We start from the raw sequence: 55748 nt of genomic DNA, 5'->3' as shown, positions 1-55748 counted from the left end.
AGTTATCCACAAGCAATGAAATGAAAAGACCGCAGTTTTGGCTGCGGTCTTTTTTTTTGAGAAAGGTGAGCTATTTCAAGTCCACCAATACCGCACGAGATGAAAGAAGATCGGTGCCGCAAAACACACTGAATCCAGACGATCCAGCATCCCGCCGTGGCCTTCGATCATGTGTCCCCAATCCTTCACGCCGCGATCACGCTTGATCGCCGACATCACGATGCCGCCGGCAAACCCCAGCAGGTTGATCAGCAGCGCAATCAAGAACGACTGCCACGGGCTGAATGGTGTGGTCCACCACAAGGCTGCACCAATCAGCGAGGACAGCAAAACGCCACCGACAAAGCCTTCGACGGTTTTCGACGGCGACAGAGTGGGTGCGATTTTATGTTTGCCGAACAACTTGCCGCATACGTACTGCAGCACGTCCGACAGCTGCACCACGATCACCAGATACGCGATCAGCAGCAGGTTGCGGCCTTCATAACCGACGATGTCCAGAGTCAGCAGGGCGGGCACGAACGACACGCAGAACACCGCGATCATCAAGCCCCATTGCACTTTCGACGCCCGCTCAAGGAAGTGCGTACTGTCGCCGCCGAGAGACGCAAGGATCGGCAGCAGCAAAAACACGTACACCGGAATAAAGATCGAGAAGAGTCCGTACCAATCGGAATAGATCAGCAAATATTGCAGCGGCAATGCCAGGTAAAACGCTGCCACCAGCGCCGGGTAGTCGCTGCGTCGGGTGGGCATGAGGGTGAGGAATTCGCGTAGCGCATAAAACGATACCGCGTAAAACAGCAGGATTACCGCGCCGGTGCCCAGCCAAAAAGCGATGCCGATCACCACCACCATCACCCACCAGGCGTTGATTCGGGCGTTGAGGTTTTCGATGACTGCATTGGGCGTGCCCCGGGTGCGCAGTTTGAGGATCAGGCCAATCAGTGAAGCCAGCACCAGGATCATGCCGATCCCGCCGAACAGCATCAGGGTTTGTCTATCCATGTCAGGAATGCTCCGGGGCGAGGGCCAGCAGTGCGTCGCGGCTGCGTGAAAGGAACTGCTCTTTGCTCTCGCCTTCAGTCAGTTGCAGGGGCGCGCCGAAACTGGTGGTACACAGCAGCGGCAGTGGCAGCACTCGGCCCTTGGGCATGACCCGGTTGAGGTTGGCGATCCACACCGGAATCACCTGGGCCTGTGGGTAACGTTTTGCCAAGTGGTACAGGCCGCTTTTGAACGGCAGCAAACCCTCTTCCAGATTGCGCGTGCCTTCGGGAAAGATGATTAACGAATCACCCTTCTCCAGGGCGTCGAGCATGGGCTGCAACGGGTTATCCACAGGGTCCTTGCGCTCGCGGTCGATCAGCACGCCGTTGAACACCCGGCTGATGATGTAGCGGCGTAAGGCGCTCTTGTTCCAGTAGTCGCTGCCGGCCACCGGTCGCGTAAGTTTGCGCAGGGCGGGAGGGAGCGAGGCCCAGAGCAGCACGAAGTCGCCGTGGCTGCTGTGGTTGGCAAAATAAATGCGCTGCACGGGTTCTGGCGCGCAACCCATCCACAGGCTGCGGGCGCCAGTAACGGTTCGGGCCATGGAGGTGATGAGAAAGGCGACCACAGGTTCGAACATTAACGATTTCCTTATCCAGCGAGGGGCAGCCAAGGGCTGGCCAGAATGACCGCCAATGGTGGCAGCACTTGGGCGACCAGCAGGACAGCCTGTTTGCGCAGCAGTTTAAACCCCCCGCGCTGACGTTCGGTCCAGGGCCGGCCGGCACGGTTGGCCGGTTGCAGGCCGAGGTTTTGCAGGGCCTGGTCGAGGGCTTGAGTGCGGTCTGACAAAGCGTCAGCGTCGCGGGCCATCAGGGTAAACAGGTCAGCGTCGAAGGCCACCCGCAGCGCCCAGTATTTTTGCCATAGCCCGAGGATGATCAGCCAGGCGCTGAGGATCAAGAACGGTGCAGTCGGGGTGATCAGCAGCAGTTGCAGCAGACCGAACAACACACCCAGCAAGGTCAGCCCTGTGGATAACTGATCGAGGGTGCGGCCCCGGCGCAGCAGGCTGGCGACCACATGCAGTTCCATATCAACCGGCATAGGCGTTCTCCAGGGCTTGGCGATGGGCTGGATGCAGCACCACTTGCGGGCGTGCGGCCTGGATCATTGCCACGGCGGCATCGACATTGGTCGCTCGACCGCTGTGCAGCAACCAGGCCGCGATAGCGGTGGCGCTGCGTGAATAGCCCAAAGCGCAGCAGACCAGCAATGGACCTTGCTGGCGCAGGTGTTCAATGGCCTGGGCGGCGGCGAGGCATTGCTCAGCGCTGGGCGTGGTCAGATCGAGTATCGGAACGCTTTGATAGGCGCGGCCTCTCGGGTTGAGCGGCAGCTCAGCGCATAGATCAACCACAGCGTTGAACGGCGCCAACTGATCAGCGTCGGGAAGCCTGCCGAGCCAAACGTTATCCACAACCTCACTGGGCTGCGGATGCTTGCGGGTCCAAAGCCGTGAGTTGATCCACGCCGCTGCCACGTAAGGTGCAAATAACCAACGGGCGGCCGGGCTAAGACGGCCGTCGGCGCGTTTCTGAAACCCGGCGGCGTCCAGCAGCGTGTAGTTGAGCGCCACCAACAGCAACGCCACGGCAGGCCAGATCAGCCACAGCCATCCGCCGCCCAGGCCAAAGGCTGGAATGGCGAATATCGCCGCACCGATGCCATAACGCAGGGCCAGGCGCCAGCGTTTCGCATCCTTGGCCAACCGCACGCTACTCAAGGGGCTGGGCCGATCCAGTGGCCACAACCACACGCACAGCCAGCCAGCGAGGGCGCCTGTGGGTAAGTCGATAAAGTGATGTTGATAAGTGGTCAGCACCGAAATCCCGATCAATGCGAACCAGCCGTGCACCAGCCAGCGCCACAGGCCTTGAGAGTGCCGTTGGTACATCACCCACAAAATCACCAGCAGGGCGATGTGCAGCGACGGCGCCTGATTGAACGGCTTGTCGAACCCGGCCAGCACCGCGAACAGCCAACCGAACACTCCATCCAGTTCAGGCCGTTCGAAGGTGAAGCGCAGCGGCCATAACAGGAAACAGCTGACTGAGATCACTTGAGCACTCAGCAGGCGCAAGGCATGACGCTTGAGTTCATGGCGACTATCGGGCAGCAGCAGCGAAAAACCGTACAGCAGATCAATCGTCCAGTAGGGGACGATGGTCCAGGCCCAGAAGGGCATGGCGGTTTCCCAATCGAAAACGAAAGTGTCGACATCGCTGCGCTGGGCCGTGACCCACGTGGCAAAGCCGTAGCTGGCGAAAAACAGCGGTGCCAGCACTAGCAACCAGAGCACGGCGGGTTTCAGCAAACCCGGCTCTCTCGGGGCAGCCCCCATCATTGCACCCGTTGCGCGAGGGACACGGTGAAGATCCCCCATTCATCCACTCGCTGGGTGATTTTACGAAAACCCGCTGCTTCCACCAGTTGATCCATTTCCGCCTGGCTGCGCCGACGCATCACCCAAGCCTGGCCTTGACGGTGACTGGTGAGGGCGCGGGCGATCAGTTCCAGCTGCGGGTGCCAGGGCTGACCGGTGTAGACCAGATACCCACCGGGCTCCACGGCCTCGGCCAAGCCTGCCAGGGAACCGCCGACCAGTGCATTGTCGGCAAACAGTTCATACAAGCCGGACACCACCGCCAGTGTTGGCTTTGGCTCCAGTGCCGCCAGGTCGGCGCGGTCGAACGCGTCGCCTTTCACGAACTGCGCGATCTCTCCAAGGCCCTTATCGCGAATCAGCGCACCACCGTCACGCACATTGATGTCGCTGTAATCGCGCAACAGTATCGATTCCGGTAGCGGGCTGACACCTTGCAAGGCTTCGAGAATGTAGCGACCGTGACCGGCGGCGATGTCGACGATGCGCACCGGTCGGCCTTCTTCACGCAGTTTGGCCATGGTCAGGCGCAGCAGTTCTTCGACGTTGAGTTTACGCTGGCGAATGCCGCGCCAGCCGATGGAGTTCAGGTAGTTCTGATCAATCATCCGCCCGAGCCCGCCCTTGCCGGTGGGCTGGTTGCGGTACACATAGTCCAGGGTGCTGCCGGAATCGAAACCGGTGTCGAAGCCCAGCTTCACCCCGTCTGACAGCCGGCTGCCCAGGCGCATGCTGGCGCGGGTCATGCGCCAGTACAGATCACGCAACGAGTTGTGCGGCAGCGGGGCGGCGAGGGATTCGGATTCGGCGCAGGTCAGGCCGATTTTATCGGCATCGAGCAACGAGGCCCGGTCCAGCGGGTATTCAAAGTTTTGCAGGATAAAGCGTTTGGCGCTGGCGATGGCCACGGCGCGATCACGTTCCCCAAGCGTGTCGTGGAAGAAGCCCGGGAGGATGTGTTTTTCTTTTTTCAGGCTGCCCAGGCGTTCGAAAAACTGTTCCTGGGGTTTGCGGTGGACCACAAAATCCGAGCCGGAAATCAGCAGCTGGGTCGGCACTTGAATCGCCTGCGCATCGGCCACCACACGGTCGGCGGCTTCATACAAGCCAAGCAGCACATTCACCGAAATCGCCTTGGTGATCAGGGGATCGCTGTCGTAGGAGGCGACGCGTTCCGAGTCGTGGCTGAGGAACTTGGCCTTGACGTAGCTGTTGACGAAAAAGTTGCCGCGAAACTTGCGCATCAGCGCCAGGCCCGGACGGGCGAAAGGTACGTAGAGCTTGACCTTGAAGGCGGGCGACGCGAGCACCAGCGAGCGGATGCGCGGTGCATAGTCGTGGACCCAGGTTGAGACAATCACCGCGCCGACGCTCTGGGCGATCACGGCCATGTTCTCTTCGTCGATATGATGGGTCGCGTTCAGGTGATCGCAAAAGGTCTGCACGTCACGCACGCTGGTGGCGAAACTCGGGCTGTCACCGCGAGCGCCCGGCGACTGACCATGGCCGCGCGCGTCCCAGGCAAAGAAGTCGAACGCTGGCAGGTCCAGCTCCTCCACCAAGTGGGCGATACGCCCCGAGTGTTCATGGCCGCGATGAAACAGCAGCACTGCCTTGCGCGGTTCGCCTGGATTACCCGCCGTGGCCGGCCAATGGCGGTAGAACAGCTCGACGCCGTCGTGGGTAGTGAAGGTCTGATTCTGAGTTTCACGCATTGCACTTTCCTTATGCTTGGGGAGCCTTACGCTGAGGCCTTATGCCGAGGGAGCGTTTTCCTGCACTTCTTTCAGGCCCAGACGGACCCGGTTGACCAAGGTGTAAGCCAGCAGGACGGCGACCACCCCAAACACAACGTTAATCCACAACGCGTTAATCCAGCCGAGGGCAATGCCGGTGGCCAAGACGCCCAGTACAAACGCGCGATCGCTCTTGCCCATCGGGCCGTCATAACGCCGCGATGCGCCGACCATCGGCCCGAGGACGCCACTGTACTCGCTGAACAATGCCAGCAGCGTGACCAACAGCACAATCAACATACTCACGTCGGGAATCAGGGCAAAAGGCAGGATCAGCGCGCTGTCGGCCACGATATCGCACAGTTCATTAAGGTAGGCGCCGAGGCGCGACTGCTGGCCGAATTCCCGGGCCAGCATGCCGTCGATGGTGTTCAGCGCCATCCGCAGGATCATCCACACGGGAATTAGCAGAAATACCCACAGGTGATTGGCGAAACAGGCAATCCCGACGCCCGTCACGACCGAAATGACGCCGGCCAGCACGGTGATTTGATTGGCGGTGGTGCCGTTATCGAATAGTCGCTGAACCAGCGGTCGCAACAGATTCTGGAAGGCGGGTTTAAGTTGGTAGATGGAGGGCATCTGGATACGGTCTCAGCAATTGAAAGCGTGAACGTTCAGGGTTATACGTCACAATAATCAGAATGCCACTAAAACTGCACGGCTCATCCTCTTCCAGCGATATCCAGGTCCAATCGGGAACTGTCGGCCTCGCGTTTTTCAGTGCTCAGGAGTTAATCCATGGACCGATTCCAGGAAATGCAGGTCTTCGCCACCGTCGCTCAGGAGCAAGGCTTCTCGGCGGCGGCGCGGCGGTTGGGGATGTCGGCGGCTAGCGTCACCCGGGCAGTGGCGGCGCTGGAGAAACGCATCGGCACCCAGTTGCTGACACGTACCACCCGCAGCGTGCATTTGAGCGAGGCGGGTCAGCGTTATCTGGAGGACTGTCGGAGAATTCTCACCGAGGTGCAGGAAGCGGAGGATTCGGCGGCCGGGAGCCACGCACAACCCCGTGGGCAACTGACGATCACGGCGCCGGTGTTGTTCGGTGATTTGTTTGTTACGCCGGTCATGGTCGGTTATTTGTCTCAATTCCCTGAAGTCAGCATCAACGCTCTACTGGTCGACCGGGTGGTGAGCATGGTCGAGGAGGGCATCGATGTGGCGGTGCGCATCGGTGAGTTGCCTGACAGCAATCAGCATGCAATTCGCGTGGGCGAAGTGCGGCGGGTGATCTGCGCTTCCCCCGGATTCCTGATCGACCATGGTCGGCCCCGGCATCCTGCAGATTTGAGCGTAGCCCCGATCATCGCGACCTCGTCCATCGGGCAGCACAGAAGCTGGCCGTTCCTTGACGGAGGAGAGCCAATCAGCGTTCGTCTGGAACCGCGTCTGGTGGTCACCGCCAATCAGGCGGCTATTACTGCCGCCGCCATGGGCCTGGGACTGACCCGAGTCCTGTCGTATCAGGTGGCGAGCAAGGTCGCCGCCGGTGAGCTGGAAATCGTTCTGGCTGACTTCGAACTGCCGCCATTGCCCATTCATGTGGTCTATCAGGGCGGTCGCAAGGCCTCGGTGCGGGTCCGTAGTTTTGTGGACTTCACGGTGAAGGTACTGCGCGAACATCCTGCTCTGCACGGCTGAAGATTATTGCTCTGGATGAAATAGTGGATTGCGTTTGCTGGTTATTCTGTTGTTTTGATGGCGGGTGGAAGATAGCCCTCCATCGGCGCTGATCTTTCCTGAACGGCGCCACCACCCAGCGGAGTCGACCATGCAAGCCATCAAACTCTACAACTTTCCCCGTTCCGGCCATGCTCACCGTGTAGAGCTGATGCTGTCTTTGTTGCAACTGCCGACCGAGCTGATCTTCGTCGATTTGGCCAAAGGCGCGCATAAGCAACCGGACTTCCTGACGCTCAACCCGTTTGGTCAGGTGCCGGTGATTGATGATCAAGGCGTGGTGCTGGCCGACTCCAACGCGATCCTGGTTTACCTTGCGCAGAAATACGGAAATGGTCGCTGGCTGCCAACCGATCCGGTCGGTGCGGCCAAGGTTCAGCGTTGGCTATCGGTCGCCGCGGGTCCGATTGCCTTCGGCCCCGCCAGGGCAAGGCTGATCACTGTGTTTGGTGCGCCTTACAACGCACAAGAGGTGATCGCTTATGCCCACACCTGGCTCAAAGTGATCGATCAGGAACTGGGCGCAACGCCCTATCTGGTCGGTAGCGAGCCAACCATCGCGGACATCGCCGCGTACAGCTACATCGCCCACGCACCGGAAGGCAATGTGTCGCTGGACGACTACGCGAACATCCGTGTTTGGCTGGCGCGCATTGAAGCCTTGCCAGGGTTTGTCGGCATGCCGCGCACCGTCGCCGGTTTGCAAAAAACTGCCTGATGCTCACGGCCCGGCTCAATCGGGCTGTTCTTATTGCGCGCTGAGCGCAGGGGAGAAGCCGTTATGGAACGTTCACCTTGGCACGCAGGCGAAACACAGTTGCAGGCTCGTGTGGGTGTCGCCGAGCGAATGGACGAATTAGGTCGTAGGGTGATTCGCAGCGAGATGCCGGATCAGCACCGCACGTTCTATCAGCAACTACCGTTCATGCTGTACGGCGCGGTGGATGCTGACGGCAACCCTTGGGCCAGCATTCTTGAAGGGGCGCCAGGTTTTGCGAAGTCCCCCGAGCCCGGGCTGTTGCAGGTCGGCAGCCTGCCCGGCCACGACGACCCTGCACAACTGCAAGACGGGGCGGCGATCGGTCTGCTGGGTATCGAGCTGCACACCCGACGTCGCAACCGTCTCAATGGCCGAGTTGGCGCTATGACGGTGAGCGGCTTCGAGGTGAAGGTGGAGCAATCTTTCGGTAATTGCCCGCAATACATTCAATTGCGCCAGTTTCGCTCGGTGCCATTAGCAGATCCGGCGACCCGTATCGCGCAGCACCTCAATGGGCTGGATGACGCAGCCAAAGCCATGATCGCCGGCGCCGATACCTTCTTTGTCGCCAGTTATGCGGACGTCGATGGCCAACGCTCGGTGGACGTTTCTCATCGCGGCGGCCAGGCCGGTTTCGTCCAGGTAGAGGGCAATCGGCTGACCATTCCGGACTTTGCCGGCAACCGGTTCTTCAATACCCTGGGCAACCTGCTGATCAATCCTCGAGCCGGTTTGCTGTTCATCGATTTCGAGTCGGGTGATCTGCTGCACCTCAGCGGTCGCACGCAAATCATCCTCGAAGGCCCGCAAGTCGAAGCCTTTCAAGGGGCCGAGCGGCTGTGGACATTCGAGGTGGAGCGCGTGGTGCGGCGGCCCGCGGCGCTAGCCTTGCGTTGGCGCTTTGACGGCGTGTCACCCAAAAGTTTGCTGACCGGCACGTGGGCGCAGGCGAATGCACGCCTGCAAGCCCGGGCCAGACCTGTAACCCATGTGGGAAACACAGAAAATCCACTGTAGGAGCGAGCGATGCGGCGATCCGACTTGCCCGCGAAGGCTTTCTCACATTCAACATTGAGGTCGCCTGACACGCCGCCATCGCGAGCAGGCTCGCTCCCACATTTGATCGTGGTCGTCCTACAGACCGAGTGATTTTTGGGAATGTTTCCGACAAGTTTTGACGGTTGTCGGTCGGAAATGGGGTGGATAGGCTTTCGGGGTCGCTGCAAATTCAGTGATCGGGTTTGGTCGCCCAGGTTTAGAATGGCGCACTTTTGTGCTTGCTTCATGGCGAGCTGTGCGTGGGAGGGCTTAGGCCCTGCCGGGTTCCATTCCCTGGTCGACCAACCCGCGTACGGTTCGCCACCCTTCTGCTTGGTCGCAGTGTTGGCGAACTCCAATTCTCGAATGGAGTTTCACCATGTTCAAAGCCACACCTNAGGGCTTAGGCCCTGCCGGGTTCCATTCCCTGGTCGACCAACCCGCGTACGGTTCGCCACCCTTCTGCTTGGTCGCAGTGTTGGCGAACTCCAATTCTCGAATGGAGTTTCACCATGTTCAAAGCCACACCTAATCCCCCCGAAACCGACGACGTTTCCCCCTACGAATCCCTCAATTCAAAAAAACTCCACGAAGCCGCTGACCGCGCCCTCGATCACTACCTCAACCCCTCAGCCCTCAAAGCCCCCGTGGCCCGCAAGCCGAGCACGATGTTTATGGTCGCGCCGGATATCAAAGACGAAGACCTGTTGGCCCACACCTGTGAATCGTTGGCCCAGGCCAGTGTGATGGCGAGTGATTTTGCGGGGTATCTGGAAGGGCCGCATCGGCACACGGCGATGGCGATTCAACAGATCGTCATGCTGGCGGAACTGGCAGTGAACCGGATGCTGGATAACGTAGGCGTACCAAAACCTGCGCCACACAGCTGATCCCTGTGGGAGCCGGGCTTGCCCGCGATGACGGATTAACATTCAACATTGATGTTGACCGAGACTCAGCCATCGCGGGCAAGCCCGCTCCCACAAAAAGCAGTCAGGCGTAGGACAGGGATTTTTCTTCCAGCAGTTCTTCGTACAACTCCGTCCACTTGCGGCCCATTTTGTCGGCGGTGAACAACTGCCGATAACGGGCTTCAGCCTTCACGCCCATTTCGGCTGCAAGCGTGGGGTTTTCCCACAGGGTGCGCATGGCTTGACGGAACGCCTGTGGATGACTCGGCGGCACCACCAGCCCGGTTTCGTTGTGGATGTTGATGAAGCTGGTGCCGGTGCCGATTTCGCTGGAGATCATCGGTTTGCCGTACATCGCGCCTTCGAGCAGCGAGATGCCGAACGCTTCGGAGCGCAGGTGCGACGGAAATACGATGGCGTAACTCAGTTGCAGCAGCGCGACTTTGTCTTCGTCCCCCAGGCGCCCAAGAAAGTGAATATTGCGCAAACCCAAGGCCGCGGCCTGGGCGTGCAGTTCGGCTTCCAGCGGCCCGGCACCGACGATGACTACCGGGTAATCCACGTCTTTCAAGGCGTCGAGCAGGATGTGCAGGCCTTTGTAATAGCGCATCACGCCCACAAACAGAAAAAACTTATCCCCAAGCTTCTTCCGCCAATGATTCATGCGTGCGTTGTCGGGCTGTGGATAACCGGCCTTGTTCAGGCCATAGGGAATGACCCGGGTCTTGTCCTGAAACTGCTGCAACACATCACTGGTGTGCAGATAGTTAGGGGACGCGGCGACGATCCGGTCAGCGCTGGCGAGGAAGCGGTTCATCAGTGGCCGGTAAAGTTTGAGCAGGTGTTTCTGGCGAATGATGTCCGAGTGGTAGGTCACCACACTGGGCTTGTTCATGCTGCTGAAGAAATGCACCAGGTCCATGAACGGCCACGGGAAGTGGTAATTGACCACGTCCGCCTCAGCGGCCATTTCGCGAAATTGCTTGAAGACGCTGTAAGAAAAGCCTGTGGAAGCGAACTGAATGTCGAGTTTGGCCCGATGGACTTCGTGCTGCCCGAGTTGCACCACCGGCGGTGTCGGATCGGCACTGAGGGTCAACACTTGGCTTTCAATGCCATGCTGGGCGCCGCTTTCGCACAACTGGAAGATCACTTGCTCGATCCCGCCGACCGAGTCAGGCAGGTACGTCTTGAAAAAATGAAGAACTCGCATTCAACCTCCCATAGCCTGGCGGTAGGCGCGGGCCGTGACCTTCGCGCAACGCTCCCAGGAAAAAAGCCTTGCCTGCTGTAATCCGGCTTTTCGGCATGCCTGCCAATGTGTTTGATCGTCGATCAGTCGTCGCATGGCATCGCGCAGGCCGTCGGGATCGTCAGGTTCAATATAGTTGCCCGCAACGCCTGCGACTTCGGGCATCGCCGAGCGTCGGGTCAGGATGACCGGCGTGCCGCTGGCCATGGCCTCCAGCACCGGTAGGCCGAAGCCTTCATAGAGCGACGGAAAAATCAGCGCCCGAGCGCCGGCCAACAGCTGCGCGACTTGCTCGTCAGGCAGATAACCGAGCAGACACACGTGACCATTGGCCAATGCCTGGTGCAGCTCATCGCTGAATTGCTCGCGCTGCCAGCCAGCCATGCCGACGATCAGCAGCGGAAAGCGCTGACGCAATGCTTCCGGCAGTTGGGCGTGGGCGCGCAGGGCCAGGGTCAGGTTCTTGCGTGGTTCCAGGGTGCCGACACAGAGAAAATATTCCCGCATTTCAACCCCGTGGGCCTTGAGCACCGCATCGATGGCCTCGGGTTCACGTGGGTGGAAGCGTGCCGCCACACCCAACGGTGCGACTACAAAGCGCTCGGCCGGTAGGGCGAAATAGGTCTGAGCTTCGTCGGCGATGTACTGCGAGTCGGTGAGAATCAGCCGCGCCTGTTGCACGCCATCGGCCAGTCGCCGCTCGATTTCTCGCAGGCGTGCCGGTGGTTGCGTCTCGGGGTAGTGCAGGTGCGTCAGGTCATGCAGGGTGATGACCGTCGGGCCGTCGAATGACAGCGGCCACAGACTGGGTTCGTGATAAAGGTCGATCGCCGGGGAGCAGCCTTGATCAAAGCGTCTCTGCGCCAACCAACGTCGAGCCTGATACGCGCCGGGTATTTGCCGCAGCAACGGTGTCAGTCGCGAGTAGCCCGGCATGGCCGCTTCAGGTAACGAAGAACTCCAACCCCAGCCATGGAACAGCGACATTTCGACGTCTGGCTCACCGGCCAGGGCATTCACCAGTTCGGCGACGTAATGGCCGATGCCGGTGCGCGGGGCCTGGAGAATCCGGGCGTTAAGGGCAATTCGCATGTTGCCTCTCTTGCACCACGGATGCTTCCACAAGGTTGCGCAGGGTCCGTTCGGCCATTTGCGCACTGGCTTCACGCCAGCCGAGCCAGCGCCAGTCCGCCACATTGCGGGCGGCGGGGAATTGCCCGCTGCTCTCGAATCGAGTAACCAGATCGGCCAGGCTTTGTGGTTCGGCCAGATCGAAGTACGCCATGAACTCGCCGCCTATTTCGCGGAAGACCGGGATGTCGCTGCCCATGGCCGGCAAGCCGCGCTGCATGGCTTCCACCAGTGGCAGGCCGAAGCCTTCGACGTAGGACGGAAACACCAGCGCACTGGCGTGGGAATAGGCGTGTTCGAGGCTGGTGTCGCTCAGGTCGTTGAACATGAACAGGCGTTTGTTCAGCTGCGGGTGATTGCGCACCCGGGCGAGCAGGGCATCGCATTTCCAGCCAATGCGCCCGGCGATGCACAGACGGGCGTTGGAGCCTGCGGCCCAGGCGAGTTCAAAGGCGTCCAGCAAGTAGTCGTGATTCTTGCGCGGCTCGATGGTGCTGACCATCAGGAACACGGGTTCCGGAGTATCGAACAGCCGTGTCAGGCGCGTTTCGACAGCGGCGGTTTCTTCGCGCAGGTCCAGCTCGGAGCCCAGGTGGAAATAGTCGAACCACAAGGTGTCGGCTTTGGCTGGACCGACGCGACGATGCAATTCATCGCGTACCTGATCGCGCACGGTGGCGGAGATCGCCACGTAGCCGTCGGCGGTTTTGGTGATCCAGTCGAACCACTCATTGAAAATCTGCACCAGTCGCGTGTCGTAGAACTGCGGGTGGGTCAGGGGAATCAGGTCGTAGATCACCGAGACGATGCCCACGCCTTCGCGTTTGAGTTGTTCGGCCAACGGGAAGAAATTGGCGTGCCAGGACGAATCCAGCAGCACTAACTGATCGCCCGGCTGATGCTGCAGCGGCGAGCAACGGTTGGGCAGTTGATATTGGTTGATCCGGTCGATCAGGCGCAGCGGTACGCTGAAACCCGCCAGCGCCGTGAGGCGATAAGCCGCGTACAGCGCGCGCCGGGTCCATCGCGAGGTGCAGCGTTTGTCGAGGCGCTGGTGCAGTTGCCAGAAACGATGCGCCAATCGCTCCAGACGCCCACCGAACTCCATCAGCCCATTGAACAGCGGTGTGTCCAAAGGGGCCAGACTCAATACCCGGTAGAGCTTGCCCTTGAGCATCACCACCGGAATGCATTCAACGCCATCGACGCGTTCAGGCAACTGATTGATGACGTTGCGCACCACCCGCTGAATGCCCGAATTGACCTTGGGATGCTGGAACACATACGTGCATTCCACCAGAAGACGCGTCATGGCGTGTTCTCCGAGACAGTCGATTCGGCTGTGCGCGTGATGGTGGTTTTTGCCGCCAGCCACGAGCAGCCGACGAAGTCTTCGTGTCGGTTGTTGATCACGTGGAACACCAGACCGTAGTCGCGCCATTCGAAATTGCGGTCCAGGTGCGAGTCCAGCCGCGACAGGCTCAGGGCCACGGAATAGTTGCCCTTGCCCAGCCCCATGACGAAGGCAAAACGGTAGGTCAGGCGCTCGCCGGCTTGCAGATCGGTGAGGGCGAGGTCCTGACGATGGGTATTGATGCCGTACATGGCCTGGCCCAGGCGATCCTTGATCATGAAACCCAGCACCAGGCGTTCGATGTCCTGGCGCACTTCGACTTGCACCTCAAGCACCACCGGCTGGCCGACTTCGGCGGCATCGATGGCGCGTTCGCGTTCATCGAGCATGCGTACGCTGAGGATCCCGGCTTCACCGGTACCGGAAACGGTTTGCACCTGGCCGTCCGCGAGGATTTCCTGACGCACCGTCTGGCCTTCACGCTCGGCGAGCAGGGCGTTGTAGTAATCCATGACGGCTTCGGGCTTGCCATGCATGGCCATGCGACCGTTTTCCAGGAGGATCGCCGAGTCGCAGATCGACTGAATCGCCGAGCGATCATGGGACACGATCAGCAACGTGGTGCCGGCCTTGCGGAAGCTGCGGATGCGTTCGAAGCTCTTGTGCTGGAAGTAGGCGTCGCCCACCGACAGTGCTTCGTCGACGATCAGAATATCCGGGCGCCGCGCGGTGGCCACGCTGAATGCCAGGCGCATCTGCATGCCGCTGGAATAGGTGCGCACCGGGTGGTCGATGGCTTCGCCGATTTCCGCGAAGTGTTCAATCTGTGGCATCAAGGCTTCGATTTCTTCGACCTGCATGCCCAGCAATTGCCCGGCCATGACCGCGTTTTGCCGGCCGGTGAAATCCGGGTGAAAGCCCATGCCCAGTTCCAGCAGGGCGGCGACGCGGCCTTCGAGCTGGATCTGCCCACAGGTGGGCTGGGTGGTGCCGGTGATCATCTTCAACAAGGTACTTTTGCCGGCGCCGTTGACTCCGACGATGCCCACTGCTTCACCGGGAGCGATCTCGAATGCCACGTCTTGCAGCACCCAGTGCTGGCGATGGCGGATCGGCGAAAACGGGATCAGCCACTCGGCCAGTCGGCTCCAGCGCGTGGGGTATTGCTTGTAGGCCTTGCCCAGGCCAGTCACGCGTATGTGCCCCATCAGAGTTCATCCACCATTTCGCCAACCCGCTGACGAAACAGCCGCAGCCCGATCACGCAGAACAACAGACCGATCACGAAGGTCGACAGCAACGAACTCCAGACCGGCCATTGGCCGTAGAGGAACAGGTTCTGGTAGCTACTGATCAGGTTGGTCATGGGGTTGAGTTGCAACAGCCGTTGCACCCACTCGGGCAGGATGCTCATCGGGTACACGATCGGCGTCAACCAGAACCAGAATTGCAGGCAGATGCCGAAGAATTGCCCGACGTCGCGAAAGAACACGTTCAGCACGCCGAGGATCATCCCCAGCCCGGCGCAGAACATCACTTGCAACGCCATCAGCGGGAGCAACGCCAACAGGGCCATGCCCGGCAGGCGTCCGGTGATCAGCAGAAAGCCCAGGAACAGCCCGATGATGATCGCGAAGTTGATGCCGGCATTGAACAGCACGATCACCGGCAGGCAGATTCTCGGGAAGCTGATTTTCTTCAGCAGGTTGGCGTTTTCCAGAAACATGTTCTGGCTGCGCAGAGTGATTTCCGAGAACAGGCCCCAGGTCAGCAACCCGGCGCAGAGGTAGATGCTGTAGGCCATGCCGTCATCCACACCCGGCAAGCGTGCGCGCATGACGTGGGAAAAAATCACCGTGTAGACGACGATCATCGACAGCGGGTTGAGCACGGTCCACAGGGCACCGAACAGCGAATTGCGATAACGCGCTTGAAACTCTCGCTTGACGCTACCGAGGATGAAACCTCGATAGCCCCACAGTGAGCGATACAGGGAAAGCAGCATTCAAACCGTCCTGCCATATTGGTCTTCGAAGCGAACGATATCGTCCTCCCCCAGGTATTCGCCGCTTTGCACTTCGATGATCACCAGGTCGATCACGCCGGGGTTTTCCAGACGGTGCCTGTGCCCTGCGGCAATGAACGTCGACTCGTTCTTGGCCACCAGATGCGAGCCGGAACCGTTGTTGGTGACTTTGGCCATGCCTTCGACCACCACCCAGTGTTCGTTGCGGTGGTGGTGCATCTGCAGCGACAACTTGGCACCGGGTTTGACCACGATACGTTTGATCTTGAAGCGAGGGCCTTCCTCGAGCACGGTGTAAGTGCCCCAGGGTCGGCTGACTGTGCGGTGCAGGCGATAGGCTTCGTGTTTTTTGTCCTTGAGCTGCCGGGCTACCCGGCGCACATCCTGGGCGCGGTCGGCGTGGGCCACCAGCACCGCGTCGGCAGTGTCGATGATGATCAGGTTATCCACACCCACTGCGGCGACCAACCGGTCTTCGCTCTGGATGAAGTTGTTGTGGCTGTCGATGAAGATCGCATCGCCGCTGGCGCGATTATCCTGTGCATCGGCTGGCACCAATGCCGCCACTGCGCTCCAGGAACCGATGTCGCTCCAGTCGAAAGAGGCCGGCACAACAACCACTTTGTCGGAGCGCTCCATCAAGGCGTAGTCGATGGAGATATCGGTGATTTCGGCGAAGTGCGTGGGCGACAGCTCCTGTTGCAGGCAACCGCCGGTTTCCACCGGCACACTGGCCGCCATGCAGGCCCGGGTTTGTTCCAGTAATGCGGGGGCATGAAGGTGCAACTCGGCCAGCAGTGTGGCGATCGAGAAGCAGAACATTCCCGAATTCCACAGGAAGTTGCCGCTCTCCAGATAATGCGTGGCGGTTTGCAAGTCAGGCTTTTCGACGAAGCGCTGTACCTTGGCTGCACCTTTGTCGTCCAGCGGGGCACCGGTTTCGATATAGCCGAAGCCGGTTTCCGGGGCTGTCGGCACGACGCCGAAGGTCACCAGATGACCGGCCTTGGCCAGCGTCACGGCGTGCTCGACTGCGCTTTTCAATGCGTCTTCGTCGAGAATCAGATGGTCGGCAGGCATCACCACCATGATCGCTTCGTCGCCGTGCAGGGCTTGTAGCGAAAGGGCGGCCGCCGCGATGGCCGGGGCTGTATTGCGGCCCGTCGGCTCTAGCAGGAAATGCCCGCGATGGCGCTCCAGGCGCGCATCCTGATAGTGATCCTTGCTCTGGAAGTAATAGTCGCGGTTGGTCACCGTGACGATATCGCCCCAGCCATCGAGCAAACCGGCCGCACGCCGATAGGTCTTGCTCAGCAGCGACTGACCGTCGGGCAGGGTCATGAACGGCTTGGGATGGCCTTCGCGGGACACCGGCCACAACCGGGTCCCGGCACCGCCGGAGAGAATCACGGGAATCAGCATGGCCTACTCCTTGGCAACGCGTTTCATGTCCGCATCCATCATCATGCGGATCAAGGTGTCCAGATCGGTTTTTGGCTTCCAGCCCAGTACACGCTGGGCCTTGGCCGGGTTACCAAGCAGCACCTCTACCTCGGCCGGGCGGAAAAACGCCGGGTCGATCTTCACGTAGTCGCGGTAGTTGAGGCCGATGTGTTCAAAGGCGATGCGGCACATTTCGCGCACGGTGGTGGTCACGCCAGTGGCGACCACGTAATCGTCAGGCTTGTCCTGTTGCAGCATCAGCCACATGGCTTCGACGTAGTCGCCGGCAAATCCCCAATCGCGTTTCGCATCGATGTTGCCCAGGCGCAGCTCCTGCTGTTTGCCCTGTTTGATGCGAGCAGCGGCGTCGGTGACCTTACGGGTCACGAACTCGATGCCGCGCAGCGGTGATTCGTGGTTGAACAGGATCCCGCTGCTGGCGTGCAGGTTGAAGCTTTCGCGATAGTTCACGGTGATCCAGTGGCCGTAGAGTTTGGCCACGCCGTAAGGGCTGCGCGGATAAAACGGTGTGTTTTCGTCCTGCTGCTCGGCCTGAATCAAGCCGAACATTTCGCTGGTGGATGCTTGATAGAAGCGGGTGTGCGGACTGAACTGGCGGATCGCTTCGAGCAGGTGAGTCACGCCCAGGCCATCGACGATGCCGGTGGTTACCGGTTGATCCCAGGAGGCGGCAACAAAGCTTTGTGCCGCCAGGTTATAGACTTCGTCCGGTGCCGACTTGATCACCGCGCGCTGCACTGAGCAGGCATCGGCCATGTCGCCGTCCAGATAGACGATATCGTTCTCGATCCCCGTCTCGCGCAGCCGCCAACGCGAATCGCTGCTGCGCCGCGCCACCAGACCATGGACTTTATAACCCTTGTCGAGCAGCAGTTTGGCCAGATACGCGCCGTCCTGACCGGTGATCCCTGTGATCAATGCACTTTTTGTCATTCTTGTCGTACTCGCTTCTCCCAGTCGGACAGGATCGCCCGCAGGGATTGTTGTATTGTGATTTCAGGCGTCCATCCTGTGGTCTGGGCAAGCTTGGCGTGGCTGCCACAAACGCGACGCTGATCCGCGCGGCGAAGACGCGCCGGATCCTGAATCAGTTGCATATCGACCTGGGCGAGGTCCCCCAGTTGTTCGATCAAACGGCGAATGCTCTGCTCGCGCCCCGAGCAAATGTTGTAGACCTGCCCCGGCGCGCCTTTTTCCAACAACGCCAGGTAGGCCGATACCACGTCGCCCACATCGAGGAAATCACGGGTGACGTCGATGTCGCCGACTTCCAGTTGCGGTGCTTGCAGGCCTTGCTTGATCCGGCTGATCTGCCGCGCAGCGCTGGCGATGGCGAAGCTGTCCTTCTGCCCGGTGCCGATGTGGTTGAACGGGCGCGCGACCAATACTGGCCAGCCCTCGCTCAGGCCCCATTGCAGGCTCAGGAACTCCGCCGACAGTTTGCTCACGGCATAAGGATTGCGCGGGCTGGGTGGCTGGCGTTCGGTGATGGGCAGATCGGCTTCGTTGACCTGGCCATAGACGTCGCCGGAGCTGACATACAGGAAGGTACCGTTGAAACCGCGGGCCTTGAGGGCTTGAAGCAGGTTGAGGGTGCCCAGCAGGTTGATGTTCAGCGTGCGCGCCGGATCACGGAAGGCTTCGGGAACGAAGGTCTGGCCGGCCAGATGAATGACCGCATCGGGCATCTGCGGCCATAGGTCTTCAAGGCTTTTCGGGGATGCGAGATCGTACGGAGAGGGGACAGGCAGCAGCTCCCATTCCGAGGCATCAACCTTCAGACGAGATTGGATGTGTTGTCCTACGAATCCACTCAGACCCGTCACGAACAGACGCTTTTTCAAGCAGCGACCCCTTGATCATAAAACTTCGTCTATTCCCCACAGGCTTGTCGGAGACGTCTGACAGACCGGGTGGATTGCCGGGTCGAAAGACGGACGAAGTCGTTGTTGTAGTTGTTTGGTAGCCAATCTGTGCCAATTGCGCAGCAATTTCAACAGGTCCCACCGTGACTGGTCAGTTCTCGTTTTTGCAGGCCTATTTATTCTCGCCGAGCGGTTCACGAACCCTTAACGGATGTGTTTAGAATGCCCCTCGTCACGATCGCCCAGGGTTCGGCAGGGTTGTTCTGAAACTCCGCGAAACTGACCACTAAAACAAGAACGTAGACGGGCATGAAGACTATAGACGAGGACGGAACGCCGACTCGATCCGTGGTTTCGCCGTCATAGAGTGAGGTCGCCGGGATGGCGGCTTCATCGTGGGATGCCATGAATTTTATTCTTTACTCGGACGTCAACGACAGTTCCATCAGCCAGAGCCTCGGTCGTCCCGAATACAGTTACTACTTCGTGCTCAAGGCTTATCGCCCGGTGCTCGAAAGCCTTGGGCGGGTGCATGTGGTGTCCTCCACCGCCGAGGTCGATCCTCTCTACAGGCAACTGCTTGCCGCTGACGAAAGCACTCTGTTCTTGTCTTTCACCCCGCCGCAGAAAACCCCGAACGATCTTGAGTGCCCGACGATCTGCGTGATCGCTTGGGAGTTCGATTCGATTCCCGATGAACAGTGGGACAACGATGTCCGGCATGACTGGACGCGCATGCTGGCGCGCCAAGGCCGGGCGATCACGTTGTCCAGTCATACCGCCCGGGCGATTCGTCGGGCCATGGGCGAAGACTTTCCGGTGTTGGTATTGCCGACGCCGTTGTGGGAAAACTTTGCAGCCATCCGTAGCCGCCATACCAGTGTGCCGGTCAATGCCGGTTCGACCCTCGACATCAAGGGCTGCATCCTCGATACCCGTACGCTCGGACTGTCTGCCGACTCGCTGATTCCGCCGCCGTTGACCCCCGAGCAGCAGGCCGAACTCGATGCCTTGCGACCGCCGCCGCTGACCCTGAAACGGCGCTTGGTTATCGCCAGGCACTACTTGCGCCTGTGGGCGCTGGACCTGGGCAAGGCGCAACCGGTGCCGGTCCATCGCACTCATTTTCTGAGTCAATGGTACTGGGAGGGGATTCGCGATCTGTTGTCTGACCCGGCTCATTCCAGACTCGCCAAACACCTCCCGGCCATTGCCGGTCCGCAGTCGGTGCCGGAGCACGTACCGGCACCGGTGGACCTGCCGGACACCACGGAACAGGTTCAGACCCGGGTCGACGGCGTGGTTTACGTTTCCGTGTTCAACCCCAAGGACGGGCGCAAGAATTGGCATCAGCTGATCAGCGCGTTCTGCTGGGCGTTCCGGGAAACCGCGGACGCCACGCTGGTGCTGAAGATTACCCAGAGCGATCTGTCGTCCTACTACACCGAACTGATGACCTTGCTGGCGCAACTGTCACCCTTCGCCTGCCGGGTGGTGGTGATGCACGGTTACCTGGACGATCCGCAATATGCCCGGCTCTATGAGGCGGCGAGTTATTACGTCAACGCCTCGCGCTGCGAAGGCTTGTGTCTGCCGCTGATGGAGTTCATGGCCAGCGGCAAACCGGTAATAGCCCCGGACCATACGGCCATGGAGGATTACATCGATGAGCGGGTGGCGTTTGTGGTCAAGTCCAGCGAAGAGCTGACCATCTGGCCTCAGGACACCCGCATCATCTATCGGACCCTGCGTTATCGACCGGACTGGGGCTCGTTGAAAACGGCCTACGAAAACAGCTACCGGATCGCCAAGGAACAGCCGCTGGAGTATCAGCAGATGTCTCACGCCGCAGTCGAGCGCATGCACGATTACTGCGCATTCGCTCCGGTGCAACAGCGCCTGGCGGACTTTTTCGGGCTGGCGCCACAGGGTGTGCCGGCAGCGGTCGTGACGGATAACGCCTCATGCTGATCATCATTTATTCAGAAACCAACCAGCACACCATTGCCCAGAATCTGGGCCGTTCGGAATACAGCTACTACTTCGTGCTCAAAGAGTATCGACCGGTGCTGGAGCGACTGGGGCGGGTAGTGGAAGTCAGCGACCCGCAGACCGAAGTCGACGCCTTGTACCTCGACTGTTTGTCCCGTGGCGAAGACTGCGTGTTCCTGTCGTTCTCGCCGCCTCATCGCACGCCTGAGCATTTCGCCTGTCCGACCGTGCCGGTGTTTGCGTGGGAATTCAGCACCATTCCCAATGAGCCGTTCGCCGGTGAACCGCGTAACGACTGGCGCATGGTATTGCGTGCGAGCGGGGCAGCGATCACCCATTCCAATTACACCGTCAATGCCGTGCGCGAAGCCATGGGCGCCGACTATCCGATCGTCGCGGTTCCGGCACCGGTGTGGGATCGCTTTGCCGCACGTGGTGCGCAACTGCAGCGCCAGCCAAAGGCCCGCCAAGTGCGATTGAAGATCAAAGGCTTGCTGGCGGACAGTCGTCAACTTGATCTACGGGCCTTTGGCCCAGCGCATCTGCGTGCCGGCAAGGGCATCGACTTTCAGGCGCCCGCTCGTGAACAGGAGCTGGTACTCGATGGTGTGATCTACACTTCGGTGTTCAACCCCGGAGACGGGCGCAAAAATTGGGAAGACATGCTCAGTGCCTTCTGCGTGACGTTCCGCGAGGTAGAAGGCGCGACGCTGGTGCTCAAACTGACGCACCACGATGCCGAAGAAGCGCTGACCGATATCCTTCATCACTTGTACAAAAACCAGTCCTACCGCTGCCGTATCGTGCTGATTTACGGCTACCTTGCGGATTCGGATTACGAACGTCTGGTGCAGGCCACGAGTTACGTGGTGAACACATCCTACGGCGAAGGCCAGTGCCTGCCGCTGATGGAGTTCATGTCGTGCGGCAAGCCGGCAGTGGCGCCGCGCACCACGGCGATGATCGATTACCTGGACGCCGATAACGCTTTCCTCATCGACTCCACGGATGAGCTGACGGCCTGGCCCCACGACCCGCGCAAGGCGTTTCGTACCCTGCGTTACATCACCAACTGGGCCTCGCTGTGCACAGCCTATCGGGCCAGCTATGACGTGGCCAAGGACGACCCGCAACGCTACGCAAGAATGTCCGTCCACGCGGTGACCAGCCTGCAAAACTTCTGCAGCCAGGCAACCGCTGAACAGCGTCTGAAAGCCTTTTTTTCCCGGCTGTTCGAAACCCGCAACGCGTCCGCCATGGAAATCCCCCAGGCATGATCCGCGCATTGATGAGGCGGCTGCGCCTAGTGGCGAAACCCCAACCCGTGCCGGTATCGATGGCGCAAGGCAGCGTATCGCCGCGTGATGTCGGTTTGCACGACGCCATGCTCGATGGCTGGTTTTCGGGCGACAGCGGCGAATTGCTCAAGGGCTTTGCGATCACAGCAGACGACACCTTGCTGGATGTTGGTTGCGGTGAGGGCGTTGCGACGCTGTTTGCGGTGCGTCAGGGTGCGTCGGTGATTTTTACCGACAGTGAACACGACAAGGTCCGTGATCTGGCCCGGCAAGTGCACGCGCAGACGGACAAGCCCAGCCTGGGGCTGGTCAGCAATAGTCTGCCGTTGCCGCTCGCCGATGGCTGCGCGAGCAAAATCGTTTGCATGGAGGTGCTCGAGCACATCGACAAGCCCGAGCCGTTCATGGCCGAGCTGGTGCGCATGGGCCGTCCGGGTGCGCAGTATCTGCTCAGCGTACCGGCGCCGGTGGGCGAGCATTTGCAACAGGGCATCGCCCCGGCCAGTTATTTTCAGTCGCCCAATCACGTGCAGATTTTTACCCCGGAACGTTTTGCCGCCCTGGTGGAGGACGCCGGTCTGGTGATCGAGCATCGTCAGGCCACCGGGTTTTTCTGGGTGATGGGCATGATTTTTTTCTGGGCCAGCGAGCGCGCGGCCGGCCGCGACCTGGGCGGCGCGGTGCGTGACCGGATTCAGGCGCCGTATCCGCCACTGATGGAGAGCTGGGCGAAAACCTGGCAAGACCTGCTGGCGCAACCCAATGGCCTGGCGATCAAGCAGATGCTTGATCAGTTCATGCCCAAGAGCCAGGTGATCATTGCGCGCAAACCGATGACGGCTGATTTAAAGGCCGGGACCGCGCCATGAGTGGTCAACGGATTCTCGACATCGAGTTGTTGCGCGGGATCGCTGTGCTTGGCGTGCTGGTGCATCACCTGCAAACCATGCCGTTTCCGGGTGGGCTGCCGGGCTTTGAGTCGGCTACCGCCCACGGGCAATTCTGGTGGGGCGTGGACCTGTTTTTTGTCATCTCCGGATTTGTCATCGCCCGAGGCTTGATTCCGCTGCTGCGTGGTTGCCAGACACAGCAGGCCTTCTGGCAGGAAACCCGGGATTTCTGGATTCGCCGGGCCTTTCGTCTGTTGCCATCCGCCTGGTTGTGGCTGCTGTTGATGTTGATGGGCACGCTGTTGTTCAACCATTCGGGCGCCTTTGGCACGGTGCAGGCCAATCTGCAGGCGACGCTGGCGGGCTTTCTGCAATTTGCCAATTTCCGCTTTGCCGAAAGCTTCATGCGCTTTGAATACGGCGCCAGTTTCGTTTACTGGAGCCTGTCCCTTGAAGAGCAGTTCTACCTGCTGCTGCCATTGCTGATCCTCGTCTGCCGCAAGCGTCTGGTGTGGGTGTTGCTGGTCCTCGTTGCCGTGCAACTATTCACCTGGCGCTCAGCGCTGTTGATGAGCATCAGGACCGATGCCCTGGCATTGGGTGTATTGCTGGCGATGTGGAGCTCAAGGCCGAGCTATCTGACCTGGGAGCCGCGGTTGTTGCGCCGACCTTGGTCAGGCCCGTTGATGCTGATCGGTCTGGGAGCAGCAGTGAGCGTGCTGGCGAGCACGCCGTTCAACCTGGCGAGCTATCGGGTCGCAGTCATTGCCTTGTTGTGTGCGACGCTGGTCTGGATCGCCTCCTACAATCGCGATTATCTGCTGCCCAAGGGCAAGCTCAAGCAAATACTGGTCTGGCTGGGCGCCCGTTCCTATGGCATTTACCTGATCCACATCCCGGCGTTTTTTGCCGTGCGCGAAGGCTGGTTTCGTTTCGCGCCCGCCGGTTCGCAAGACGTGGCGATGCAGCCGGCACTGGCGCTGTTTTGCGCCATGACCCTGATCGTGCTGCTGAGCGAACTCAACTATCGACTCATCGAGCTGCCCATGCGCAACCGGGGTGCCCGTCTGGTGCAACACTTGCGTTTGTCCCGATCAGCCCTTCCATCCTCTGGAGCCACCTCATGCTGAGCCTTTTGAAGAAACTCACGGCGGGCACATCCGCTGCCGCGCAGCCGCTGATGCCAGCACCCTCGGTATCCGAGAAAGTCGACCCGTACATGCTCGGCCTGCACGACGCGATGCTCAGCGGCTGGTTCAACCAGCAAACTAACGAGCTGTTCACCGGTTTCCCGGTCAGCCCCGAGGACACGCTGCTGGATGTGGGCTGCGGTGACGGTGGCAACGTGCATTTCTGCGGCATGCGCGGGGCGAAGATCATCATCGCCGACATCGACGCCGCCAAGGTCGAAGCGACTCGTCAGCGCCTGAGCGACACGCCGGCGCGGGGCGTCGAGTGCCACGTCACGGACTGCAACCCGCTGCCGATTGCCGACGCGACCGCGACCCGGGTGGTGTCGACCGAAGTCATTGAACATGTCGACGATCCGGCGCAGTTCCTCGCCGAGCTGGTGCGGGTCGGCAAGCCCGGGGCGTTGTATTTGCTCAGCGTTCCGCACCCGAGTTCCGAAGACCTGCAAAAAGACATCGCCGCGCCGGAGTATTTCCAGAAGCCCAACCACATTCGCATCATCAGCGAAGAACAGTTCAAGGCGATGGTCAGCGACGCCGGCCTGGAAGTCATCAGCCACAGCCAGTACGGGTTCTATTGGTCGATGTGGATGCTGTTGTTCTGGGAAGCCAAAGTCGATTTCAGCAACGCCGACCATCCGCTGCTCAATCATTGGGCCGACACCTGGCAAGCCGTGCTGTCCTCGCCACGGGGGGCACAGATCAAACAGGCGCTGGACGCGGTGGTGGCGAAAAGTCAGGTGATCATTGCCCGCAAGCCAATGGCTGAGTAGGGTAACGAGCAGAGCGACAAAGGGCCTTCAAAGGCCCTTTTTGTATTTCAGGGATAAGGTTTTTCATGGTGTTTTTCACACGCTTGATCGTTTTGCTGGCAGCGGTGTTGCTCAACGGTTGCGAGCGACCGGACGCGCCGCCGCTCGATCAGCAACTCTATGTCTGGCAACGGCAATGGACGTCGGCCCATGACGCCGCGTTGCGCGACAGCCGCGCCGATTTCTCGACTTTGCGCGTACTGGCCTTGCAGGCGTTTCCGCAGGCCGGCTGGAGCCGGGCGCGGATCGATTCGGCGCTGCTCAAGCGTGATGGTCGGCCGCTGATTGCAGTGGTTCGTCTGGATGGTCAGCTCAAGGGGCTGGATCAGAGCGAGGTCACGGCGCAAATCCAGCAGGTGCTCAGCGATTGGCAAGGGCAGGGGCTGATCCTCTCCGGTGTGGAAATCGACCACGATGCGGGTAACGCCCGGCTACCGGCCTACCGCGAATTCCTCACGCATTTGCGCACTGTTCTGCCGGCTTCCTTACCCCTGAGCATCACCGCGTTGCCGGCCTGGCTCGACAGCCCAGAATTGCCGACGCTGCTGGCAACGGTCGACAGCAGCGTATTGCAGGTGCACGCGGTGAGCGATCCACGGCGTGGGCTGTTCGATCCGAGTCAGGCACGGCAGTGGGCCAAGGCCTGGAGCCGCATCACGTCGAAGCCCTTTTATCTGGCGCTGCCGGCTTATGGCGTGGCGTTGTTGCCGGGGGCCGATGGCGCGCCGGTCGTGGAAAGCGAAGTGCCCATCGAGCGGGGCGGCAAACGCCGGGAGTTACTGGCGGATCCGCTGCAACTGAGCAAACTCGGCACCGAGTTACGCGCCGATCCACCGGCTCATCTGAACGGGCTGATCTGGTTTCGCCTGCCACTGGCCAATGATCGCAGGGCCTGGAGCCTGACGACGCTAATCGCGGTGGCACGTGGCAATACGCTCGACAGCCGCGTGGGGCTGAAGCTCTCGGCGCAGGACGGCCTCTACGACATCAGCGTCAGCAATCAAGGCAATCTCGACAGCGCCTGGCCCGAACGCCTGACACTGGCGGTGCAGGGCTGCGATGGCGCCGATGCATTGGCCGGTTATGCATTGCAACAACGCCCGGATCTGCTTACCTTCACCCGCCTGCGCGAGGGTCGAATACCGGCCGGCGGGCAGCGCGCCATCGGTTGGGCACGCTGCGCAACTATTGATCAAGGAGGTTCGAATGTTCACCCGTAACTGGCCCCGCCATGTGCTTTGCCTGAGCCTCAGCCTGCCGTTGGGTTCGGCGCTGGCCTGCGGGCCGGACTTCCCCATGCGCCTGCTGGACAACCGTGGCCAGTCGCTGGCGGAACTGCCGGAAGGCAACTTCAATTTTGAGATCAGTCGCCTCGGGCATGCCATCGCGGGCCTGAAGAACGTCACGGCGGCCACCCATAATCCGGATGACGGCTACGGCGATGCGCCCGATTACTCCGATCAGCGCAACGCAGCCGAACAGGCCGGTTTGACGCCTGAACAGCAAGCACTGGTGCAACAGCTGCGTAGCCTGACCGATGCCCGTCAGGTTGAAGAGCAAGGCGCGAGTCTGCCCATCGAGCACATGTTCTATCTGGCGGGTGCTGTGGCGTTCAACGCCGGTGATCATGGCCTGGCCGCCGAATACTTCCAGAAAGTGCTGGCGCTGCCGGCGGATCAACGGGCGTTGCGCAGCACCTGGGCGGCGTACTCGTTGGGCCGGGCACTGTTTGCCATGAATTCAGAGGCAGATACCGGCCCGGACCTGCTGGCTCAATCGCGCAAAGCCTTCGAAAAGACTCGTCAGCTGAGTATCGACGGCTTCAGCGACCCGTTGGAATTGGGTGTTGCCAGCCTCGGCGAAGAAGCGCGAGTGGCCCGCACCGCCGGCGACTGGGACAACGCCATCGAACTCTACGCTACGCAAAACCTCCACGGTTCGGCGGTGGGTTACAGCTCGCTGAAGTGGCTGATGACCGATCTGGCGGCGATGCCTGACGATCAATTGGCCCGATTGCTCAAGGGCAAACGGGTACAGCAATTGGTGACGGCCTCCTTGATCAGTCGACAGGGCTGGTCATTCGGTGATCAACCGCCCAGCGAACAAAAACTGATCAAACTGCTGCAAACCAGCACCCGTGGCAGCCTGGATAATGCTGATCGCCTGGCGGCAGTGAATTATCAACAGGGCGATTACGCCAGTGCCAAAGCCTTCCTCGAACAGGCCGGAGACGGTGGCCTCGCATGGTGGCTGCGGGCGAAACTGGCGTTGCGTGATGGTGACAAAAACGCTGCCGCGGCGGCCTATGCCAAGGCAGCCCAGGCCTTCCCGCAAAATGAGTCCTGGGGCGAACGACGGACCCCGGACTGGGATTACGAAACGGTGCAGCCCAAGTGCCGGGTCGACGGCGAAAGCGCGATCCTGGCCCTGCAACGCGGCGATTATCTGCAAGCCTTTGATCAGCTCTATCGCAGCCAATACATTTACTGGTACGACGCGGCCACCGTTGCCGAGCGGGTGCTGACCCTCGATGAACTCAAGCAGTACGTCGACACTCAAGTGCCGGCACCGCCGCCGCTCAGCCAGCAGGATCGCGACAATTATGTGCCGTTGTCGGTAGCTGCGAACCTGCGCAATTTGCTCGGGCGGCGCCTGCTGCGCGAAGGACGTTATGACGAAGCCCCGGCTTACTTCGACAACCCGGAATTGCAGGCCAAGGCCAAATGGTATGGGCAATTGCGCAAGGAGGCCGAATCCAAATGGTGGCCGACCTCCAAGGCATTCGCTTACTACTACGCCGCGATACTGGCCCGCTACGATGGGATGGAGCTGTTGGGCTACGAGATGTCCCCGGATTACGTGACCTTCGGCGGCAATTACAGTCTGGAAGCTCCGGAGCTCAAAGTCGGACCGCTGATGACCGACGGCGAAGTGCAGCGTCAGCAAGCTACGGTGGCGCAACCTGATGAGCGTTTCCATTACCGTTATGTTGCCACGGCTCTGGCGAGCAAGGCCGCCGATCATTTGCCCCACAGCAGTCAGGCGTTTGCTTCGGTGCTATGCAAGGCCTCAGGGTGGGGCACCAGCCTGCAAGAGCAAAGCGCGTTCTATCGTCGTTATGTCGAGGAGGGACCCTATGTGGTCTGGGCCGGTGATTTCGGTCATCAATGCCAGGAGCCGGACTTCCAGAACGCCGACAAGCGCTATGTGACCCAGGCCACTGACGCTATGCGGTCCATGCTGCGGCCCTACAAAAAACCATTGCAGATCGGCGCCGTGTTAGCCGTTACGGCAGCGGCGCTGTTGTTGATCAGTCGCCGCCGTCGAAAAGCGCGATAACGCTCAAGCTTGTTGAACAAAGGTCAGCCGCACCGCAAAACCAATCAGCAGGCTGCCAAACAACCACTGTTGTACCCGTTGGGCCGATGGACTGCGTTGCAGCCAACGGCCCAGCGCGGCGCCGACCAGCGCGTAGGCACTGTCGAACAACAACCCTACGCCGACCAGCATCACGCCCAGCGTTGCAAATTGCGCGAGCACCGGTCCTGCTTGAGGGTTGATGAACTGTGGCAGCAGCACCGAGCAGAACAGCAGCGCCTTGGGGTTGAGCAGGTTAGTCAGCAGACCACGCTGGATCGCCTCGCGCCAATGCGGTTTTTCGCTGGTTGCGTTTGTAGCGTTCAAGCTCGGCAGCATCGTGGTGCGCAGGCACTGAATGCCGATCCATAGCAGGTACGCGGCTCCGACCAGGCGTATCACATCGAAGGTCCAGGGCGCCGTCTTGAACAACGCCGCCAAACCCAATGCAGCCAAGGCCACATGAAAACCGCGCGCTACGCCCAGCCCCAACGCCGTGGCCAACGCCGCGCCTTTGCCTTGGCGCGCGCCGGTTTGCAACAGCAGAATCATGTCCGGGCCGGGCAACAGGTACACCACCGCCAATGCCATGAAAAACAGCCAGAGTCCTGCCATGTTTCACCCCATTCGTTGTCGATTTGGTGGGATCAGTCTACGGCTGAGGGGCAGGGCAGGTGGTTGCGTAGTCAGCTTCTAAAGCTTCCATACTTGGCATAACCTGCCATTTTGTAATGATCGAACCATCGGGATCTGCCAAACCATGAAACTGGACGCCTACGACCGCAAGATTCTCGCGGCGCTGCAACGGGACGGTCGCCTGAGCAACGTGCAATTGGCCGACGAGATCGGCCTGTCCGCCTCGCCGTGTTTACGTCGGGTACGGATGCTGGAAGAGGCGGGGGTGATTCGCGGCTATCAGGCCAATCTGGATCGAGATGAAGTGGGCCTTGGGCTGACTGTGTTTGTCGGGGTCAAAGTCGAACGACACAACGATGAACAGGCCGAAGCCTTTCGCCTGGCCGTAACGGCATTGCCTGAGGTGATTTCGGCGTTCCTGGTGTCAGGGGAATCAGATTTTCTGCTGCAAGTGGTGGTGCCGGATTTGCGCGCCTATGACCGTTTTCTCACCGGGCGACTGCTGAAATTGCCGGGTGTGAGCGACATCCGCAGCAATTTCGCGATTCACACGGTAAAGACGCCGGGGGCATTGCCGTTGGAGCATCTACCCAACTGAAAAGCAAAAAGATCGCAGCCTCTACAGGTATACGCACAACCCGTAGGAGCTGCCGCAGGCTGCGATATTTTGATCTTTCTACATCTGCGTCGCCATCCCCTCCACATCCATTGCCGCCTGGCGCAAGGCTTCGGAGCGGGTCGGGTGTGGATGACAGGTCAGGGCGATGTCTTCGGCCGAGGCGCTGAATTCCATGGCCACGCAATATTCGCCAATCATTTCACTGACGCTGGGGCCCACAAGGTGTACGCCGAGGACTTCGTCGGTGCGCTCATCGGCCAATACTTTGGCGAAGCCTTCGGTTTCATGGTTGATCTTCGCTCGGCTGTTGGCGGTGAAGGGAAATTTGCCAACCTTATAGGCGCGACCTTCGGCCTTCAGCTGTTCTTCGGTCTTGCCGACACTGGCCAGCTCCGGTTTGGTGTAGATCACGCTGGGGATCAGGTTGTAATTGACCTCCCCGGCCTTGCCGACGATTTGCTCGATGCAGGCCATGGCTTCGTCTTCGGCCTTGTGGGCGAGCATCGGCCCCGACGTCACATCACCGATCACCCAGACGCCAGCGGCCTCAGTACGGTGGCCCTGATTGGCGAGCATGCCGCGTTTGTCCGTGGCGAGACCGACGTTTTCCAGTCCCAGGCCTTGGGTGTAAGGCCGCCGACCAATGGCCACCAACACGTAATCGGCTTCAAGCAACTCGGCGGTGCCACCCGCGGCCGGTTCGACGCTAAGCTGAACACCGCTCGCCGACGTCGTGGCGCTGGTGACTTTCGTACTCAACTTGAAGCTGATGCCTTGCTTGCTCAATGAGCGCTGAAGGGTCTTGCCCGCTTCGCCATCCACACCGGGGCAGATCCGATCGAGAAATTCGACCACCGTCACCTGAGCACCCAGGCGCCGCCATACCGAGCCCAGCTCCAGGCCGATCACCCCGGCACCGATCACCACCAGGTGCTTGGGCACTTCGCCCAGCGACAGCGCGCCCGTGGAGTCGAGGATACGTTTGTTATCAATGTCCACGCCGGGCAGGGGAGTGGGTTCGGAACCGGTGGCGATCACGATGTCCTTGGCGCTCAGCTCGGTTTTGGCGCCCTGGCTGTCGGTCACTGTGACTTTGCCCGGCCCGTCGATGTGGCCCCAGCCCTTGATCCAGTCGACCTTGTTTTTGCGAAACAGAAACTCGATGCCCTTGGTCAGCCCGGTGACGCTTTCATCCTTCTGTTTCATCATTTGAGCAAGGTTGAGGACGGGTTTGACCTCAATCCCCAGGTTGGCGAATTCCGCCCCCATGGCCGCGTCGAAGAGTTCGGAGGCATGCAGCAGGGCTTTGGACGGCATGCAGCCCACATTCAGGCAGGTCCCGCCCAAGGTGGCGCGGCCTTCCACGCATGCCGCTTTCAGGCCCAGCTGGCCGGCGCGGATCGCGGCGTTATAACCGCCGGGGCCTGCGCCCAGAATCACGACGTCATAGGTGCTCATAGTGGTACTCCTGGTGAAAGGGGGCAGGATCGATAAAAGTAGCCTTCGATAAAAATTACGAACGTAATATGTGCGTTTCGAGCCATTTCGGTCAAGGCTTCAGCTTGGCGACAGGTTCAGCGCTTTTAGATAGAGCGATTTACGACGAATATTTCACCACTTTCGTTATATCGTAACGAATTGTGATGTGTGCGATGGCTGGGGTGGTATGCAAGTCGATCTCGATGGCGATGGGGCACAAATAGCAGCGCTGCCGCGCTTTCAGCAGGCGGTCGTTCAAGGGCGTCGATTTCGACAGATCGCAATCGGTCTGGGCGCCTTGGCAGCAGCAGGGTGGGTACTGGCGTTTTTTGTCGGGCTGTTTGCGCCGCAGTCGTTGTGGGCGGCGTTGCTGGTTAATCAGAGCGCCGGTTTGCTGGTGTTGGTTGCGGGTCTGCAATCGGCCTGGTGGGTAACGCAGTGGCGTGCGCGGGCGATGAATCCGGCGGTGTTGGTGCCTGTGTCCATGGCTGAGGAAGTCGTTTCCACCGAGGGCTGGTACGAGCGGTTGCTGGACCGGATCAGTCAGCGTTGGTGGCGCTTGTTGGGGCAAATCGGTGCACCGACGCTATGGTTGGGTGGCTGGGCGTTATTGACGTTGTACAGCATCGAGCAAGTCTGGAATCTGGCCCTGCCGCCCGCTGCGTTGGGATTGTCGGCCAGTGTCGGCGCTGCACTGTCGTTGCTGCTGGCTTTCGGTTTGTTGGTGCTGGAGCGACAACTGGCGCAGGAGAACGTCGCCCAATGGCCCGAAGCAGGGCCGTTGGCGCAGCTGACGCGGGTGGCGATTATTTGCCTGGTGCTCAGCGCTCTGTGTTTGTTGTTCGGCAGCGAAACGTCAGTCTGGCCGGTGCGTCTGGCGGTGCTGATCGGCTTGCTGCCGGGGCTGGTCGCCGTCGAGTTGCTGTTGCGGGCCGTGTTGTCGCTGTTCAGTCCGCGTCGGGAACAGCTGGAGCCGGCCTTGCTGGCGCGAAGTTTTGTCGCCGACATGCTGCGCTGGCCGCCGCAACCCCTGCTCGCGTTGCAGCACGAAATTCACAACCGCTTCGGTATCGATCTGCGGCAGATCTGGGCCTTTACCTACATGCGCCGGGCGTTTTTGCCGGTGCTGGCAGTGGTGGCCATCGTCGGTTGGTCGCTCACCGGCATTCACGAAATTGCGCTGCAAGGGCGCGGTATCTATGAGCGCTTTGGCAAACCCGTGGAAGTTTTCGGCCCTGGTTTGCACGCCGGTTTGCCGTGGCCACTGGGCCGAGTGCTGAGCGTCGAAAATGGCGTGGTCCACGAGTTGGCCACCAGCGTGGGCGAAATATCGGCACCGGTCGCAGCCGAGCCTGCCGAAGGCCCGGCACCGGCAATTGCCAATCGCTTGTGGGACGCTAGCCATGTGAACGACAAATCCCAGGTCATCGCCAGCAGCCGCGCCGACAAACAGAGCTTCCAGATCGTCAACATGGACGTGCGCTTCGTCTATCGCATCGGCCTGAGCGATCAGGCGGCGCTGGCCGCAACCTACAACAGCGCCGACGTGCCAACGCTGATCCGCAGCACCGCCAGCCGGATTCTGGTTCACGACTTCGCCTCGCGCACCCTCGATGGTTTGCTTGGCGAGGACAGGGTAGGGCTCGCCGAAGAGATCGGTCGCGCCGTGCAGGCTGACCTGCAAAAACTCGACAGCGGCGTGGAAATTCTTGCCACTGTGGTCGAAGCCATTCACCCGCCAGCGGGGGCGGCCAACGCTTATCACGGCGTGCAAGCGGCGCAGATTGGCGCTCAGGCATTGATTTCCCGCGAGCGCGGTGCAGCGGCGGAGGCGACCAATCAGGCGCAATTGCAGGCCAGCATTGCTCGCGATCAAGCCACGGCCAGGGCGCATGAAATCAACTCGACTGCTCAGGCCGCCGACCTGAAATTCGCCGCCGAGCGAAAGGCTTATGCCAGCGCCGGCCAGGCCTTCGTGCTGGAGCAATATTTCAGTCAACTGACCCAAGGTTTGGCCAACGCCAAGCTGCTGGTTCTCGATCATCGTCTGGGCGGCAGCATCAATGCGCCGACTATCGACTTACGTACATTCACGCTGCCGGCTGACCCTACACCGTCGCGTAATTCCGCTCAGCCAGGAGCCGTCCATTGAGCCAGCCGACGCCTACACACAATCGCGATCACGATGATCACGCCGGCCACGATCACGGCCATGGCGGGCATCACCACGGTCATCACCATCATCACCACGGTGATCCACAAGAAGCTGGCCCTTTCCCGTGGCGCCGAATGGGTTGGGCGGCGCTGCTGGCGGCATTTGCCATTGCGGCGGCGAGCCTCGTGCAAGTGCGTTCGGGCGAGGCCACGGTCATCACTCGTTTCGGCAATCCATCGCGGGTGTTGCTGGAACCGGGTCTTGGCTGGCGCTGGCCGGCGCCGTTCGAGGCGGCGATTCCGGTGGATCTGCGGCTGCGTACCACCTCCAGTGGTTTGCAGGATGTGGGGACACGCGATGGCCTGCGCATCATCGTGCAAGCCTACGTAGCCTGGCAGGTGCAGGGTGATCCGGACAACGTGCAACGCTTTATGCGCGCCGTGCAGAACCAGCCGGACGAAGCCGCGCGGCAGATTCGCACTTTTGTCGGCTCGGCGCTGGAAACCACGGCCAGCAGTTTCGATCTGGCCAACCTGGTGAACACCGATGCCAATCAGGTGCACATCGCCGACTTCGAAGCGCAGTTGCGTGGGCAGATCGATCAGCAGTTGCTCACCACCTATGGCGTGCGCGTGCTGCAAGTCGGCATCGAGCGTTTGACATTGCCGTCGGTGACACTCACCGCGACGGTCGATCGTATGCGCGCCGAGCGTGAAACAATCGCCACTGAACGCACGGCCATCGGCAAACGCGAAGCGGCGCAAATTCGCTCAGCCGCCGAGCGTGACGCGCGAATCGTGCAAGCCGATGCGACAGTGAAAGCTGCGGACATCGAAGCTCAATCCCGCGTCGAAGCCGCGCAGATTTACGGCCGGGCCTACGCCGGTTCACCGCAGCTCTACAATTTGCTGCGCTCTCTCGACACTTTGGGCACCATCGTCACGCCAGGCACCAAACTGATCTTACGTACCGATTCCGCGCCGTTTCGGGTGTTGGTTGACGGCCCGCCGACGCTCGATAACAAGTCCGGATCGCAGCCATGAGTTTAGTTCCACGTGGAACACATGAGTTGAGCAGCCCCTGGATTCAGGCTGGGCGCTTGGCTTTTTTGGCGCTGTACGCTGTGACCGTGCTGGCTGCTTTGGCGTGGGCATTCTCCAATGTGCGGCAAATCGACCCGCAGAATCGTGCCGTGGTGTTGCACTTCGGCGCCCTGGATCGCATTCAAAATGCCGGTTTGCTGTTGGCGTGGCCGCGCCCGTTTGAGCAGGTCATCTTGTTGCCTGCAGCGGATCGGGTGATCGAGCGTCGGGTGGAAAATCTGCTGCGCACGGATGCTGCATTGCAGGCGGATCGAGTGGCGAGTTTCGCCACGCCCATCAGCGATGCACTTGCCGGCTCCGGTTATTTGTTGACCGGTGATGCAGGCGTCGTGCAGCTGGATGTGCGGGTGTTCTATAAAGTCACCGAACCGTATGCCTTCGTTCTTCAGGGTGAGCATGTGCTGCCGGCACTGGATCGGCTGGTGACCCGCTGCGCCGTGGCGCTCACCGCCGCGCGAGATCTGGACACCATTCTGGTAGCTCGACCAGAACTGATCGGTGCCGACAATCAGGCCGCTGAGCGCCGCGAACGTCTACGCGGCGATCTGGTGCGGGGCATCAATCAGCGCTTGGCCGAACTGACGGCGACCGGGCAAGGGTTGGGCATCGAAGTGGCGCGGGTCGATGTGCAATCGAGTTTGCCCGGCCCGGCGGTGAACGCGTTCAACGCAGTGTTAACCGCCAGTCAGCAGGCCGACAAAGCCGTGGCCAACGCACGCACTGAAGCCGAGAAGCTGACGCAGTCCGCCAACGAACAAGCCGACCGCACGCTGCAAGTGGCTCACGCTCAAGCCAGCGAACGCCTGGCCAAAGCCTCTGCCGACACCGCCACGGTGCTGAGTTTGGCCAAGGCGCAACAGCAGGGCACTGACCCGCAGATGCTGCTGCGTATTTACCGTGAACGGATGCCGAAGATTCTCGGGCAGGCCGGCTCGGTGACCACGGTTGATCCGAAAGACGATTCCCGCCTGATCATTCAGGGAGCTGCGCAATGACTGCCCAAACCGCCGCCGCGCCGAGCATGTTGTCCTCGGCTGAACAACGTAGCGCCGCGCGCCAGTTGACCCTGGCCATGCTTGCACTGGGGTTGCTTGCGCTTGGGTTGAGCTGGCGCTGGTTGTCGCCGGACCAGACCGGTGTCAGCCAATTGCTGCTGGGTTTTGCCTCCTTGCTGGTGGCCGTGCCGGTCATGCGTTCGGCGTGGTACAGCCTGCGTTATCCGAGCCTGCACGGGATCACCGATCAGTTGATTGCCCTGGCCATGCTCGGCGCCTGGGCCACCGGCGATCTGCTCACTGCGGCGTTGCTGCCGATCATCATGATCTTCGGTCACGTGCTGGAAGAGCGCAGCGTGATCGGTTCCCAGGAAGCGATTCATGCCCTCGGAAAACTGACTCGCAGCCATGCGCGCAAGATCCAGGCTGACGGTTCCGTCGTTGAAGTCGACAACGGCACCCTCAAGGCCGGTGACCTCGTGGAGGTGCGTGCCGGTGATCGAGTGCCAGCGGATGGCCGAGTGTTGTCCGGGCAGGCAAGCCTCGACACCGCATCGATCACCGGTGAGTCGGTGCCAATGGAGGCCGATGTGGGCATGTCGGTGTTCGGCGGGGCGATTAATCTTGATGGCCTGCTGCGCATTGAAGTGACCCGCACCGGTAACGAATCGACCTTGGGTAAAGTCATCGCGCTGATGCAAAGCGCCGAACGTTCCAAGCCGCCGATCACGCGTTTGCTCGAACGCTACGCCGGCAGCTACATGGTGCTGGTGTTGCTGCTGGCCGCAGTGACCTGGTTCATTACCAACGATGCGCAAGCGATGCTCGCGGTGTTGGTGGCAGCTTGTCCTTGCGCGCTGGTGTTGTCGGCACCGGCCACGGCGATTGCCGGGGTGGCGGTGGCGGCTCGGCACGGGATTCTGATTCGCAGCTCGGCGTTCCTCGAAGAGTTGGCTGACCTGACGTCGTTGGTGGTCGACAAGACCGGAACCCTGACATTCGGCACCTTGCGCCTGCAATCCATCGACAGTCCGCTGGAGGATCGCAGTCACGTACTGAAACTCGCCGCCAGCCTCGGTTCCGCCAGCAGCCACCCGGTCAGCCGCGCCTTGGCCGGGTTGGTCACTCAGGAACACTTTCTGTTGCTCTCCGACATTCACGAGCGTCAGGGACTGGGGGTAGTGGCGATGACCGAGCAGGGCGAAGCGGCCCTCGGTCGTCCGGAGCTGTTCGCGCAATTGGGCATTGCTACATCAGCGGTTCCCGAGCACGACGGCCCGATTGCCGGGCTGGCACTCAACGGTGAGTTTCTCGCTTGGCTGTTGCTCGCCGACAGTGTCAAACCCGAGGCGCGGTTTGCCTTGAGCGAATTGCGTGAACTGGGTTTGGGGCGACAGCTGTTGCTCACCGGGGATCGGCAGAGCGTTGCGCACACGCTGGCCCGGGATGTGGGGATCAGCGATGTTGAAGCCCAGGCCTTGCCCGAGGACAAACTCAATCGCGTTCTGAAAGAAATCGGCAGCGGGTTCCGGCCAATGGTGGTGGGAGACGGCATCAACGATTCCCTGGCGCTCAAGGCCGGTGTGGTCGGCGTGGCCATGGGCGCGGGCGGTGCGGACATCGCGCTGGCCTCCGCTGATATCGTATTGATCGGCAGCGACCTGCGCCGGCTCGGAACCTGTGTGCGCTTGAGTCGCCAATGTCGGCACACCTTGCAGGTCAACGTGATCATCGGTTTGGGCTGGACCCTGGCCATCGTTGCGTTCGCCGCATTCGGCTGGCTCGGCGCGGCAGGGGCGATGATTGCCGCCCTGTTGCACAACTTGAGCACGTTATTAGTGCTCGGTAATGCCGGACGTTTGCTACGCTTTCAGGAACCCCTACTCAAGCTTAAGGATGAGGTGTGAGCGTCTACAACTTTTCAGAACTGTGTGCCGGATTTGTAGTCATCTAGGGTAAGGCGGTCATTTTCAACGATCGCCCGTTGGATGGTTTTAGTGTTGCAGGCAACACCGGGAATAGAAAAAGGCTATTAATTCGATAGCCTGCTATTTTTCAAGGATGGTCTACCCTCAGATTTGACGTCTGAAACAAGGGGGACTTTTCATGCTCGCGCAACTTCCACCGGCCTTACAGAATCTGCAGTTACCGCTTCGCTTGCGACTCTGGGACGGCCATGAGTTCAATCTGGGGCCGACGCCCAGCGTCACCATTGTGGTCAAGGACCCACACATGGTTACCCAGTTCACCCATCCCAGCCTCGACGCGTTGGGGGCGGCGTTCGTCGAAGGCAAGCTGGAGTTGGAAGGTTCCATCAGCGACGTGATTCGTGTCTGCGATGAGTGGAGTCAGGCGCTGGTCAACGAAGACGAAGATGCGCAACCGGTGCGCACGGTTCATGACAAAGAAACCGACGCCAAAGCCATTTCCTACCACTACGACCTCTCCAACGCGTTTTACCAACTGTGGCTCGACAGCGACATGGCGTATTCCTGCGCCTATTTCGAGACCGGCAGTGAAACTCTGGAGCAAGCCCAGCAGGCCAAGTTTCGCCACTTGTGCCGCAAGCTGCGGTTGCAACCAGGCGAGTATCTGCTGGATGTCGGTTGCGGCTGGGGCGGGTTGGCGCGGTATGCGGCTCGTGAGTTCGGCGCCAAGGTGTTCGGGATCACGCTCAGTAAGGAGCAATTGGCGCTGGCCCGTGAACGGGTGAAAGCCGAGGGCCTGGAGGATCAGATCGAACTGCAACTGCTCGACTACCGCGATTTGCCTCAGGACGGGCGCTTCGACAAGGTGGTCAGCGTCGGCATGTTCGAACACGTAGGCCACGCCAACTTGGCCGAGTACTGCAAAATCCTGTTCGGCGCGGTGAAAGAGGGCGGGCTGGTGATGAACCACGGGATCACCGCCAAGCACACCGACGGTCGCCCGGTTGGGCGCGGCGCTGGTGATTTCATTGAGAAGTACGTGTTCCCCAACGGCGAGCTGCCCCACCTGGCGATGATCTCGGCCGAGATCAGCGAAGCGGGGCTGGAGATCGTCGATGTCGAGAGCCTGCGCCTGCATTACGCGCGAACCCTGGACCACTGGAGCGAACGCCTGGAAGACAATCTGGAAGCTGCCGGCAAACTGGTGCCGGATCAAGCTCTACGGATCTGGCGGTTGTACCTGGCAGGGTGCGCTTATGCCTTCGCCAGAGGCTGGATAAACCTGCATCAAATCCTCGCGGTAAAAGCCCATCCCGATGGCAGTCATGAATTGCCCTGGACCCGCGACGACATTTACAACCCTTAAAGAATCGGTGAAATCAGCCGGGCGATCCGCATGCCGATCTGTTGCAGGCGGTGGGTCTCCCGGCTTTCTTCTTTGGCGATTTCGTGAGCCTGGGCGAAGTCATCGTTGAGCATCTGTTCCACTTGCGCGGCAAACGCGCTGTCGACGGTTAGCAACATCACTTCGAAATTCAGCCGGAACGAACGGTTGTCCAGGTTAGCGCTGCCAATGGCGCTGATTTCGCTGTCGATCAACACTACTTTCTGATGCATGAACCCCGGCTGGTAACGGAACACGCGCACGCCAGCATGTACCGCTTCGAAGGCGTAAAGGCTGGAAGCGGCGTAGACGATCCGGTGATCCGGCCGCGACGGCAATAAAATCCGTACATCCACTCCGCGCAACACAGCCAGTCGCAACGCGGCGAACACCGCTTCGTCGGGGATGAAGTAAGGGCTGGTGATCCACACCCGCTCCGTCGCCGCATGGATGGCTTCGACGAAGAACAGCGAACAGGTTTCGTAGGAATCCGCCGGTCCGGTGGCCAGCAATTGGCAGAGTACGCCGTCATCCGGATAAACCTCCGGCAGGATCAGTGGCGGCAGCGAACGGGCCGCCCAGAACCAGTCTTCGGCGAAGGATTCCTGCATGCAGGCCACCACCGGCCCGCGCACTTGCACGTGGGTGTCGCGCCATGGCGCCAGGGGTGGTTTTTCACCCATGTATTCGTCGCCGACGTTGAGCCCGCCGACAAAACCGACAATCCCGTCGACCACGACGATCTTGCGGTGGTTGCGGAAGTTGACCTGAAAGCGGTTGAGCCAGCCGCTGCGAGTGGCGAAAACTTTGACCTCGATACCGGCATCGCGCAAGGGTTGCACATAACCGTGGGGCAGGGAGTGGCTGCCGATGCGGTCGTAGAGCAAGTAAATCGCCACGCCTTCGGCAGCTTTCTTGGTCAGTAAGGTATGCAAGCGTTGTCCGAGGCGGTCATCGTGGATGATGAAGAACTGAATCAGCACCGCTTGCCGGGCGTTGCTGATGGCGTCGAAAATCGCATCGAAGGTAGCTTGGCCGTCGATCAGCAAATGCACTTCATTATTCGCCAGACACGGCATGCGTCCCAGTTTCGGCATGGCCCTCAAAGACGCGTAGGCGCTGGAGGCGCGAGCAGCCAGAGCCTCTTCAACCCAGGGGCGCCAGTTCAACTCGGAGATTGCTTTGCGCATTTCCTCGTTGGCTTGTCGACGGGCCTTGATATAGCCATCGAACGTGCTGCGGCCGAAGACCAGATAAGGGATTAGCGTGAGGTAGGGAATGAACAGCAGGGACAGAGCCCAGGCGATCGAGCCTTGAGCGGTCCGAACGGTCAATACGGCATGGATGGCGGCAATCGAGCCCAGCGTGTGCAGCAGAGCGATCAGATAACCGAAAACATGCGGTCCAAAATAATCCATGGGGCAGCCTTGCTCCTGAAGATTCAATGCTTAAAAGACCATGATCCGTGCAGAATGTCGCTATTTAATTGGCCCATGAACCGAAGCCCATGGCTGACGTCTAACGGCCACTAATGATCAGGAGTTACTCGATGAACGTTCGTCTGCTGGGTTTGGCCATTGCGTTTGGTTTGGCGCTTCCTGTAGCCGCTCAGGCGCAGATGCTGCAACCGGGGTTGTGGGAAATGACTTCAAGCAACATGAAGGTCGATGACCAGAACCTGCCCGACCTGCAACTGATCCTCGGCCAGATACAGAGTCAGATGACCCCTGAACAGCGCGCGCAGCTGGAGAAGCAGGGCATTACCATGGGTGGTAAAGGGATTCGGGCGTGCCTGACGCCTGAACAGGTGAAGACTGACAACATTCCACTGACGGACCCACAATCGGGCTGCAAGCAGCAAATCACCGAACGTACCGGCAACCAATGGAAATTCCGTTTCAGCTGTCCGAAAGCGCAAGGTGCGGGGGTCGCCACATTCCTCAGCGATCGTGAGTTCACGACCAAGGTCAATGGCACTTTCAACGCCACCGGCATTCAGCAGAAAGGTAGCCTCGATACTCGCGCTGTATGGCTGGGACAGGATTGCGGGACTGTTAAACCCAGAGCTTAAAAGCTTCGCGGGCGAGGCTCGCTCCTACAGGATTTGTGTCGTTCGCACGATCACGAAACGACATTGATACCCTGTAGGGGCGAGGCTCGCCCGCGAAGGCGTCCGTTTAGTCACCTTGAATTCAACAATTCACACACCGCTTCAATCCCTTTCTCCCCGAAATCCTCTCCGCTGCTGCTGCGAATACTGACAAACCCGCCTTCCTTTTCCTTCTCTCCCACCACCAACAGATACGGCACTTTCTGGCTGTGCTGGCGAATCTTGTGGCTGATTTTTTCGTTACGCAGGTCCGAGTTGGCCCGCAGTCCGCGGCGGCGCAGCGTCTCGGTCACCGAGTGTGCATAAGCGGTCTGACGCTCATCGATGTTCACGACCATCACCTGCGGCGGTGCTCGCCAGTTGTCCAGCTCCTGTTGGCTGGACCAGCACGTGCCGTAGATCCGTTGCTGCGACGTGCCGCTGATATGGTCCAGAGCGAAGGCCTGTAACACCTTGGTGGTGGGAACATGCGGGCCTGCAGCGAAACTTTCAAAATCCCCCAAGCGATACAGCGATAACCGTTCAGTTGGGCGGATCGAATGGTTGGTCGCCGCCAGTGCATGCATGCGCGCTTCAATCAGGGGCAGCTCGGCCAGAGTTAAGGAGCGCTGGAAAGCAAACTCATAAAAGAAACCATCACCCAGCGACGATCCGGCCCGCAACTGTGCATGCGGATGGAGCTGCTTGACGGCCATGGCCAACATCAGCGCGCAGGAACGGCGAAGGATCTCCAGGCCATCGGGCTCCTGAGGCGTGACGATACTGACTCGGGCGTCGCCCTCGATCAGGAATCCACAGTCCACCAACACGCCGTCGACCCGACCGGCCACCGCCGCGTTGGCCAACCCGAGACTAATAGTTGCAGCGACTTCATACACAGTCAGCGGCTGATCGTACTCACGCAACGAACCATCGGGCAGGGTGATGTGGATCATGATCGATGTTCTCGAATGTTTTCGACAACGAGCGCTAGCGCATAAACCGCAGGGGTAAACCCTGGCAGTTGTCATTAAGACGTTTGTCGTGCCAGGCAATTTGCCCCGACACGACCGTAGTACTGACGCTGTGGCGAAAGCGATGGTGGGTGAATGGCGTCCAGCCGCATTGAGAGAGGATCGGTTGCCGGGAAACGGCAAGGCCATCGGGCTCAGGTTTGATCAACACCAGATCTGCCCAATAGCCTTCGCGCAGGTAGCCGCGGTCGGGGATGGCAAACAGATCGGCGACCCGGTGACTGGTCTTGGCCACGAGGGTGGTGATCGGCAATATCTCATCGGACACCAGCTCCAGCAACGCGGGCAGGGCGTGTTGCACCAACGGCAACCCGGACGGCGCCTGGCTGTAGGGCCGCTGTTTTTCAGCCCAGGTGTGAGGCGCGTGATCGCTGCCGATCACATCCAGTCGATTGCTCAACAATGCTTTGCGCAAAGCATCGCGGTCGGCCTGAGTCTTGATCGCCGGGTTGCACTTGATCAGGTTGCCAAGGCTTGGGTAGTCGCGATCATCGAACAGCAAGTGATGCAGGCAGACTTCGGCGGTGATGCGCTTCTGGGCCAGTGGCTGGTCTTGGAACAGTGCCAACTCACGGGCGGTGGTCAAGTGTAAAACGTGAAGTCGGGTGCTGTGTTGTCTGGCCAGATCAACGGCCATTGAGGAGGAGCGAAAGCACGCTTCGGCGTTGCGGATCAGCGGGTGAGCGGCGGGTGGAAGGTGTTCGCCGAACAGTTCTCGCAGGTTCGCGGCGTTGGCTTCGATGCTGGGTGTGTGTTCGCAGTGAGCCAACAAAATGGTCGGCACCTCGGCGAAGAGCCGTTCGAGTATCCGTGGATCGTCCACCAGCATGTTGCCGGTGGAGGCGCCCATGAACACTTTGACCCCGGCCACCTCACAAGGATTGAGCGCAGCGACGGTATCGAGATTGTCATTGCTCACGCCGAAATGAAAACCGTAATTGGCCACCGAGCTGGTCGCCGCCCGACGCTTCTTGTCCGCAAGCGCTGCGAGGGTCAGGGTGGCCGGGGAGGTGTTGGGCATGTCCATGAAACTGGTGATGCCTCCGGCCACCGCCGCTCGGGATTCAGTATGGAAGCTGCCCTTGTCCGGTGCTCCGGGATCGCGGAAATGCACCTGGTCATCGATCATGCCCGGCAGTAGCCATTGACCGTTGGCGTCGATTTCCACGGCGGCTGTTTCACCTTCAATGCTGCTGGCGATCTTGACGATGCGACCGTGGCTTACCAGCAAATCACCGTCGAATTCACGACCTTCATTGACCAGCCGGGCGTTGCGAATCAGCACGCTGCTCATGGTCAGAACTCGTTCTGCAGAGCTTTGTAGCCGCGCACCAGATCGACGTTGGTGCGGGCCACGTCTTCGGAAAACTCCGAAGCGCTGACGCTCACCGGTGGGAACTGCGACAGGTCAGTATTGGGACCTATGCGCGTGGTGGAGGGCACATAGAAGTCTTCAGGCAAATCACGACCGTCGACCACCGAGTTGTGTCGCACCACGCAACCGTCGCCCACTTCGCAGTTGAACAGCACGCTGTTGAACCCTATGAAAACGCGGTTACCGACAGTGCAGGGGCCATGCACGATGGAGCGGTGGGCGATGGAGCTGAACTCGCCGATGGTCACCGCCGCGCCGGACTTGGAGTGGATCACCACGCCGTCCTGAATGTTCGAATTGGCGCCGATGGTGATCGCTTCCATCTCTCCCGAGTCGTCCACTTCATCGGCGCGAATCACCGCGTACGGACCGACGAACACGTTCTCGCCAATCACCACTTTGCCGCAGATGATGGCGGTTTTATCCACATACGCTGACTCCGCAATCAACGGCAGATCGCCGGAAGGATTCTTGCGGATCATGGCTTGCTCAACGCGTCGTACAAGGTGTTGAGGTTGTATTCGAACAACCCGGCGAACGTGCTGGCCGGGCCGGTCGCCGCGAGGGCATCGGAGTACAGCGTGCCGCCGATATGCGCGCCGCTTTCATCGGCTATTTGCTTGAGCAGGCGCGCGTCCTTGATGTTTTCCATGAACACCGCTTTGACCTTGGCCTGACGGATCTGCGTGATCAGCGCAGCGACTTCGGCGGCCGAGGGTTCACGTTCGGTGGACAGACCTTGTGGCGCCATGAAGTCGATGCCGTAAGCCTGACCGAGATAACCGAAGGCGTCATGGGAGGTCACGATTTTGCGGTTACCCGGTGGCAGCGAACCGAGCTTGGCTTTGGCCTCGGCGAGCAAGGCGTAGATCTTTTTCAGGTAGGCCTGGCTGTTGTGTTCGTAGTCGGCTTTGTTGGCTGGGTCGGCGGCGATCAGTGCTTTGGTGATGTTGCTGATGTACAGCTCGCTGTTTGCCAGGTTGTGCCAGGCGTGTGGATCGGGAATGGTTTCGCCGTCTTCATCCAGCGAGCGTGGAATGACTCCGTGGCTGGCGCTGATGACCGCAGCTTTGGTCTCGGTGCTGGTCACCAGACGGTCCAGCCATGGCTCGAAACCTAGCCCGTTCTTGATGATCAGTCTGGCCTTGAGCAATGCCTTGGCATCGTCTGGAGTCGGCTCGTAGGTATGGGCATCGGCGTCTGGCCCGACCATGTTGGTGATCTGAATATGGTCGCCGCCAACCTGATGGGTCATGTCGGCGAGGATGCTGAAGCTGGTGACTACCTGGAGTTTCTCCGCGGCAGACAACGACATCGACAGCATCAAACTGAACAGCACGAGTAAAGCGCGCATCGGGCAACACCTCATTGGGATGTGAGCAAAGGCGGGCGGCGCAGCAAACCGTGCACCGGACCGAACACCACGGACAGCAGATACAAAGCGCCAGCCACCAGCACGATCGCCGGGCCGCTAGGCAGTGAGTAGTAAAACGACAGCAATAATCCGAACCAGACCGAGAGACAGCCGAGCAGTGCGGCGATGGCGATCAGTACCGGCAAGCGACGACTCCAGAAGCGAGAAGCCGCGGCCGGCAACATCATCAAACCGACCACCATCAACGCGCCGATTGCCTGGAAACCGATCACCAGGTTCAGCACCACCAACGTCAGAAATACCCCGTGAGCCAGAGGCCCGAGGCGGCTAACGGTTTGCAGAAAGAGCGGGTCGAGGGTATCCAGCAACAGGGGTTTGTAGATGAGAGCCATGGCGATCAGGCTGAAGCCCGAAACCCAAATCATGCCGGTCAAAGTCGGCCCGTCGACCGCCAGTGCGGAGCCAAACAGAAGGTGCAACAGGTCCAGCCGCTTGCCGGCGATACCGAGGATCAGCACGCCGCTGGCCAGCGATATCGGGTAGATCGCGGCCAGGCTCGCGTCTTCCCGCAGGCCGGTGCGGCGGGTGATCCAGGCGGCCAGTCCAGCCATGCTCAAGCCAGCACCGAGGCCACCGATGGTCAACGCGGGCAGACTCAACCCGGCAAACCAGAAGCCCAATGCGGCGCCCGGCAAGATGCCGTGAGCCACCGCGTCGCCGATCAAACTCATGCGCCGCAGGATCAAAAACACCCCAAGCGGAGCGGTGCTGCACGCCAGAACGAGACCACCAAGCAACGCCCGGCGCATGAACACGAATTCGTGGAACGGTTGCCAAAGCTGAGCGGCAGCGATCATCAAGCCACCTGCGTCTGGGGTTGTTGGCGAATCAGATCGGTACTGGGGCCGAGGACGCAGCCGCTGCTTTTGATCAATAGGGTTTGTGGGATGTGTTGGCGCACGGCGGCCAGGTCATGACACACCACGACCAGGGTTCGACCTTCGGCATGCCAGGCGTGGATGTGTTTCCAGAGCAGCGCCTGGCCGAGTTCGTCGAGCGCGGCGTGGGGTTCGTCGAGCAACAGCAAAGGGGCTTCGGCGAGACTCAACCGAGCGAGCAGGGCACGCTGCAATTCGCCCCCGGAGAGGGCCATCAATGGGCGAAGTTCCAGGCCGGTCAGACACCAGTCTTCCAGCGCAGACTTGAGGCGTTGGCTGCGAATCTCTGGAGCTTGTTTGCTGCCCCAGAAACCTGCGGCCACCAACTCTTGCAGACTGATGGGGAATTGCCGGTCCAGGTGTTGTTGCTGTGGCAGAAACGAAAGGCCGCCTTTGCGTGGAACATCAATGATGACTTTTCCGGTCAGTGGCTTTTGTAGACCGGCGATGACTTTCAGGAGGCTGCTTTTACCCGAGCCGTTGGCACCAATGACAGCGGTCAGGCTTCCTTTGAGTAACTGGAAATCCACCGACGGAGTGAGCGGTTGACCGGGAGCGCCCCAGCGCAAGGCTTGGCATTGGATCATGCGGCCTCCCAATTCCAGCGGCTTTCAGCGACGGCATCGTGGGCGTGAAGACTTTCGGCATGGACGACTCGCACGTGAAAGGCGTTGATGCCCGGGGAGCGTTTCAGGGCCAGGTTCAAGCGGCGGGCGGCGTCTTCGCAGAACATCAGGTTCTGACCGTTGGCGAGGGCGAAGGCTTGTTCGTCGGCGCGTTTCACGGCGGTTTGCACTGCGGTGCCGAGGGCTGCTTCCGCATCGTTGATCGCGGCGATCAGCGGCAGATCATCCAGATAGTTGTCCAGACGCAGCTGCAATTGCGCATTGCTGCGTTGGCTATGCGGCGTGGCGACGATGCCTTTCGTGGAGCCGAGCCACGCCAGAACATCGGCGTGTTGCAGCGATTTGTTGGCAAATCATCAACGAATTGCTGCTGAATCAACTGCCGCGAAAGCGCTGCTGAGCACGGGCAGGTTGAGGAATAAGGAACGTCGATTTTTAGTTCCACGTGGAACATCGCGTTTTTCAAACTGGCTTCGATGCTCACCGGATAGGTTTTCCAACCGGCTAGCGGACTGATGAGCGCGGGTCTTTTGAGCAATAGTTCGGTGTGAATTTTTAGGTAAGCGTTGTGGGAAAGTCCTTCATGGCTCTGAAGAAAACTCTGCAAGACTCGCCGCAATAACGCGGGTGAAAGATTCTCCTGCTCAATCATTTCCAACGCTAGATACAGCCGCGACATGTGTATGCCGCGCGCCTCTCCATCGTCGAGACTAACGCCAGCGTCGGCCTTTGCGCTCAGTCGCTGGCCATCGAATAAAACAGGAAGAGCAATGCCGCACATGCCCACCCAATCGAGTGGCAGGGCTTGGCGTGAGGCCTGCGCGGCGATATCCGGCAGAGTCAGCGCATTCATGAGCAGGTCCATCGTGGGAGTTGATTTGGCATGTTATATTATAACAATCAAATCGACGATGCCTTTTTCGTGAACGAGCTTTCACCATGCACAGACGTCACTTGCTCAACCTGATTCTGGCCAGCGCGGCCTTCGCGTTACCTTTTGGTGCGTCGGCCACGCAAATTCGCAATGCACGACTGTGGCGTTCTGACGACAAGCTGCGACTGGTGTTCGATCTGAGCGGGCCGGTGCAATACAAGACGTTTTCCTTGAGCGCTCCTGAACGGCTGATCATCGACCTGAGTGGCGCCAATCTCAGTGGCGACTTCAGTCAGTTGGCACTCAGCAACACGGTGATTCGCGCAATTCGCTCCGGACATTTCGGCCAGGGCGATACGCGGATCGTCCTCGACCTCAGCAGCCCGGTGCAGCTCAACAGTTTCCTGCTGCCGCCCCAGGACGGGCAGGGGCATCGATTGGTGCTCGATCTGAAGACCGCTGCGCCGCTACAGATCGCGGCGGTGCCTTCGGAAAAAACTGAACCCGTCACCGACAAGGCCCACCCCAAGCGCGACATCATCGTGGTGGTTGACCCTGGTCACGGCGGTAAAGACCCTGGTGCGGTTGGTGCCAAAGGTGAGCGGGAAAAAGACGTGGTGCTGTCGATCGCCCAGCTGCTGGCCAAGCGACTGAAGCGCGAGAAGGGCTTCGACGTGAAACTGGTGCGCAACGACGACTTCTTCGTCCCGCTGCGCAAGCGCGTGGAGATTGCCCGCAAGCACAAGGCCGACATGTTCATCTCGGTCCATGCGGACGCGGCGCCGCGTCTGACCGCTTCAGGTGCGTCGGTGTACTGTTTGTCCGAAGGCGGCGCGACCTCGGCCACGGCGCGCTTCATGGCGCAACGTGAGAACGGTGCAGACCTGCTGGGCGCCACCAGCCTGCTCAATCTCAAGGACAAGGATCCGATGCTCGCCGGGGTAATTCTCGACATGTCGATGAACGCCACCATCGCCGCCAGTTTGCAGCTGGGCAGCACGGTGCTCGGCAGCCTGGCGGGCATCACCACGCTGCATCAGAAGCGCGTGGAACAAGCGGGATTCGCTGTATTGAAGTCGCCGGATGTGCCGTCGATTCTGGTGGAAACCGGCTTCATCTCGAACGCCCGCGACAGCCAGCGACTGGTGACTGCCCGCCATCAGCAAGCCGTGGCGGATGGTTTGTTCGATGGTTTGCAGCGTTATTTCCAGAAGAATCCTCCGGTCAATAGTTATTTGGCTTGGCTGAGCGAACAGAAGTAACTAACGAACATTAGCAATAAAAAGCGGATATGTTATAGCTAGAAAGTCTCTATTTTCATGGGTTGGCTATCAAAATTGATAGTAGACGATGGAATAGTTATCGCTTTAACTAGAAAGGAAAGAAAAATTTAATATTAAAATTTATTGAGCCTTGAGGTGTAATGATGAACTTAGTTAAATATTTTGAGAATTTTGATGCGCTTAAGGATAAGACATATGAAACAGGAGAAATGCTGGTCACGCCTCATATGACATTTGTCACTACTTCGCCAAGCAACTCACTAGGAATGAGCATTGGACCGGTTCGATCTGAAGAGGAAGGGTTCAATGAGAAAGGTCTATTATCAGATAATAATAGTCATTTTGGCCCTGGGGATTTACTTGTAACGTTCAGGCATCCCCGTATCCAAGGCTTCGAGCTTGCATTTCATGGATATAATGCTCATGGATATGTCTGTAAGTGTTTTGATCAGGGTGGGCAGCTTGTCACTGAACTACCGCTGAAAACCGATGAGGCTCAATTTGTTAGATATGAGCGAGGTGGAGGTGAGGGTTATATTTCACGGCTTGAAATTAATTTTTGGTCAGATTATACATATATGGCAGTTGATTCATTTTGTATATGGGGAGAAGAATAGTCGTGCGACTCTTTCTATTATCGATCCCCCTACTTGGTTTGCGGGGTGCATAATTTTTACTTTTTTCGATAGAGCAATTTTCTTCTATCTCAGCAGCCAGTCATCCGGCTACAGGTGAACTTCGCGCTGCTGCCCCCAGAGCTGGAGAATCGATTGATGGTTGTCCAGCCAACCCGGCGGTTGTAGCCGACCCAGGCTTCGCCATCGGACGCGATGCCGGTGAAGAACGTCAATTGCCCGTAGCGGCTATTGGTTTGCGCCCACTGGCGCTTGCCGGCCATTTCAAAGCCGCGCAGATGGATCGTGCTACCGACGGTGTTGACGCTGTAGGCATTGCCATCGGCATCCACGCAGGCCAGCAGATTGGCGCTACGAGTGCAGCTAGCCAGGCTCGGGACTTGTCCCCAGGCATCGACCGCGATCAGCAGCGAAAGGCTCAACAGCGAGAATTTCAGGGCGTTTCCCATGGCATTTCTCAAAGGGGCGGACGGGTTAAAGCATCGTGCCCTTTGTCGCAGCGAGCAAGAGGGGAGTGGCTTATTTGTATTGTTATACTATAACATAAAAATACACCCGCTCTGATGATCCGCCGCCATGACTGAACAAGAACTCCTCGCTCAACCCGCCGCCGATTACATGAACGACGCCCAGCAAGACTTCTTTCGCGACCTGTTGCTGACTCAGCGCAGCGAGCTGCAGGAGCGCATTAGCGGTGAGTTCGACGCGTTGCGTGAGCAGGAACCCCACAGCGATCCCGCCGATATCGGCAGCGCCGAAGAACAGCGCCAGTGGCAGCTGCGCCTGCTGGAGCGGGAAAAGAAGCTCCTGGACAAGATCGACGAAGCCCTCGAACAGCTGGCTCGCGGCGAGTACGGCTGGTGTCGCGAAACCGGCGAGCCGATCGGTCTCAAGCGTCTGCTGCTGCGGCCCACCGCCACTCTGTGTATTGAAGCCAAAGAACGTGAAGAGCTGCGCGAACGCCATCAACGGGCGATTTGACCGGCCACATCCTGATGAGGAATACCTGATGCCCAATCGTCTCCCCGTGACCGTCCTGTCGGGCTTTCTCGGCGCCGGAAAAAGTACACTTCTTAATTACGTACTACGTAATCGCGAAAATTTGCGGGTCGCAGTGATCGTCAACGACATGAGTGAGATCAATATCGATGGCAGCGAAGTCCAACGCGATGTCAGCCTGAACCGTGCCGAAGAAAAACTCGTGGAAATGAGTAACGGCTGCATCTGCTGCACTTTGCGAGAAGACTTGCTCGAAGAAGTCAGCAAACTCGCCAAGGACGGTCGTTTCGATTATCTGCTGATCGAGTCCACGGGGATTTCAGAGCCGCTGCCCGTGGCGGAAACCTTCACGTTTCGCGATGAAGAAGGGCAGAGCCTGGCGGACATCGCACGGCTCGACACCATGGTCACCGTGGTCGACGGCATGAATTTCCTGCTCGACTATCAGGCTGCCGAAAGCCTCGCTTCCCGTGGCGAAACCCTGGGAGAGGAGGACGAACGCTCAATCACCGACCTGTTGATCGAGCAGATCGAATTCGCCGACGTGATCCTGATCAGCAAGATCGATTTGATCAGCAGCAGCGAGCGCCAGGAGTTGATCGCGATCCTTGAACGGCTCAATTCCCAGGCCGAAATCATTCCGATGGTCATGGGCGAAGTAGCGCTCAAGAAGATTCTCAACACTGGTCGCTTCGACTTCGAAAAAGCCGCCCAGGCGCCGGGATGGTTGCAGGAGTTGCGCGGTGAACACGTGCCGGAAACCGAGGAATACGGCATCGCCTCCAGGGCTTATCGGGCGCGGCGACCTTTTCATCCGCAACGCTTCTTCAGCTTCATCGACCGTCCGTGGGTGAACGGCAAATTGCTGCGTTCCAAGGGCTTTTTCTGGTTGGCCAGCAAACACAGGGATGCTGGCAGCTGGTCCCAGGCCGGCGGCTTGATGCGTCACGGTTTTGCCGGACGCTGGTGGCGTTTCGTGCCGAAAAACCAGTGGCCGCAAGACGAAGAAAGCACCGCCGGGATCATGGAAAACTGGACGGCCGCCACCGGCGATTGCCGCCAGGAACTGGTGTTTATTGGGCAGAATATCGATTTTGCGCAACTCACCACCGAGCTCGATAGCTGCCTGCTGACGGATGCTGAGATGGCCTTGGGTGTCGAGGGCTGGCAGCTACTGCCCGATCCGTTTGGTCCTTGGCATGAAGAGGCGGCTGCCTGATGTTGGCGCCCAGTCTGAAGCTGCGACCAGTCATTCGCCAGGTTCAAGGTGATACGCCAAAAGCGCTGACCGGGATTCTGGACGACGGCGTGAACCTGGCCCTCTGGCAGCGCCAACTCCCGGCGCACATTGCCGATTTCGGTCGTTTGTTGTTGTCCCTGAACGAGCCGCTGGCCGAGTCGCTGTCTTTTGAAATGGCCAGTGATGACGCCGAACCCCATCTCCACGGTTTAGCCTCAGGGTTCAGCGACCTTGAGGGCTACGAAGGCTTTATTGCCGACGTTTCCTGGCTGGTCAGCGCCTTCGCCTGCCTCTTGGGCGCCCAGCGTATCGGCCTGCGTTTGCGGGTTCTGGACAAAGCCATGTGCCCGCGTTTCCACGTCGATCATGTGCCGGTGCGGTTGATCACCACCTACGCAGGTATTGGCAGCCAATGGCTGAAAGAAGGGGTGATGGATCGCCGGCAATTAGGCAAACCTGAGGCCGAACCGCAGGACGACTCGCTGATTCAGCAAATCACCAGTGGTGAAGTGGCGCTGCTTAAAGGGGAGAAGTGGCACGGCAACGAGGGCTTCGGCCTGATCCACCGCTCGCCGCAGCCGGCGCCAGGTGAGCGTCGTTTGATCCTGACCCTCGATTGGCTTAGTTAGCGGCTCAAGGCTTGAGCCAGGTTCCCTGGCTCTGGGCTTCGCAAAACGGCTTCAAATACGCCGCATCGGTGGCCACGCCGTAATAGTGAATATCCTGCCGGTAAGGCATATTGGCGACTTGAGCGTTGCTGCACACCCCGAACGCGCCAGTAGGGCATTGGTCGACGTACTGCACCTCGACTTTCTGCCCGGGCAGATTCGGCTGGCAGAAACCATCGGCGAACAGTTTTTCCGGGATGTTGCGGTTTTGCTGGCAAACCTTCACGTCGAGCCGCTCAGCCGTGCTGTGCACCACGCAGGCCTGGGCCAGCGCGTCGCCCGATGTGAGCGCCAGAAGCAACGACCATCCCATCAACCGCATTCTTTACCTCCTCAGAAAACCTCGACCATGTTGCAGAACATTCCCACCCACGTCATTGCCGGCCCGTTGGGGGCCGGCAAGACCAGCCTGATCAAGCACCTGCTGGCGCAAAGGCCCGCGGGTGAGCGCTGGGCGGTGTTGATCAACGAGTTCGGCCAGATCGGCCTGGATGCCGCGCTGTTGACCCAGGACGCCGATGGTATCGCACTGGGGGAAGTGGCCGGGGGCTGTTTGTGTTGCGTCAATGGTGCACCGTTTCAGATCGGCCTCGGGCGGTTGCTGCGCAAGGCGCGACCGGATCGACTGTTCATTGAACCCTCGGGGCTAGGACATCCGGCGCAATTGCTCAGCCAATTGAGTGAGCCTCCGTGGCAAGGCGTCCTGGCGGTGCAGCCGTGCGTGCTGGTGTTGGACGCCCAAGCGCTCGCGGCGGAGAAACCGTTGCCTGAGGCGCAACAGCAAGCCTTGAACAGTGCCGGGTTGCTGTTGCTGAACAAGGCGGAAGGCCTCGACGATAGTGATCGCCAGCGAATCGCCGCACAGTTGCCGATGCGTCCTTTGTACTGGACGCAGCAGGCCGTCTTGCCATTGAGCGAGTTACCAGGGTTCGGGGCTCAGGCTGTCGGGGGCGTGGATAACTTTGTCGTGCCCAAGGGATTGGCGCAGATGCCGGCCATCTGGACTGACCCCGCGCTGCCGATTTGCTTGAGTCAGGCGCAAGAGGGTGGCTGGAGTGTTGGATGGCGGTGGCATCCGAGTCAGACATTCGATGCCGTACTGATCGGGAAGTGGCTTGAGTGCCTTGAGTGGCGGCGGGCGAAGTTGGTTATCCACGGCGCCGAGGGGTGGGTGTCGGTCAATGCGCTGGATAACTCGTTACTGGATTGGCAGGCCAGCGAATGGCGTCGGGATTCGCGTATTGAGTTGATTTTCAGCGAGCCGCAGGCTGTCCAAGAACTGCAGGAAGGTTTGGCGAGGTGCCGCACTTAGGCAAATTAGCGAGTTTTTGTGCAGTTTTTGAAGGCCTCATCGCGGGCAAGCCCGCTCCCACAGGTACAGTGTGAACCTTGTGGGAGCGGGCTTGCCCGCGATTGGTTTTAACAGACTGACACCCGACTCAAGGACGCCACTTGGTGTGTTCTTGCCGCCACTGGCTCAGTTCAATCACTTCGGCCCTTGGCTTGGCGATATCAACCACCGGCGGTGTGTCGTCGAACGGCATCGGGTAGGGCGCGAGCTCGATCTGTGCGCTATGGGCGCCGAACTGGGTGATGGTGCCGGTGTGGCGGGTCTCGCCAGTCACGGTGAATTCGAAGTTATACACACGGGCCAGGCGCCGACGGCCGTTGGCGTCTTTAATGAAGGCGATCTTCTTCAAGGCTACGTTGCCGTCCAGCAGCTCGATCCGCAGCTTGGCGCAATGCTGCATGACCCGCTCCAGCGCACGTTCGCGCAAGCCGTGGTTGTGCCACAACCACGCACCACCGGTGGCGAGCAGCATCAGCACGAGGATATTTCCGAGGGTCAGCATCAACAGGGTGCTCCAACAAGATAGTGCCAGCTTAACTGCGTCGCCGGTCTGTCGTACAGGCTGCGTTTAGTCGCATACTGCGCGGCTCGAATTTCAATCGTTTGACGGAAAACTCACCGCATGAAACGTACGCCCCATGTGCTCGCCATCCAGTCCCACGTGGTGTTCGGCCACGCTGGCAACAGTGCCGCGGTTTTCCCGATGCAGCGGGTCGGGGTGAACGTGTGGCCGCTCAATACCGTGCAGTTCTCCAACCACACGCAATATGGCCAGTGGGCCGGAGAAGTGCTGGCCCCGCATCAGATTCCGGAATTGGTGGAAGGCATCGCGGCGATTGGCGAGCTGGGCAATTGTGATGCCGTGTTGTCTGGCTACCTCGGTAGCGCGGCCCAGGGCCGGGCGGTTCTCGCGGGCGTGGAACGAATCAAATCGATCAATCCCAAAGCGCTATACCTCTGCGACCCGGTGATGGGCCATCCAGAGAAGGGCTGCACCGTTCCAGCCGAGGTCAGCGATTTTCTGCTGGAGGAGGCGGCAGCGGTGGCCGATTTCATGTGCCCGAACCAGTTGGAGCTGAACAGCTTCTCGGGGCGCAAGGCGCAGTCATTGTTCGATTGCCTGGCGATGGCTCGCGCGCTGTTGGCGCGCGGGCCGAAGGCGGTGCTGGTCAAGCATCTGGACTATCCCGGCAAATTGGCAGATGGCTTCGAGATGTTGCTGGTGACCGCCGAAGGCAGCTGGCACCTGCGTCGGCCGCTGTTGGCGTTTCCGCGTCAGCCGGTGGGTGTTGGCGATCTGACCGCCGGGCTGTTCCTGGCGCGTGTGCTGCAGGGTGACAATCTGGTGAGCGCCTTCGAATTCACCGCGGCGGCAGTGCATGAAGTGATGCTGGAAACCCAGGCCTGCGCCAGCTATGAGCTGGAACTGGTGCGGGCGCAGGACCGGATCGCCCATCCGCGGGTGCGGTTCGAGGCGACAGCGATCAGCCTGTAATCGGGTGGTTGTCCCAATCGCGAGCAGGCTCGCTCCCACAAGGTTATCGCTGTACCTGTGGGAGCGAGCCTGCTCGCGATAGCGATCTGAAGAGCGCTGGATAACTGTCTGCTCAGGTGTCGCCCTTGATGTCCTGATAACGTTTTTCCAGTTCCTGACGAATCTGCCGACGCTGCTGGGCCTGCATGTATCGACGCTTGTCTTCACTGTTCTGCGGTTGCAGCGGCGGGACTGCGGCCGGTTTGCGCTGGTCATCCACCGCGACCATGGTGAAAAAGCAGCTGTTGGTGTGGCGCACCGAGCGCTCGCGGATGTTCTCGGTCACGACCTTGATGCCCACCTCCATCGAGGTGTTGCCGGTGTAGTTGACCGAGGCCAGAAAGGTCACCAGTTCACCGACGTGAATCGGCTCGCGGAAAATCACCTGATCCACCGACAAGGTCACCACATAGCGACCGGCATAGCGGCTGGCGCAGGCGTAGGCCACTTCATCGAGGTATTTGAGCAGGGTGCCGCCGTGGACATTGCCAGAGAAATTGGCCATGTCGGGGGTCATCAATACCGTCATCGACAGCTGGGCGTTTCCGGGTTCCATAACGTACTCACGGGTTCAAGGCAGGATTTCAGGGTTGCACCTCTGTGGGTGCTTGGTTTTTCAAACCAACAGTTATCGGGACGCCAGGCGGGGGGCCGCCGTCACGCCCGAATCTATCTGTTTCCATATATTGCACCGTCTTCCCGTCGGAAGTCGCGATGTTACCCTTCAAAAGCCCACCCCAAGGAGCCATACGCCATGCATGCCATCAGCTTCATTCAGGATCTGGCAGTGATCATGTTGCTCGCGGGTGTGGTGACCGTGCTCTTTCACCGTCTCAAGCAACCGGTGGTGCTCGGTTATATCGTCGCCGGCTTCATCATCGGCCCGCATACGCCGCCGTTCAGCCTGATCCACGATGAAGCAACCATCAAAACCCTCGCCGAGCTCGGGGTGATTTTCCTGATGTTCTGCCTGGGCCTGGAATTCAGCCTGCGCAAGTTGTTCAAGGTGGGCGCCACGGCGTTTATCGCGGCCTTCCTGGAAATCGTCCTGATGATCTGGATCGGCTACGAAATCGGCCGTTGGTTCGACTGGAATACCATGGATTCGCTGTTCCTCGGCGCAATCCTGGCAATTTCCTCGACCACCATCATCGTCAAGGCGCTCAACGACCT

Annotated in this window: 53 protein-coding genes and 2 pseudogenes (2 of these 55 cut by a window edge); 27 read left to right on the top strand and 28 right to left on the bottom strand. The window is 59.8% G+C overall.

Features of this window, described 5'->3' with window-relative positions; all coding sequences use genetic code 11:
• Nucleotide 1 carries a 1-nt sliver of a glutamine--fructose-6-phosphate transaminase (isomerizing) gene (gene glmS / locus MMG91_RS23235; protein ID WP_310660848.1) on the top strand. 1832 nt of this gene lie to the left of the window's left edge, so just 1 of its 1833 coding nucleotides falls inside the window; the start codon falls outside the window, past its left edge; only part of the stop codon is in view: it crosses the left edge, with 1 base visible at nucleotide 1.
• Nucleotides 2–75: 74 nt separating this feature from the next.
• Here glmS and MMG91_RS23230 read toward each other — a convergent pair whose 3' ends face one another.
• The 6 genes from MMG91_RS23230 to MMG91_RS23205 are packed head-to-tail and all read right to left on the bottom strand — an operon-like array spanning nucleotide 76 to nucleotide 5814.
• Nucleotides 76–1008, bottom strand: coding sequence for a phosphatidate cytidylyltransferase (locus MMG91_RS23230; protein WP_008007875.1), 933 nt, complete (start codon nucleotides 1006–1008; stop codon nucleotides 76–78).
• A gap of 1 nt (nucleotide 1009) precedes the next feature.
• Complete coding sequence (locus tag MMG91_RS23225) at nucleotides 1010–1630, bottom strand: 1-acyl-sn-glycerol-3-phosphate acyltransferase (protein ID WP_305447595.1); 621 nt, start codon at nucleotides 1628–1630, stop codon at nucleotides 1010–1012.
• Nucleotides 1631–1641: 11 nt separating this feature from the next.
• Nucleotides 1642–2097 (bottom strand): hypothetical protein, encoded by a 456-nt coding sequence (locus tag MMG91_RS23220; protein WP_310660847.1) that lies wholly within the window; start codon nucleotides 2095–2097, stop codon nucleotides 1642–1644.
• Complete coding sequence (locus tag MMG91_RS23215; RefSeq protein WP_310660872.1) at nucleotides 2087–3397, bottom strand: phosphatase PAP2/dual specificity phosphatase family protein; 1311 nt, start codon at nucleotides 3395–3397, stop codon at nucleotides 2087–2089. Before MMG91_RS23215 ends, MMG91_RS23220 begins: the two co-directional genes overlap by 11 nt.
• Nucleotides 3394–5151: a bifunctional alpha/beta hydrolase/class I SAM-dependent methyltransferase gene (locus MMG91_RS23210; protein WP_310660846.1), complete on the bottom strand. Its 1758-nt coding sequence runs from the start codon at nucleotides 5149–5151 to the stop codon at nucleotides 3394–3396. The genes MMG91_RS23215 and MMG91_RS23210 overlap by 4 nt, the downstream gene beginning before the upstream one ends.
• 39 nt (nucleotides 5152–5190) lie before the next feature.
• Nucleotides 5191–5814, bottom strand: a complete 624-nt coding sequence (locus tag MMG91_RS23205) for a CDP-alcohol phosphatidyltransferase family protein (protein WP_310660845.1) — start codon at nucleotides 5812–5814, stop codon at nucleotides 5191–5193.
• Between the two features lie 159 nt (nucleotides 5815–5973).
• Here MMG91_RS23205 and MMG91_RS23200 point away from each other — a divergent pair, with 159 nt between their 5' ends.
• The 4 genes and pseudogenes from MMG91_RS23200 to MMG91_RS23185 all read left to right on the top strand — a co-directional run bounded on the left by MMG91_RS23200 (nucleotide 5974) and on the right by MMG91_RS23185 (nucleotide 9603).
• Nucleotides 5974–6876 (top strand): LysR family transcriptional regulator, encoded by a 903-nt coding sequence (locus tag MMG91_RS23200; RefSeq protein ID WP_305447591.1) that lies wholly within the window; start codon nucleotides 5974–5976, stop codon nucleotides 6874–6876.
• Between the two features lie 130 nt (nucleotides 6877–7006).
• On the top strand, nucleotides 7007–7633 hold the full coding sequence (locus MMG91_RS23195) for a glutathione S-transferase (protein ID WP_310660844.1): 627 nt from the start codon (nucleotides 7007–7009) through the stop codon (nucleotides 7631–7633).
• Between the two features lie 63 nt (nucleotides 7634–7696).
• Nucleotides 7697–8650: pseudogene (locus MMG91_RS23190) on the top strand (pyridoxamine 5'-phosphate oxidase family protein); the annotation flags it as partial.
• Nucleotides 8651–9225: 575 nt separating this feature from the next.
• Nucleotides 9226–9603, top strand: coding sequence for a DUF6124 family protein (locus MMG91_RS23185; protein ID WP_310660843.1), 378 nt, complete (start codon nucleotides 9226–9228; stop codon nucleotides 9601–9603).
• 103 nt (nucleotides 9604–9706) lie between these two features.
• On the opposite strand, the gene MMG91_RS23180 is transcribed toward MMG91_RS23185, so the two are convergent.
• The 8 genes from MMG91_RS23180 to MMG91_RS23145 are packed head-to-tail and all read right to left on the bottom strand — an operon-like array spanning nucleotide 9707 to nucleotide 18695.
• On the bottom strand, nucleotides 9707–10837 hold the full coding sequence (locus MMG91_RS23180; RefSeq protein WP_310660842.1) for a glycosyltransferase family 4 protein: 1131 nt from the start codon (nucleotides 10835–10837) through the stop codon (nucleotides 9707–9709).
• Entirely contained in the window at nucleotides 10838–11968 is a 1131-nt protein-coding gene (locus MMG91_RS23175) for a glycosyltransferase family 1 protein (RefSeq protein WP_310660841.1), read from the bottom strand.
• Nucleotides 11952–13319, bottom strand: coding sequence for a glycosyltransferase family 1 protein (locus MMG91_RS23170; protein ID WP_310660840.1), 1368 nt, complete (start codon nucleotides 13317–13319; stop codon nucleotides 11952–11954). Before MMG91_RS23170 ends, MMG91_RS23175 begins: the two co-directional genes overlap by 17 nt.
• On the bottom strand, nucleotides 13316–14569 hold the full coding sequence (locus MMG91_RS23165) for an ABC transporter ATP-binding protein (RefSeq protein ID WP_305447585.1): 1254 nt from the start codon (nucleotides 14567–14569) through the stop codon (nucleotides 13316–13318). The genes MMG91_RS23170 and MMG91_RS23165 overlap by 4 nt, the downstream gene beginning before the upstream one ends.
• Complete coding sequence (locus MMG91_RS23160) at nucleotides 14569–15366, bottom strand: ABC transporter permease (protein WP_310660839.1); 798 nt, start codon at nucleotides 15364–15366, stop codon at nucleotides 14569–14571. The genes MMG91_RS23165 and MMG91_RS23160 overlap by 1 nt, the downstream gene beginning before the upstream one ends.
• Complete coding sequence (locus MMG91_RS23155; RefSeq protein WP_310660838.1) at nucleotides 15367–16809, bottom strand: mannose-1-phosphate guanylyltransferase/mannose-6-phosphate isomerase; 1443 nt, start codon at nucleotides 16807–16809, stop codon at nucleotides 15367–15369.
• A gap of 3 nt (nucleotides 16810–16812) precedes the next feature.
• Nucleotides 16813–17784, bottom strand: coding sequence for a GDP-mannose 4,6-dehydratase (gene gmd / locus MMG91_RS23150; protein WP_310660837.1), 972 nt, complete (start codon nucleotides 17782–17784; stop codon nucleotides 16813–16815).
• Nucleotides 17781–18695 (bottom strand): GDP-mannose 4,6-dehydratase, encoded by a 915-nt coding sequence (locus MMG91_RS23145; RefSeq protein ID WP_310660836.1) that lies wholly within the window; start codon nucleotides 18693–18695, stop codon nucleotides 17781–17783. Before MMG91_RS23145 ends, gmd begins: the two co-directional genes overlap by 4 nt.
• Nucleotides 18696–19121: 426 nt before the next feature.
• Here MMG91_RS23145 and MMG91_RS23140 point away from each other — a divergent pair, with 426 nt between their 5' ends.
• From MMG91_RS23140 to MMG91_RS23110, 7 genes are all read left to right on the top strand, one after another.
• Entirely contained in the window at nucleotides 19122–20687 is a 1566-nt protein-coding gene (locus MMG91_RS23140; protein WP_305447580.1) for a glycosyltransferase, read from the top strand.
• On the top strand, nucleotides 20681–21985 hold the full coding sequence (locus MMG91_RS23135; RefSeq protein ID WP_310660835.1) for a glycosyltransferase: 1305 nt from the start codon (nucleotides 20681–20683) through the stop codon (nucleotides 21983–21985). Before MMG91_RS23140 ends, MMG91_RS23135 begins: the two co-directional genes overlap by 7 nt.
• Complete coding sequence (locus tag MMG91_RS23130) at nucleotides 21982–22875, top strand: class I SAM-dependent methyltransferase (protein WP_310660834.1); 894 nt, start codon at nucleotides 21982–21984, stop codon at nucleotides 22873–22875. Before MMG91_RS23135 ends, MMG91_RS23130 begins: the two co-directional genes overlap by 4 nt.
• Nucleotides 22872–24026 (top strand): acyltransferase, encoded by a 1155-nt coding sequence (locus MMG91_RS23125; RefSeq protein WP_310660833.1) that lies wholly within the window; start codon nucleotides 22872–22874, stop codon nucleotides 24024–24026. Before MMG91_RS23130 ends, MMG91_RS23125 begins: the two co-directional genes overlap by 4 nt.
• Complete coding sequence (locus MMG91_RS23120) at nucleotides 24020–24859, top strand: class I SAM-dependent methyltransferase (protein WP_305447576.1); 840 nt, start codon at nucleotides 24020–24022, stop codon at nucleotides 24857–24859. Before MMG91_RS23125 ends, MMG91_RS23120 begins: the two co-directional genes overlap by 7 nt.
• A gap of 65 nt (nucleotides 24860–24924) precedes the next feature.
• Nucleotides 24925–26118: a DUF3142 domain-containing protein gene (locus tag MMG91_RS23115; RefSeq protein ID WP_310660832.1), complete on the top strand. Its 1194-nt coding sequence runs from the start codon at nucleotides 24925–24927 to the stop codon at nucleotides 26116–26118.
• Nucleotides 26105–28237 (top strand): hypothetical protein, encoded by a 2133-nt coding sequence (locus tag MMG91_RS23110; protein WP_310660831.1) that lies wholly within the window; start codon nucleotides 26105–26107, stop codon nucleotides 28235–28237. The genes MMG91_RS23115 and MMG91_RS23110 overlap by 14 nt, the downstream gene beginning before the upstream one ends.
• Nucleotides 28238–28240: 3 nt before the next feature.
• Here the strand turns inward: MMG91_RS23110 and MMG91_RS23105 are convergent, their stop codons facing one another.
• Nucleotides 28241–28870, bottom strand: a complete 630-nt coding sequence (locus MMG91_RS23105) for a LysE family translocator (protein ID WP_310660830.1) — start codon at nucleotides 28868–28870, stop codon at nucleotides 28241–28243.
• 145 nt (nucleotides 28871–29015) lie between these two features.
• On the opposite strand from MMG91_RS23105, the gene MMG91_RS23100 reads away from it, so the two are divergent.
• Entirely contained in the window at nucleotides 29016–29489 is a 474-nt protein-coding gene (locus tag MMG91_RS23100) for an Lrp/AsnC family transcriptional regulator (protein WP_305447572.1), read from the top strand.
• Between the two features lie 78 nt (nucleotides 29490–29567).
• Here the strand turns inward: MMG91_RS23100 and lpdA are convergent, their stop codons facing one another.
• Nucleotides 29568–30968, bottom strand: a complete 1401-nt coding sequence (gene lpdA, locus MMG91_RS23095) for a dihydrolipoyl dehydrogenase (protein WP_310660829.1) — start codon at nucleotides 30966–30968, stop codon at nucleotides 29568–29570.
• Between the two features lie 208 nt (nucleotides 30969–31176).
• Between lpdA and MMG91_RS23090 the strand changes: the two genes are divergently transcribed.
• From MMG91_RS23090 to cfaB, 5 genes are all read left to right on the top strand, one after another.
• Nucleotides 31177–33141, top strand: coding sequence for a protease modulator HflK (locus tag MMG91_RS23090; protein ID WP_310660828.1), 1965 nt, complete (start codon nucleotides 31177–31179; stop codon nucleotides 33139–33141).
• Nucleotides 33138–34187 carry a protease modulator HflC gene (locus MMG91_RS23085; protein ID WP_310660827.1) on the top strand — a complete coding sequence of 350 codons (1050 nt, stop codon included), beginning with the start codon at nucleotides 33138–33140 and terminating at the stop codon, nucleotides 34185–34187. The genes MMG91_RS23090 and MMG91_RS23085 overlap by 4 nt, the downstream gene beginning before the upstream one ends.
• Nucleotides 34184–35242 (top strand): protease modulator HflK, encoded by a 1059-nt coding sequence (locus tag MMG91_RS23080; protein ID WP_310660826.1) that lies wholly within the window; start codon nucleotides 34184–34186, stop codon nucleotides 35240–35242. The genes MMG91_RS23085 and MMG91_RS23080 overlap by 4 nt, the downstream gene beginning before the upstream one ends.
• Nucleotides 35239–37149 (top strand): heavy metal translocating P-type ATPase, encoded by a 1911-nt coding sequence (locus tag MMG91_RS23075; RefSeq protein ID WP_310660825.1) that lies wholly within the window; start codon nucleotides 35239–35241, stop codon nucleotides 37147–37149. Before MMG91_RS23080 ends, MMG91_RS23075 begins: the two co-directional genes overlap by 4 nt.
• A gap of 199 nt (nucleotides 37150–37348) precedes the next feature.
• A complete protein-coding gene (gene cfaB / locus MMG91_RS23070) occupies nucleotides 37349–38536 on the top strand; it encodes a C17 cyclopropane fatty acid synthase CfaB (protein WP_305447567.1) in 1188 nt (395 codons plus the stop codon).
• Here cfaB and cls read toward each other — a convergent pair.
• On the bottom strand, nucleotides 38533–39972 hold the full coding sequence (cls, locus tag MMG91_RS23065; protein ID WP_305447566.1) for a cardiolipin synthase: 1440 nt from the start codon (nucleotides 39970–39972) through the stop codon (nucleotides 38533–38535). The genes cfaB and cls overlap by 4 nt on opposite strands.
• Nucleotides 39973–40103: 131 nt before the next feature.
• Here cls and MMG91_RS23060 point away from each other — a divergent pair, with 131 nt between their 5' ends.
• Complete coding sequence (locus MMG91_RS23060) at nucleotides 40104–40625, top strand: DUF3617 domain-containing protein (protein ID WP_123357105.1); 522 nt, start codon at nucleotides 40104–40106, stop codon at nucleotides 40623–40625.
• A gap of 110 nt (nucleotides 40626–40735) precedes the next feature.
• Here MMG91_RS23060 and MMG91_RS23055 read toward each other — a convergent pair whose 3' ends face one another.
• The 7 genes and pseudogenes from MMG91_RS23055 to folE2 all read right to left on the bottom strand — a co-directional run bounded on the left by MMG91_RS23055 (nucleotide 40736) and on the right by folE2 (nucleotide 46844).
• A complete protein-coding gene (locus tag MMG91_RS23055) occupies nucleotides 40736–41599 on the bottom strand; it encodes a His/Gly/Thr/Pro-type tRNA ligase C-terminal domain-containing protein (protein WP_305447565.1) in 864 nt (287 codons plus the stop codon).
• A 34-nt stretch (nucleotides 41600–41633) separates the two neighbouring features.
• A complete protein-coding gene (locus tag MMG91_RS23050; protein ID WP_310660824.1) occupies nucleotides 41634–42971 on the bottom strand; it encodes a dihydroorotase in 1338 nt (445 codons plus the stop codon).
• Between the two features lie 2 nt (nucleotides 42972–42973).
• On the bottom strand, nucleotides 42974–43534 hold the full coding sequence (locus MMG91_RS23045; protein WP_305447563.1) for a DapH/DapD/GlmU-related protein: 561 nt from the start codon (nucleotides 43532–43534) through the stop codon (nucleotides 42974–42976).
• The gene (locus MMG91_RS23040) at nucleotides 43531–44406 is read right to left on the bottom strand and encodes a metal ABC transporter substrate-binding protein (protein ID WP_310660823.1); all 876 of its coding nucleotides are present in this window, start codon (nucleotides 44404–44406) and stop codon (nucleotides 43531–43533) included. Before MMG91_RS23040 ends, MMG91_RS23045 begins: the two co-directional genes overlap by 4 nt.
• An 11-nt stretch (nucleotides 44407–44417) precedes the next feature.
• The gene (locus tag MMG91_RS23035; RefSeq protein WP_305447561.1) at nucleotides 44418–45284 is read right to left on the bottom strand and encodes a metal ABC transporter permease; all 867 of its coding nucleotides are present in this window, start codon (nucleotides 45282–45284) and stop codon (nucleotides 44418–44420) included.
• On the bottom strand, nucleotides 45284–45952 hold the full coding sequence (locus MMG91_RS23030) for an ATP-binding cassette domain-containing protein (protein WP_310660822.1): 669 nt from the start codon (nucleotides 45950–45952) through the stop codon (nucleotides 45284–45286). The genes MMG91_RS23035 and MMG91_RS23030 overlap by 1 nt, the downstream gene beginning before the upstream one ends.
• Nucleotides 45949–46844: pseudogene (gene folE2 / locus MMG91_RS23025) on the bottom strand (GTP cyclohydrolase FolE2). Before folE2 ends, MMG91_RS23030 begins: the two are co-directional and overlap by 4 nt.
• Before the next feature lie 86 nt (nucleotides 46845–46930).
• Between folE2 and MMG91_RS23020 the strand changes: the two are divergent.
• Together MMG91_RS23020 and MMG91_RS23015 are read left to right on the top strand one after the other, a co-directional pair.
• Nucleotides 46931–48127, top strand: a complete 1197-nt coding sequence (locus MMG91_RS23020; protein ID WP_310660821.1) for an N-acetylmuramoyl-L-alanine amidase — start codon at nucleotides 46931–46933, stop codon at nucleotides 48125–48127.
• Between the two features lie 161 nt (nucleotides 48128–48288).
• Entirely contained in the window at nucleotides 48289–48765 is a 477-nt protein-coding gene (locus MMG91_RS23015; protein WP_310660820.1) for a hypothetical protein, read from the top strand.
• A gap of 89 nt (nucleotides 48766–48854) precedes the next feature.
• Here the strand turns inward: MMG91_RS23015 and MMG91_RS23010 are convergent, their stop codons facing one another.
• On the bottom strand, nucleotides 48855–49232 hold the full coding sequence (locus tag MMG91_RS23010; RefSeq protein ID WP_310660819.1) for a glutamine synthetase: 378 nt from the start codon (nucleotides 49230–49232) through the stop codon (nucleotides 48855–48857).
• Between the two features lie 127 nt (nucleotides 49233–49359).
• Between MMG91_RS23010 and dksA the strand changes: the two genes are divergently transcribed.
• The 3 genes from dksA to MMG91_RS22995 are packed head-to-tail and all read left to right on the top strand — an operon-like array spanning nucleotide 49360 to nucleotide 51651.
• The gene (gene dksA / locus MMG91_RS23005; protein WP_310660818.1) at nucleotides 49360–49764 is read left to right on the top strand and encodes an RNA polymerase-binding protein DksA; all 405 of its coding nucleotides are present in this window, start codon (nucleotides 49360–49362) and stop codon (nucleotides 49762–49764) included.
• Between the two features lie 28 nt (nucleotides 49765–49792).
• Complete coding sequence (zigA, locus tag MMG91_RS23000; protein ID WP_310660817.1) at nucleotides 49793–51001, top strand: zinc metallochaperone GTPase ZigA; 1209 nt, start codon at nucleotides 49793–49795, stop codon at nucleotides 50999–51001.
• Nucleotides 51001–51651, top strand: a complete 651-nt coding sequence (locus MMG91_RS22995; protein ID WP_310660816.1) for a DUF1826 domain-containing protein — start codon at nucleotides 51001–51003, stop codon at nucleotides 51649–51651. Before zigA ends, MMG91_RS22995 begins: the two co-directional genes overlap by 1 nt.
• 4 nt (nucleotides 51652–51655) lie before the next feature.
• Here the strand turns inward: MMG91_RS22995 and MMG91_RS22990 are convergent, their stop codons facing one another.
• Nucleotides 51656–52012, bottom strand: coding sequence for a hypothetical protein (locus MMG91_RS22990; RefSeq protein WP_030132506.1), 357 nt, complete (start codon nucleotides 52010–52012; stop codon nucleotides 51656–51658).
• Between the two features lie 27 nt (nucleotides 52013–52039).
• On the opposite strand from MMG91_RS22990, the gene MMG91_RS22985 reads away from it, so the two are divergent.
• Nucleotides 52040–53002 (top strand): CobW-like GTP-binding protein, encoded by a 963-nt coding sequence (locus MMG91_RS22985; protein ID WP_310660815.1) that lies wholly within the window; start codon nucleotides 52040–52042, stop codon nucleotides 53000–53002.
• Nucleotides 53003–53129: 127 nt separating this feature from the next.
• Here the strand turns inward: MMG91_RS22985 and MMG91_RS22980 are convergent, their stop codons facing one another.
• Nucleotides 53130–53543, bottom strand: a complete 414-nt coding sequence (locus MMG91_RS22980) for a DUF3301 domain-containing protein (RefSeq protein WP_095052328.1) — start codon at nucleotides 53541–53543, stop codon at nucleotides 53130–53132.
• A 120-nt stretch (nucleotides 53544–53663) separates the two neighbouring features.
• On the opposite strand from MMG91_RS22980, the gene pdxY reads away from it, so the two are divergent.
• Nucleotides 53664–54536, top strand: coding sequence for a pyridoxal kinase PdxY (gene pdxY, locus MMG91_RS22975; protein ID WP_305447550.1), 873 nt, complete (start codon nucleotides 53664–53666; stop codon nucleotides 54534–54536).
• Between the two features lie 112 nt (nucleotides 54537–54648).
• Here pdxY and MMG91_RS22970 read toward each other — a convergent pair whose 3' ends face one another.
• Nucleotides 54649–55131: an acyl-CoA thioesterase gene (locus tag MMG91_RS22970; RefSeq protein ID WP_310660814.1), complete on the bottom strand. Its 483-nt coding sequence runs from the start codon at nucleotides 55129–55131 to the stop codon at nucleotides 54649–54651.
• Nucleotides 55132–55329: 198 nt separating this feature from the next.
• Between MMG91_RS22970 and MMG91_RS22965 the strand changes: the two genes are divergently transcribed.
• Nucleotides 55330–55748 carry the 5' portion of a cation:proton antiporter gene (locus tag MMG91_RS22965; protein ID WP_305503948.1) on the top strand. 1345 nt of this gene lie beyond the right edge of the window, so only the first 419 of its 1764 coding nucleotides appear in the window; its start codon is at nucleotides 55330–55332; its stop codon lies beyond the right edge, outside the window.

This window comes from Pseudomonas sp. JL3 (assembly GCF_031570575.1).
Taxonomy (GTDB): domain Bacteria; phylum Pseudomonadota; class Gammaproteobacteria; order Pseudomonadales; family Pseudomonadaceae; genus Aquipseudomonas; species Aquipseudomonas cucumis.
This window is presented reverse-complemented; position numbering and strand designations above follow the sequence as displayed.

Excerpts from the sequence above, each read along its gene's own strand:
- MMG91_RS22970 (WP_310660814.1), bottom strand. The coding sequence starts at position 55,131 with ATGGAACCCGGAAACGCCCAGCTGTCGATGACGGTATTGATGACCCCC.
- MMG91_RS23120 (WP_305447576.1), top strand. The coding sequence starts at position 24,020 with ATGCTGAGCCTTTTGAAGAAACTCACGGCGGGCACATCCGCTGCCGCG.
- MMG91_RS23010 (WP_310660819.1), bottom strand. The coding sequence starts at position 49,232 with ATGGGAAACGCCCTGAAATTCTCGCTGTTGAGCCTTTCGCTGCTGATC.
- MMG91_RS23185 (WP_310660843.1), top strand. The coding sequence starts at position 9,226 with ATGTTCAAAGCCACACCTAATCCCCCCGAAACCGACGACGTTTCCCCC.
- MMG91_RS23020 (WP_310660821.1), top strand. The coding sequence starts at position 46,931 with ATGCACAGACGTCACTTGCTCAACCTGATTCTGGCCAGCGCGGCCTTC.
- MMG91_RS23215 (WP_310660872.1), bottom strand. The coding sequence starts at position 3,397 with ATGATGGGGGCTGCCCCGAGAGAGCCGGGTTTGCTGAAACCCGCCGTG.
- MMG91_RS23015 (WP_310660820.1), top strand. The coding sequence starts at position 48,289 with ATGATGAACTTAGTTAAATATTTTGAGAATTTTGATGCGCTTAAGGAT.
- MMG91_RS23105 (WP_310660830.1), bottom strand. The coding sequence starts at position 28,870 with ATGGCAGGACTCTGGCTGTTTTTCATGGCATTGGCGGTGGTGTACCTG.
- MMG91_RS23210 (WP_310660846.1), bottom strand. The coding sequence starts at position 5,151 with ATGCGTGAAACTCAGAATCAGACCTTCACTACCCACGACGGCGTCGAG.
- MMG91_RS23050 (WP_310660824.1), bottom strand. The coding sequence starts at position 42,971 with ATGAGCAGCGTGCTGATTCGCAACGCCCGGCTGGTCAATGAAGGTCGT.
- MMG91_RS23045 (WP_305447563.1), bottom strand. The coding sequence starts at position 43,534 with ATGATCCGCAAGAATCCTTCCGGCGATCTGCCGTTGATTGCGGAGTCA.
- MMG91_RS23165 (WP_305447585.1), bottom strand. The coding sequence starts at position 14,569 with ATGGGGCACATACGCGTGACTGGCCTGGGCAAGGCCTACAAGCAATAC.
- MMG91_RS23040 (WP_310660823.1), bottom strand. The coding sequence starts at position 44,406 with ATGCGCGCTTTACTCGTGCTGTTCAGTTTGATGCTGTCGATGTCGTTG.
- MMG91_RS23030 (WP_310660822.1), bottom strand. The coding sequence starts at position 45,952 with ATGATCCAATGCCAAGCCTTGCGCTGGGGCGCTCCCGGTCAACCGCTC.
- MMG91_RS23130 (WP_310660834.1), top strand. The coding sequence starts at position 21,982 with ATGATCCGCGCATTGATGAGGCGGCTGCGCCTAGTGGCGAAACCCCAA.
- MMG91_RS23175 (WP_310660841.1), bottom strand. The coding sequence starts at position 11,968 with ATGCGAATTGCCCTTAACGCCCGGATTCTCCAGGCCCCGCGCACCGGC.
- MMG91_RS22990 (WP_030132506.1), bottom strand. The coding sequence starts at position 52,012 with ATGCGGTTGATGGGATGGTCGTTGCTTCTGGCGCTCACATCGGGCGAC.
- MMG91_RS23055 (WP_305447565.1), bottom strand. The coding sequence starts at position 41,599 with ATGATCCACATCACCCTGCCCGATGGTTCGTTGCGTGAGTACGATCAG.
- MMG91_RS23080 (WP_310660826.1), top strand. The coding sequence starts at position 34,184 with ATGAGTTTAGTTCCACGTGGAACACATGAGTTGAGCAGCCCCTGGATT.
- MMG91_RS23140 (WP_305447580.1), top strand. The coding sequence starts at position 19,122 with ATGAATTTTATTCTTTACTCGGACGTCAACGACAGTTCCATCAGCCAG.
- dksA (WP_310660818.1), top strand. The coding sequence starts at position 49,360 with ATGACTGAACAAGAACTCCTCGCTCAACCCGCCGCCGATTACATGAAC.
- MMG91_RS23035 (WP_305447561.1), bottom strand. The coding sequence starts at position 45,284 with ATGATCGCTGCCGCTCAGCTTTGGCAACCGTTCCACGAATTCGTGTTC.
- MMG91_RS23060 (WP_123357105.1), top strand. The coding sequence starts at position 40,104 with ATGAACGTTCGTCTGCTGGGTTTGGCCATTGCGTTTGGTTTGGCGCTT.
- MMG91_RS23180 (WP_310660842.1), bottom strand. The coding sequence starts at position 10,837 with ATGCGAGTTCTTCATTTTTTCAAGACGTACCTGCCTGACTCGGTCGGC.
- gmd (WP_310660837.1), bottom strand. The coding sequence starts at position 17,784 with ATGACAAAAAGTGCATTGATCACAGGGATCACCGGTCAGGACGGCGCG.
- MMG91_RS23155 (WP_310660838.1), bottom strand. The coding sequence starts at position 16,809 with ATGCTGATTCCCGTGATTCTCTCCGGCGGTGCCGGGACCCGGTTGTGG.
- MMG91_RS22995 (WP_310660816.1), top strand. The coding sequence starts at position 51,001 with ATGTTGGCGCCCAGTCTGAAGCTGCGACCAGTCATTCGCCAGGTTCAA.
- MMG91_RS23225 (WP_305447595.1), bottom strand. The coding sequence starts at position 1,630 with ATGTTCGAACCTGTGGTCGCCTTTCTCATCACCTCCATGGCCCGAACC.
- MMG91_RS23220 (WP_310660847.1), bottom strand. The coding sequence starts at position 2,097 with ATGCCGGTTGATATGGAACTGCATGTGGTCGCCAGCCTGCTGCGCCGG.
- zigA (WP_310660817.1), top strand. The coding sequence starts at position 49,793 with ATGCCCAATCGTCTCCCCGTGACCGTCCTGTCGGGCTTTCTCGGCGCC.
- MMG91_RS23090 (WP_310660828.1), top strand. The coding sequence starts at position 31,177 with ATGCAAGTCGATCTCGATGGCGATGGGGCACAAATAGCAGCGCTGCCG.
- MMG91_RS23115 (WP_310660832.1), top strand. The coding sequence starts at position 24,925 with ATGGTGTTTTTCACACGCTTGATCGTTTTGCTGGCAGCGGTGTTGCTC.
- MMG91_RS23100 (WP_305447572.1), top strand. The coding sequence starts at position 29,016 with ATGAAACTGGACGCCTACGACCGCAAGATTCTCGCGGCGCTGCAACGG.
- MMG91_RS23160 (WP_310660839.1), bottom strand. The coding sequence starts at position 15,366 with ATGCTGCTTTCCCTGTATCGCTCACTGTGGGGCTATCGAGGTTTCATC.
- MMG91_RS22985 (WP_310660815.1), top strand. The coding sequence starts at position 52,040 with ATGTTGCAGAACATTCCCACCCACGTCATTGCCGGCCCGTTGGGGGCC.
- MMG91_RS23075 (WP_310660825.1), top strand. The coding sequence starts at position 35,239 with ATGACTGCCCAAACCGCCGCCGCGCCGAGCATGTTGTCCTCGGCTGAA.
- MMG91_RS23170 (WP_310660840.1), bottom strand. The coding sequence starts at position 13,319 with ATGACGCGTCTTCTGGTGGAATGCACGTATGTGTTCCAGCATCCCAAG.
- MMG91_RS23135 (WP_310660835.1), top strand. The coding sequence starts at position 20,681 with ATGCTGATCATCATTTATTCAGAAACCAACCAGCACACCATTGCCCAG.
- cls (WP_305447566.1), bottom strand. The coding sequence starts at position 39,972 with ATGGATTATTTTGGACCGCATGTTTTCGGTTATCTGATCGCTCTGCTG.
- MMG91_RS23205 (WP_310660845.1), bottom strand. The coding sequence starts at position 5,814 with ATGCCCTCCATCTACCAACTTAAACCCGCCTTCCAGAATCTGTTGCGA.
- MMG91_RS23110 (WP_310660831.1), top strand. The coding sequence starts at position 26,105 with ATGTTCACCCGTAACTGGCCCCGCCATGTGCTTTGCCTGAGCCTCAGC.
- MMG91_RS23125 (WP_310660833.1), top strand. The coding sequence starts at position 22,872 with ATGAGTGGTCAACGGATTCTCGACATCGAGTTGTTGCGCGGGATCGCT.
- MMG91_RS23200 (WP_305447591.1), top strand. The coding sequence starts at position 5,974 with ATGGACCGATTCCAGGAAATGCAGGTCTTCGCCACCGTCGCTCAGGAG.
- cfaB (WP_305447567.1), top strand. The coding sequence starts at position 37,349 with ATGCTCGCGCAACTTCCACCGGCCTTACAGAATCTGCAGTTACCGCTT.
- MMG91_RS23230 (WP_008007875.1), bottom strand. The coding sequence starts at position 1,008 with ATGGATAGACAAACCCTGATGCTGTTCGGCGGGATCGGCATGATCCTG.
- MMG91_RS23195 (WP_310660844.1), top strand. The coding sequence starts at position 7,007 with ATGCAAGCCATCAAACTCTACAACTTTCCCCGTTCCGGCCATGCTCAC.
- lpdA (WP_310660829.1), bottom strand. The coding sequence starts at position 30,968 with ATGAGCACCTATGACGTCGTGATTCTGGGCGCAGGCCCCGGCGGTTAT.
- pdxY (WP_305447550.1), top strand. The coding sequence starts at position 53,664 with ATGAAACGTACGCCCCATGTGCTCGCCATCCAGTCCCACGTGGTGTTC.
- MMG91_RS22980 (WP_095052328.1), bottom strand. The coding sequence starts at position 53,543 with ATGCTGACCCTCGGAAATATCCTCGTGCTGATGCTGCTCGCCACCGGT.